The sequence below is a fragment of the Campylobacter sp. genome, from assembly GCF_052169515.1.
GTDB lineage: Bacteria > Campylobacterota > Campylobacteria > Campylobacterales > Campylobacteraceae > Campylobacter_A.
The window spans coordinates 1-55502 of the sequence record NZ_JBQNCH010000009.1; the positions used below are offsets into that span (position 1 = coordinate 1).

A 55502-nucleotide genomic window follows, 5' to 3' on the forward strand; every position below is an offset into this window, starting at 1 on the left:
CTTGTTTAGATTTCAAAGATTGACTAATAGTTTAACAATTGTAAGTTAAAAGAACTTTCTGTTCCGCGTTCTGCAAAACAGAAAGTGAAGTATATAGAAACGATGCTTAAATGTAGATAAAAATCAAGCTATTTTTTTAAAAGCCAGTGAAGAAATTTTGAAGACCTACTTTTCCATTAAAAATAAGATCTTTTTTGCTAGAGTCATATTTAAATTCGCTTACAACCCTTTTATCATCTTCTTTCAGATAGCCAGCAGATATTAAGGTAGGTTCAATAAATGCCATTTCTGGCACCAATGTATCAAAAAATTTTGCCAAACCTTCATCAACGCTTAGTTTTCCGCTAAGAGATAATTTATTAAAAATTTCTAGCTGATTTGCTCCATTTGTAAAGCCATTTACTGCCGCATCTAAATTTAAATTTAATCTTTTATCTCCATTTTTAAAACTTAGTGTATTTATTTTTATGCTTGGATTTTTTTCTAGAATTTGACCAGCTATCTCATCAAAATTTAGCCCATAAAAAATGTCGTAGTTCATCTCATCATTTATATTATTTAGCTTTTCTAGTATCTTATTTAATATAGGCACATTAAGGTTTGTGATCTTGCTATCTAGAACAAAATCCGTATATTTTATTTTATCGATCACTATCGCACCTATTTTTATCACATCATTTAAGCTTCCAAGGTCATTTGAAATTTCAAGTCTTGAATCGTATCCAAGGTCATATATTAAGATATTACCATTATTTTTAGATACAAAAGCTGCTTTTTTGACCTTAAATTTTGCTGTATAAGGTACAAGTTTATTTTCTAAAATTTTTAAAACCTCAGCTGGCGTTTCATAGCTTGAATCAACATAAATTCCCTCAATGCTTAACTCGCTTCTATCATCTTCATTTAGGTCTTTTAAAATGATCTTATTCACTTCAATTTTTGCACTATTTAAATTCTCTTTTGCATCAAGAATCATGCTTATTTTAGCATCCTTTGTGCTTAAAAGGGCTGTTTTCTTGTCGTGAAAATCAACGTCACCAAATTTTATACTCACATCTTTATTGCCCGCTAATGTAGCCCTTGTCTTTACATTTGCGATAACATTTGAGCCTAAAAATGACGCTACAACATTTTTAATCATATCATTTTGGATAGAAATTTTTGAGTCGATCTCAAAGCCACTTAAAAATGCAAGTACCGAGTGAGAGATAGTACTATCCACTTTAAATTTCAAGTCCTCATCGAAATCTTCGCCAGTTATATTTTCAAAGAGCTCTCTTGAGATCGTTAGATCAAATGAACCATTTGAACCAATAAGTCCTTTTTCATACTTATTTCCAGAAACCTTAAAACCATTAACATCATTTAATTTACTAACCATTCTTTGGTAGTGTTCTTCAACCTTATTTGAAGCCACATAAACAGCTCCAGCGGTCACTGCAATAACTACGATTAAGGCATATATAAGCTTTTTCATATTTTTCTCCTTTTTGTCATATGCTGTAAAAAATACCAAATCCCAAACAGCAAGCCAAACATCACTAGCGGCGTGATATATCCGTGTTTACCTAGATAGTCGTTTGCATTCATAAAATAATCCCCTGCCTTAAAGCTAGCAAAACCTATAATGACCGCCCAAAGAATAGACGAAATAAAATTTATAATGCTAAATTTATAAAAAGGGTATTTAGTAAGACCAAGAGCAACAGGCACAAGGGTCTTTACGCCGTAGATAAATTTTTTGATAAATATTATCTTATCGCCATGTCTTTTAGCTAAAATTCCAGCATATGCAAGCTTTCTTTTGTGATTTTTAATGTAAGGCATAAACGAACTTTTGTTAAATCTTGCTACATAAAAAAGTAATGTATCGCCAATCGTATTTGCCACAGCAGCGATAATTATACTAAGAGTTAGATCCATCTTGCCAGCAAAGCTTAGTATCCCAGCAGCAATTAACGCAACCATGCCACCACCAAGGCTATATAAAAATAGCACGATATAACCGTAAGTTGAAATAGAATTTATAATATCTTGCATTATTGACCCAATAACTTAGATGGTGCGCCGATTAGTTGCTCGTAAGCATAACCGCTTTGTTTTAAAATTTTATCCTGTGCACTTATGACAGCTCCGCCAAAGCTAGCTCCAGCAAAAAAACCGTCGTTTGCAGCATAAGCATAGATATCACTTGAAAATTTAAAGTCGCTTACTTTACTATAATTGCGTCCAATGTCACCAAAAGCTACCGAAAGCTTCGTATCTAGTGTAATTTTGGCATCTTTTATGTCATGAACTATACTATCTTTAAATATAAAAAGCACAAGTGAGCTATCTTCATAGCCAAGCTGTATGCCGATACTTCCGCCACTTATACTAACTGGTAAAATTTCAGATGGTGAGTTCAGATTTCCAACGACCATGATGCCGTCTCCTCCCATTCCACCAACAACAAAACCTATTTTTTTTACACTTGGAAAGATTATAGTTGCTTTTGACTGCTCGATCAGCTCTTTAATGGGTGCACCTTTAGCGCCTCTCATGGTTGTAATAAATGAGTTTGATGAATTTAACACAAGCTCTTCACTAGCAAAACCAAACAGAAAAAACAACAATATTGAAACAATAAATTTCATATCAAGCCATTATTTAGCGTAATCAACAGCGCGAATTTCTCTAATGACGCTTACTTTTATCTCGCCTGGATATTGCACTTTACTCTCGATCTCTTGTGCGATTTCTTTTGCCACAAGTACAGCTTCATCGTCATTTATAAGTTTTGCATTTGCGATGACACGAATTTCACGACCAGCATTGATCGCATATGCTTGCTTGATTCCCTCTTTGCTTTTTGCGATGTTCTCGATCTCTTCAACACGTTTTAAGAAGCTCTCAAGCACTTCGCGTCTTGCCCCTGGACGGGCAGCGCTTAACGCGTCAGCCGCACAAACAGCTGCACTTTCTATACTAGTAGCTTCTTCGTGTCCATGGTGAGCATAAATAGCATTAATAACCACTGCGTGTTCTTTGTAACGTTTGCAAATTTCTGCTCCAAGATCAACGTGACTACCCTCATACTCATGAGTTAGTGCCTTACCAATATCATGAAGTATGCCAGCTCTTTTGGCTAGCTTCTCATCTCCGCCACACTCAGCTGCAATAATGCCAGCAAGGTGAGCTACTTCAAGGCTATGTGCAAGGGCATTTTGACCATAGCTTGCTCTAAATTTAAGCTTGCCTATTAGTTTTACTATCTCTGGGTGAATTTTATTTAGACCAAGATCCATGACGATGTTTTCGCCCTCTTCTTGTATACTTTGCTCAAATTCTTCAGTTACTTTTTTGTGAAGGTCCTCTATTCTTGCAGGCTGGATTCTACCGTCTTCCACCAAAAGCTCGATCACTCTCGTAGCGATCGCACGTCTATAAAGATTGAAGCTACTTAATATAATCGCATGAGGCGTATCGTCGATGATGATATCTACGCCAAGAACCATTTCAAGAGTTTTGATATTACGTCCCTCTTTGCCGATTATCCTACCTTTTAACTCGTCATTTTTGATGTTTACAACATTTATCAAACGCTCAGCTGCAAATTCTCCAGCAAATCTTGATGTGGCTTGCGCCAGGATGTAATTAACTCTCTTTTTGGCTTCTCTTTTTGCTTCTTCTTCATACTTTCTAACGATATGAGCGATATCTGCACGAGATTTTTCCTCTACTTTTTTTAGCACAACTTCTCTAGCCTCTTCTTCTGTTAAGCCAGCTGCGTGCTCAAGTACCCTAATAGCCTCTTCTACTTTATTTTGATAAGTAGCCTTTAAATTTAACCCCTCTTCGTAAGTGGTTTTTGCATCTTGCTTATCTTTTTCAAAAAGCTCCTTACTTTCATTTAAAAGCTCTTGCTCATTTAGCAAAATTTTCTCTTTTTTGGTTAGCTCATCAAATTTATTTGCATACTCTTTTTGAAGCTTTGTAGTCTTATCATCGTACCTTTTTTTTGCTTCAAACTCAGCCTCTTGGACTGAAATTTTAGAATTTTTGAGTGTTAGCTCAGCTTCGTACTCTATCGCTTTTGCTTTTGCTTTTGCTTGCTCTAAAAAGATGTTGTAATTAGCATCATTTATCTTTTTGGCGTAGAGATATCCTGCTCCAACGCCCACCACACCGGCTCCTAAACCTACTAAAACCTCTATCATTTATTCCTCTTTTTATATAATTTTTATTTGGGGTTATATAAAAGTCCGCCACCGCGTCGTGCACGTCTGAGAGCACATCTTTGGTGTAAAAGTCTTTTATCTCAAGAAAAACTATCCGTTTTGGCTTAACAGGCAAAGAGTCAAAAAATCTATCATAAAATCCTTTTCCATGCCCTATTCTAGCCATAGCCCCATCAACCCCAATCGCTGGAACTACTGCCATATCAAGTCTAACATTATCCATTTTTTTGCCAGATGGCTGCCTGACATTAAATTTATAAGTTATAAATGGCAGTCGCAATCTTACCATCTTTAAACTAAGACCTACCATAAAAGGGGCAAAAATTTCACATTTACGTGATAAATTTCGTTTTATTTTAAGCACATTGACCTCGTAATTAAGTGGCAAATAAAATAACACTTTCTTAGAATTTGTAAAATTTATTAAATTTAAAAGAGTTTTTGTAGCTTTATAATGTGAGCATTTGGCCTTAAATTTAGTAAGTTGTATCAAATTTGCCCTTGCATTTTTTCTAAATTCATTTTTTTCTAAATTAACGCTCATTTTATGCTCTTTCTTGTATAATCCTGAAATCTTATTCAAAAGGAAATTTATGACATTAAAACAAGGAATTATAACATCACTTTGCCTTTTTGCCTTTTTTGGATGTGGCGACAATAAAGGCCAAAAAGACGAACAAAACTCAAGTAAGCAAGTCCAAAGTAAAAATTTAGACGAAAATAGTAACAAAAGCGAAAATTTAAACAAAGACTCTGTTGCGCCAAAAACTAGCGAGAGCGGCCAAAATAACGAAATAAAAGATATAACCCTAAAGCTACTAAATGGCAGCACGATGCAAATAACAAAAAGAAGTGATGGTTTTGACGTAAAAGACGGTAAAAAAGCAACGCTTTACGTATTTTTCGCTACATGGTGCCCGCCTTGCAAAGCTGAGATACCGCATTTAAACAACCTAAGTGAAAAATTTAAAAATGAACTGAACATTGTTGGCGTACTACTTGAAGACAAGAGCGAAGATGAAGTGAAAGAATTTGCACAAAAATACAAGGTTAAATACGATATAGCGGTTGGCGATGGAAATTTCTTATTCGAAAAGGCGATTGGTGGTATCAAAGGACTTCCAGCATCTGCACTTTTTAAAGCAAATGGGGACTACGCTCAAGGCTACATCGGTCTTGTGCCTGAAGAAATGCTTGAAAACGATATAAATAAGGCTACAAAATAATGCTTGAATTTTTAAAAAAAGGCTTTGAAAAGACCTTTGGGGCGATCAGTTCAGCTAAAAAATCAAAGAAAATAAATAAAGATAGTTTAGAAGAAATTTTGCTAGAAGCTGATGTTGCCTATGAGATCGTTGAGGAAATTTTATACTACTTGCCACCACAAGATGAAGTTGGTAGAGCCGATCTAAGACGTGTTATGAGTAGTTACTTTATCTACGAAAACGAGCGTGTGATTGAGCCTGATAAGCCATTTGTCGATCTCATCCTTGGCGTAAATGGCGCTGGCAAGACGACCACTATCGCAAAGCTTGCAAATTTATATAAAAATAATGGTAAAAGCGTCATTTTGGGCGCTTGTGATACATTTAGAGCTGGTGCTATCGAGCAGCTACGCCAGTGGTCGCTTAGGCTAAATGTGCCAATAGTTGCCACCCAGCAAGGTCACGATCCTTCAGCTGTTGCTTACGACACGATCAGCTCAGCCCTTGCAAAAGGCATCGACCGTGTGATCTTAGACACGGCTGGCAGACTTCAAAACCAGACAAATTTAGCAAATGAGCTAGAAAAGATCGTTCGTATTAGCAAAAAAGCCTACGAAAAGGCACCACACCGAAAAATTTTGATTCTTGACGGAACACAAGGCAATGCTGGAGTCGCTCAAGCAAAGGCGTTTAACGATATCGTCTCGCTTGATGGCGTCATCATCACAAAGCTTGACGGCACCGCAAAGGGCGGAGCACTATTTGGCGTGGCAAGAGAGCTTGAGCTACCTATATTTTATATAGGCGTTGGCGAAAGCATGGATGATATCATCAAATTTAACCCAGATGAATTTTTAGACGAGCTAATGGACGCTATTTTTGAGTAGAGTAAAAATTCTAAGCCGTTTTTGTTTTTTTGCCACTCTTTTGGCGATCGATTTTCTTGCATTTACTCCAAAAAGTCCTACGATCATCGAAAATTCGTGGGACAAAGCAAACCATTTTTTAGCTTTTTGTGTCCTTTATCTCATGCTTTATCTTGGCTATGAGTTTAAAATTTTAAAGAATTTTGCCCTACTTTTGGCATTTGGCGTGCAGATAGAGTTAGTTCAGACATTTTTACCAAACAGGGAATTTAGTCTGCTTGACATAATAGCTGACATGCTCGGAGCGACTTTTGGAGTGATAGTAATTGAAATTTTAAAAAGGATATATTATGGCAAAAGCAAAGCCAGTTTTTGAATGTCAAGCATGCGGAAATCAGCAGAGCAAATGGCTGGGCAAATGTCCACAATGTGGGGCTTGGGATAGCTTTATCGAGCTTAGTCAGCAAGAGATAAAGATAAGCAAAGAGATAGCAAAAAGCACTAGCACACCTAGCAAAGCCATAAGCATAGACGAAGTTGAAATTCAAAATTTCACGAGATTTAGCACCAAAGATAGTGAGCTAGACCTTGTTCTTGGTGGCGGTGTTGTGGAGGGCTCGCTCGTTTTAATAGGCGGTAGTCCAGGCATAGGCAAATCAACTCTGCTTCTAAAAATCGGCTCAAATTTAGCAAAAGACGGCAAAAAAACACTCTATGTAAGCGGCGAAGAGAGTCAAAGCCAGATAAAAATGAGAGCTGACAGACTAAATGCTGTGGATAAAAATTTATACCTATTAACTGAAATTTGCCTAGAAGATATCCTGCTAGAAGTGCAAAAAAGCGACTACAAAGTGCTAGTAATCGACTCCATACAAACGCTTTATAGTCAAAATATAAGCTCCGCTCCAGGCTCGATCACACAGGTTCGAGAGATCACATTTGAGCTGATGAGGCTTGCAAAGAGCCAAAATATCTGCGTTTTCATCATCGGTCATATTACCAAAGAGGGCTCGATCGCAGGGCCTAGAGTGCTTGAACACATGGTCGATGTGGTGCTTTATTTCGAGGGTGATGCGAGCAGAGAGTTAAGAATTTTGCGTGGGTTTAAAAACCGCTTTGGCTCGACAAGTGAGGTTGGTATATTTGAAATGAGCCAGCACGGACTGGTGAGCGCAAACGAGGTTTCGAGTAAATTTTTCACACGTGGCGGGGCGATGAGTGGAAGTGCGATAACTATCATAATGGAAGGCTCAAGGGCGCTTAGCATCGAAATTCAGGCACTTGTTTGCGAAAGCGCTTATCCAAAACGAAGCTCGACTGGCTTTGAGAGAAACCGCCTAGATATGCTGCTAGCCCTACTTGAGCGAAAGCTAGAGATCCCACTTGGCCACTACGATGTCTTCATAAACGTTTCAGGTGGAGTTAAGATAAGCGAAACTGCGGCCGATCTAGCCGTCATTGCAGCGATAATCAGCAGCTTCAAAAACCGCCCTATCAGCAAGGACAGCGTATTCATCGGCGAGCTAAGTCTAAACGGCGAGATAAGAGCAATTTTCAACCTCGATCAGCGACTAAAAGAGGCAAAAACGCAGAAATTTAAAAATGCGATCATCCCAAACAAGCCACTTGACACGCAAGGACTAAAATGCTTTTACGCAAAAGATATCACGCAAGTGCTTGAGTGGATGTAAATTTTTCCTTACCAGCGACTTGATATCAATACTTTGATGGGGCTAGGCCATGTTTTTTGAAATTTATCTTTTGTATAAGTCTGAGAGCATCTATGCTTTTTCTTTGAAATTTAAATTATAAAAATTCCATTCTTTGCTTATAAAATACCTATGCTCTCTTATCCACTTTAAGCTTTGCCACTTTTTCTAAAATTTCAAACATACTCTTGCCACTATCAAATTCACTCTTTATAAATTTATAAAGTTCTTTAAATCTCTCATCAGCTTCAAGCTTATAGGTATGAGATTTTTTAGTAACTTGTATAGGTGTAAATTTCTTCTCTTTTTTATCTTCTTCGTTTTGTGTTTCAAGATCGTTAATGGAATTTATAGTCTCTTTTGCTAGCTCCTCGTCAAGCTCTAAACCAAAACGCTCCTTTAGTGCAAATTTAGTCCAATTAGCTTTAAACTCATCAACGCTCATATCGCTATCAAGTAACTCGGCTGTTTTTGTTCCACCAAAGGTAAAGTCAGAGAAACCATGCTTTCTGGTATATCTTTTTATAAATTCATTAACGGATAAAGTCTCTGAGTCACCAAAAGCTCTCTCAAGCCCTAAAGCACCGCTATTATCTATAAATTTCTTTAGATCGTTTATCTCATCTTTTGAAAAAGAGTCGTCATAACCCATTAGCTTACCAAGTATGCTTACCTTTGCTTCTCCTTCACCTTTTACAAAGCCAGAAAGCGAGTAGTGATATCTGTCATATTCTTTTGCTTTTTCTTTATCATCTAGCCTTGCATACTTAGTAAATGTCATACCATGGTCCATATCATTACTAAGTATTTCGCTTATATCATTAAATTTAAAGCCCATCTTTCTTGCCATGCTTTCTCTTGAGATGTAGTTAAGGGGCGAAAGATTATTAGAAATTTGCATTTTGCTATCCTATCTTTTTATGATCCGCTAAAGCACTACATCAAATTTCGTCTTTTTTGTAAAAAACTTTATATAAGTATGCATTTTTAAATTAGGCTTTACGTAAAAAGTAGCTAGAAGTTAGTAAGATTAGATAAATTTCAAACGATCATTACAGCAGCTACGGCAAATCCACCATCATGAGTTATACTAAGGCTTGCTTCTTTGATATTAAAATTTGTATAAATTCTTGGGCTAAATTTTATCTTTGGTGCATTTTTTGTATCTTTGCTGATAGTTATGTCTAAAAAGCCACACTCTTTACTGATGCCCACACCAAGGGCTTTGCTAGCTGCTTCTTTGGCCGCCCAAAATCCAGCCAAAGTTGCATCATTTTTTGCTAGTGCGATCTCATCATTACTTAAAAATTTTTCTAAAAAAAGCTCGCCGTAACGAGCTTTGAGTCTAGAAATTCTATCTATTTTAATGATATCAATGCCTATCATTGCACCACAAAATCAGTGAAAAATATATTTTTTATGTAGCCATCATTTAGCACTTCATTTAGCTTGCCGACGATCTCGTCTTTTAGTCTATCCTTGCCCTTTGCAGTACTAACTTCTTCGTATGTTTTAGAAGAAAGTGTTCTTATGATGATATCTCTTAAAAGTGCCTTTTTCTTGTCAAGCTCAGCAGTTAGCAGCTCGTCACTTTGCTCCATATCGATCTTTGTTTTAAGAAATCTTGAGCCATTTTCACTAAGCAAATTTACAATAAACTGATCAAGCGGATATATTGGCCCCATATTTGAGTAGTCATTGCCGCCACGTTTTGCTTTGTTTTGAGCTGGCATTGCCTGAGTTTGAGTCTGGGCTGGTGCCTGCATCATGTTTGCCTCTTTTGGCTCATCAGAACTAAGCATCAAAAACGCAACTAGCCCCCCAATAACTAGCAGCAAAACAAATATTGCAATGATAATTATCATTAATGCACCATTGCCACCTTTTTTTGCTTTTTTCTCTTCAACTTCTTCAGCCATCTTTCCTCCTTTAAGTTTTGGCTATAATTATACAAAAAATTCACAGAAATGAGAAAAGATGATACATAAAACAAATGCTGCCAGACTCTTAGACAAGCTAAAAATCGAATATGAAATTCTTGAATATGAAGTCGATCCAAACGACCTTTCAGCTGTTCACGTAGCACAAAGCACAAATCAAGATATAAAACAAATTTATAAGACGATCGTCTGCCAGTGCGAGCCTAAAAATTTTGTCGTTGCCTGTGTACAAGGTGATCTAGAGCTTGACCTAAAGGCGCTTGCTCACGCATGCGGAGCAAAACGCTGTGAGCTTATAAATTTAAAGGATCTAGAAAAAATCACCGGCTACATCAGAGGCGGCTGCTCACCACTTGCGATGAAAAAGCATTTTGCGACTTTTATAGACGAACGCGCTATGGAGCAGGAATATGTGCTTGTAAGTGCCGGAGTAAGAGGCAAACAGATCAAAATAGCGCCAAACGATCTTTTAAATGCTTGTGAAGCCAAATTTGCACCTATCGCTAGGCTAGCTCTTTAAAAACTCTATAAATTTAAACCTCTCTCCCAAAAACTCAGGTGATAGCAAAAATTTTGCTTGTTTAGCTGCATTTTTGTAGGCTTGCTTGCTACCTTTTTCAAGCACCAAAGATAAAATTTCATCCACACCAAAATCACAGACTAAAGCTTCATTTTGTTTTTTAAATTTAAGCATCTTAAAGCCAGCCTCGCAAAAAGCATATTCAACTTGTTTAAAGCAAAGACTATAGGTCAGATCTGAAGTTTTAAAATAAGAAGCAAGGTTTGAAATTTCAAATAAAGAAAGAACTTTATGATCTTTAAAGACCCTTAGGCTAAACTCATTTCTTGGCTCAAATTCGCCATAGTCAAAGCTTAAAAATATAACCTTTTTTGCTGCATTTGCAAGCTGGGCTGCAAATTTAGCGTAGCTAGTTGATATCTCACCCTTTTTTATCCCAAATTTCTTTGCAAGTGCTAGTAAATTTTGATCTGCTTTTTGCCAGTAAAATTTTAGCTCACTATCCACAAAAAGCATATTTTCACCATCTATCGCCTCACAGCTAAATGCATCAAGTAGCTCATTTGAGATGACAAAAATTTCTTCAAATGAACACTCGTTTAAATTTTTATAATGCCTTATTTTGACATCATTGCCAAAGCGCTTTGCAAAAGTTTCAAGCTGCTTTTTTCTTAAATTTTCGTGAGGCTCAATAATAATAAACTCTAAATTTTTTAAGATCTCTGGCTCGAGTGTAAAAATTCCTTGAACAAAATCAGCTAGCATTTCACCTGAATTTGCACCGATTTCCACAACCTTACAAGAGCTAGAAATTTCGCCATTTTTAAGTAGCTTTATAAAGTAGTTTGCAAGACAAGCACCAAAAAGATATCCAACGCTTACATTTGTGTAAAAATCGCCCTTTTTGCCGATATCTACACCGTATTTATAGTAGTTTTCATTGACCCAGATATCAAAAAACTCGCTAAATTTCATAGATCAGGCAGCTTCCAGCCCCTGTAAAATGCAAACATCCTAACCGTAATACCAAGAGCGAGTAAAAGCATGGTAAAAAAGATATTACTAAGCCCAAGATGATAAAGCACGAAGTAAGCAAGTCCTACGCCAAGACTTATCGTGCCGTAAAGTCCAGTGCGTAAAAACCAAGGAATTTCGTTTAGTAAAATATCTCTTAAGATACCGCCACCAACGCCATTAAAAAAGGCTACCATCATGACACCAAAGACATTGTAATTGTACTCAATCGCAACCATCGCCCCAACAATGGAAAAACAAATAACATCGATCGCATCGGCAAAAATAAAGACAAATTTTTTCTCCAAGCCCTCTCTTTTTGTGTGTAAATTTGTAACCCTAGAGACTACAAGCATAAAGATAACGACGCTTATTGGCATATAGTGCGTGAACGAATAAACTGCCCTACCAACGAGCATATCACGTACAACACCGCCTCCAAGTGCGGTCAAAAACGCAGACAAAAAGACACCAAGCCAGTCGCACTCTTTTTTTAATGCAAATAAAAAGCCACTAAGTGCGGCGGATGCAATACCGACATATTCTACAAAAAGTATTAAGCTCATATTTTTTCCTTAAAACCGTCATTTTATAATGAAATCTCATAAAACCTCATTAATAATATTTTTACCATTGGTTTATTTTAGGCTATAATGGTGGAAAATTTACACAAGGAAATTTGATGAAAAGACTCTTAACTCTGCTTTTAATAGGCTCATTTTTTGCGTTAAACTTAAACGCTGATGTGATTCAAAATCAAAAACTAAAAAATGCTATAAATATTTTAAACGCTTTTGGTGCAAGAAATTTAAAGCCAAATACTAAATTTGAAGGCATTAAAGCGATTGCCATTATCCCAGACGTCGTAAAGGCAGGCGCTGTTGTTACAGGATCAAAAGGCAAAGGCATATTTATCGCCAAAAACGACGATGGTGAATGGTCAAGTCCATTTTTTGTAAATTACACCTCTGGAAGTATTGGTTTACAACTTGGATATAGCTCAGCTGATATGGTGATTTTGTTTAAAAATTCAGAAGCCTATGCAAATTTATTTAATGCGAAAGATACAATCAGCCTAAAAGCAGAAGCAACTGGTGGTGTTGGTAATGAGGTAGCTATCACTAGCGACTTGCCTGAAATTTCAGCATTTGTAGAAGAGCGTGGCAAAACAAGCGGAGCATTTGTCGGAGTGAGCTTGGATGTTGCAAGGCTAAAAATAAATCATCAAGATACAAACGATTACTACGAAAGAATATATGATTTTGAAGATATTTACAATAACAGTCCAAAAGCTAGCAAATACACATCAAAATTTAAAGAGATAATAGAAAAATACTTTTTATAAAATATCTTGGCTCTTTTAAGGGCCAAGATATTTTTGTGATTTTAAAATTCTAAAAATTTAAATTACAATTTTAGTAGAAATATGGTCTAGCTTTTTACTAAACCATAAATAGTGAAACAAAGCGTTTTTTAGGGATTGGAGAAAACTGAGTCATATACTCAAAGGCTTCTTCATAATCACCATCAGTATATTGTGCAACTTGTTCAATAAGCTCATAAAGCTCTTCGTCATCCATCGAGTCAAAACTGCCTCTATTTTCCAAAACCTCTAACAAAACGGCGTCTAATTCAAGCTCGTCGTAAGTCATTTTATTCCTTAATTCTGATTTAAAAAATGCGACACTATACCAAAACAATCTTATAAAATACTTTACTTGCATTTCGTATTAAATTTTATGCTTTTTTTATATGTAAGGTTGTAAAATCCTAACATTCATTATCATTTTAATTGGAAATTTGTGGAAAATTTTGAACTATTTTATAAACATTTTAAAGAGTTTTTAGAAGCCTTTGGGCAAAAAAATTCAGATATAAAAGAGCAAATTTTATATGTGCTTTTTACCAGCAACTCTCATCTAAGTGCTCAAGAAATTTCTTCAGAAATTTATAAAATATATAAAAATGAAATTTCAATGACTTCTATCTACTTATTTTTAAATTTTCTCGAAACTCACCATTTAGCAAACTCTTTTGAGGAAAATGGCGTAAAAAAATTTGAGTTAAATTTAAAATCCTCTCACGATCATTTGATCTGTGAAATTTGTGGAAAGATAGTTGATTTTGAAGATGAGATGATAGAGAAAAGACAAGAGCAAATTTGCAAAGAAAAAAATTTTAAAGAGAAGTCACACACGATGATGCTTTATGGCATTTGCAGTGATTGCCAAGCAAAAAATAGAGATTAAAATTTATCATTTCATTTTGCTTTTTGATAATGAAAGACAAAAAAATTTCAGTTTTATTTAAGTTACATAATAGATAATACGCCATCAAATAAAAGGAAACAAATGGATATTAAAACACAAACTTTAGCACAAGTTGCAAGCTATTTTTCTATGATAGCTCATACTAATGGTAGACTAAGAGTAAGAGTTAGTCCAAAGATAAAAGAACTAAGTGGTAGCGTAAATTTAACTAGCTTAGATGACATGATCGCTCAAATAAACGGTATAAAAAATGTAAAATTTAACAAGTTGATTGGCTCTGTAACGATCGAATACGACCATGAAATTTTTCCTAAAAAACTCTGGGAGGACCTTTTAAAAGGGCAAAATTTAGAAGAAATTTCAGCCAAAGTAAATGAAGTCGCTAGAGAAGTAAAATATGCTTAATGAACTTTTAAACGCTTCATACACAAGCGAAAAAAATGCACTTAGTTTATATGAAAACTTGGCTTCATTTGGCGATATTTTTAGCCAGATCGCAAATGTCAGAAAAAATGCAATCACTTTGATAGAAAAATTTGCAGCTACACATGAGTTGGAGCTAGCCTACAACGCAGAAGCAGTTTTTTTGCCAGCAAAAAGTCAAGAAGATGCTCTAATACAAGCTCTAAACTACGAAATAGAGCTAAATAAAATGTATGATAAATTTTGCGAGAGTTTAGAAGAGCCTGAGCTTCAAGACCTGTTTTTTAGACTTTGGGCTACATCAAATAATGAGTACGTCATATCTTTAAAACAATGTCTAAAAGAAATTTACAGCGGATTTCAGACAAAAAACGATATAAATTTAAATGAAATAACCAAAAATTTTGACCAAGGTGGCATAACTAATCTTTTAGAGAGCTACCAAAAAGACTTTAACGAGATCAGTCAAAGCTTGCAAAATATCGCAAGTGGCAAGGCCGATAAAAACGAGCTTGCAAAGATAACGAGCAATCCAAATTTCTCGTTTTTTAGTGGGCTTGCACTTGGAGCGTTAGGCATTTCAGTAGTTAACAAAAATTTTAATAAGGATGAAGAAAATGAATAACTTACAAAATCAATCAAGAAAAGGATTTAGAATGGCATTACCATTTTTAGCAGGTTTAGCAGTAGGCGGTTTAGCAGTAGTTGCTTGGAACAAGAGAGATAAGATTAAAGATATTGCACAAGAAGGCCTAGATAAAGGCAAAGAGGCAGCAAAAGATCTTTACAAAAAAGGCAAGAGTGTTGCAAAAGATGCAAAAGAATTTGTAGTAAAAGAAGAAAAAAAAGTAAAACGTGATACTAAAAAAGCAGCTGAAGAAGTTGCAAAAAAAACTAGAAAACCACGTGCTAAAAAGCCAGCGGCTCCAAAAGCTATCACACCAAATGATATAGCTTAAGGATAGCGTATGCAAGGAAGTAAATTTTTTACACTTTCAGCTACCAGGCTTCCATTTGATCACTTTATCAGTGGAGCACTAATAGCTGGCATGGGTGCAGCTGCACTTGGCTTTAATGAATATCTAAACAAAAAAGCAACCAAAAATGATGTTACTAAAAAGATAGTGAAATACGCAGTAACAGGTGGCATTGTAGGTGCGGTTGGCATCCATGCTTCAAATTTAATAGCACAAAGAAGATATATCCATGCAGCTGCTTTTGCAACAGTAGGCGTTGGTGGTCTTTTGATAGCTGAAAAACTTATAAAACTGGAGAGTAAATAATGAATAACCCTTATATCAATGAAGACAATGCGGCATACTGCCCAATTTATGAAAACAACAACCAACCTGGGCCAATCGACAATGCAATAAACAACGCAGCAAAAGATTTGCCTTTTATTCCTCAAAATTTCAATACTGCTGGCTTTGTAAAAGGTCTAATACTTGGTGGAATCGCAGCCTATGTGCTGACTAATCCAAAAGCTCAAGAGTGCGTATTTAAGGCGATCGTTAAAGGTGGCGAGCTAATAAACGCTGGCATAGAAGAACTAAAAGAGCGTTTTGAAGATGTCAAAGCAGAACTTGACTCACAAAAATAAGATCACTCTAGCTCACAAGAGTAAAAATAGAGCAAGATTTATTTGCGAGAGCCTAAACGATAGAAGCGATGTTAGTGTAATCGAGGCTACGATATCAGAACAAACTGATGCAAAAAGCGTGCGTGTAAATAAGTATGCAAAAAGCATCATTGTCGAGTTTGATAAAAGCTATGAGAAAATTTTAAACTTTATTGAAAGCTACGAATTTCCAATAAAGAAAAAAGATCCTGGTCTGCCAAGCAAGACAAATATCTATAAAGCTGCGGTAGCACTTGCTTTGACACCATTAATGAGCGATAAAACACTAAAATCAGCTGTCACGCTTTACAGCACTGCTCCATCTTTAATTGAAGGTATAAAAGAGCTAAAGCATGAAGGCATTACTTCAAAAGTGCTTGAGGCAACAGCTATTGGCACAAGCCTTGCCATGGGTGATCACCTAGCAGCAAATAGCACAAATTTAATGATAAACATTGGCGAGTACATGGAAGAAAGTGCTAGTCATAGAAGTGATGACCTCATAAAAGAGCTAGCTAAGCCAAATATTGAAGAAGTTTGGGTTGAAAAAATTTTAAACGGCAAAAAAACGCTTAAAAAAGTAAAAACCGAAAAACTAAACAAAGGCGATATCGTAGTTGTTGGAGCTGGTGAGACTATCGGCGTTGATGGTTATATCGTCGAAGGCAATGCCGATGTCAATCAAGTCTCGATGACTGGAGAAGCTGAACCCGTAGCAAAAGCTAGAGGTGACCGTGTCATAAGTGGCACAGTAGTAGATGAAGGCAGGATAAAAATTTGGGCTGAAAACGTAGGTAGTGACACAGCAACAGCAAGGATCAAAGAGTACATCCAAAGCTCACTGAATGAAAAATCGGCTATTGGCGTAAAAGCACTAAAACTAGCTGACAAGCTTGTACCTGTCACGCTATCTCTAGCTGGTCTTTCATATATCATCAACAAAGATATGAATAGCGTTGCTAGCGTACTTCAGGCTGATTATTCTTGTGCGTTAAAACTGGCCACACCAGTTGCCTTTAAGTCAAGTATATCGAAAGCAGGCAGAAACGGCATTCTTGTAAAAGGAGCAAAAGCTATCGAGGCTTTAAGCACAGTTGATACGTTTGTTTTTGACAAAACTGGTACTTTGACACACGGACGCCTAAGTGTAGTTGACATCTATTCATTCAAAGATGGCTTTTCAGAGTCTGATATATTGAATTTAACTGCTAGTGCAGAGGAGCACTACTTCCACCCAGTAGCCGAAGCAATAGTTGAGGCGGCAAATAAGCGTGGATTTAGCCACATTCACCACGACGAAGTAGAATTTATTGTGGCTCATGGCGTAAAAACCGCAATGCACGGAAAAGAAGTGGTTATAGGCAGCAGACACTTTTTGGAAGATGACGAGATGATAAGCTTTAAAGAGCATGAAGCACTGATAAGCAAAGCTTTAAAACAAGGACTGACACTACTTTATGTAGGATACGATAAAGAGCTTGTCGGTGTCATTGCCATGAAAGATGATATGAGAGAAAATGCAAAAGACATGGTGACAAAACTACGTAGTCTTGGCGTAAAAGAAGTAGTCATGTTAAGTGGTGATATTAAGAGCAAGGCCGAAGAAGTAGCACGCGAGCTAGGACTTGACAGAGTCTATGCGGAGTGCCTACCAACAGACAAAGCAGCTATCATCGAAGAGCTAAAGAGTGAGGGCAAAAAAGTAGCCTTTGTCGGAGATGGCATAAACGATGCTCCAAGCCTAACAAAGGCAAATGTGGGTATAAGTATGCACAAAGGTGCTGATATAGCTAAAGCAACAGCTGATATAAGCCTTTTAAAAGATGATATCATGAGCGTAGCTCTTGTAAAAGAGCTTGCAAATAAAACAATGGATTTAATTGGTTCGAATTTCCGCTCAACAGTAGGAATAAATACAGCCATATTAAGTGCTGCAACACTTGGTATGCTAAATCCGATAGCAACCGCCATGCTTCACAATGGCACAACGATTTGGCTTTTATTAAATTCGATGAAGGGCATAAAATTCAAATCAAAATAAACTAAAAGGGCAAATGTGTTTGAGAATTTATTAAATTTTTTAAACGGCAAAATGGACGTAGCCAACGACTTTTTATATGGATATTTTTTAGTTATCGTTCTTGTGGCTACGGGAATTTATTTTAGCTATCTTACTCGTTTTGTGCAGTTTAGGATGTTTTTTGAGGCTTGCAGGGTCTTAGTAGAAAAAAAAGACAAGTACAATAAGCACCATTTAACGCCGTTTCAAGCACTTATGATCTCGACTGCTTCGCGTGTTGGCATAGGCAATATCGCTGGAATTTCAGCAGCCATCGTCGCGGGCGGTCCGGGAGCTCTTTTTTGGATGTGTCTTATGGCCTTTTTGGGATCAGCTTCAGCTTTTATAGAGAGTACACTCGCACAAATTTATAAGACAAAAGACGTTTTTGGGTTTAAAGGCGGTCCAGCTTATTACATCCAAAATGGTCTTGGAATAAAATGGCTGGCTTCACTTTTTGCGATTATTTTAATAATCACCTACGCATACGGCTTCAACGGTCTTCAAAGCTACACCATGACATCAGCTTTTGAAATTTACTACGATAAAGCTGGTAGCAACGTTAGCTTTGCGCAAAGCGGACTACCAGTTGGCATTGGTCTTATTCTTACGGCATTTGCAGCAGTAATGTTTTTTAGCAAAAGCCACATCATCGGTAAAGTAAGCTCATACATCGTGCCCTTCATGGCACTTGCCTACATCTCACTAGCACTTATTGCTATCGTTTTAAATTTCAAAGAAATTCCAGATGTTATCAAGATGATTTTGGAAAATGCCTTTGATTTTAAAGCGATATTTGGAGGATTTGCCGGTAGCGTGATCGTAATAGGCATCAAAAGAGGCCTTTTCTCAAACGAAGCAGGTATGGGTTCAGCTCCAAACGCAGCAGCTGCAGCACATACTAGCCATCCAGTAAAACAAGGCCTAGTTCAGGCTATGGCAGTCTTTATAGATATGACGATATGTATCGCTTCAGGTATGATCGTGCTATTTTCGCAGGCCTATCTTACAAAGCAAACTGGCTCAAGTGGCGAAATACTAACAGCACTTCCGCTAGTACAAGCTGCAATGAAAGAGTACTTTGGCGAATTTGGAGTTCATTTTACTACTCTTGCGGTTGTACTTTTTGCCATCACTTCGCTTATTGGCAACTACTACTACGCTCAGGCAAACATGAAATTTTTAACCAAAAACCATAATGTTACGCTACTATTTAAGATAACAGCTGTTGTTATGATATTTGTTGGTGCTCAGATGAATCTAAAGCTTGCTTGGAATATCGCCGATATCACAATGGCTGCGATGGCAACTATTAACATCATCGCCATTTTCTTACTTTCAAAAGTAGTGATAATAGCGATCAAAGACTACGAATCTCAAAGAAGAGCTGGGCTAAATCCAGAGTTTGATCCAGAAAGTCTTGGTATCAAAAATACAAGCTGCTGGAAGAAAAAATAACGGAGGAAAATTTGAAAAAAGATATAAAAATAAGCGGTCAATTACTTGACATAAATACTCACAGAAAGGTGGCAAAGGTCGGCATGGGCGTTACTTTAGCGACAGTTTGCTTAACGGCACTTTGCATGAATGGCAGAGGCATGAAAAAATTACACACAGTTTCAGGCATTGCATTTACTTGTTTTGCCATTTATCACGCTGGACTTTATGACAACGGTATCTTTAAAAAGATGATCCTTAAAGCAAAAACTGCTTCAAAAAAGGAATAAAATGAAACTAAGCGACGCTGAAATTTTACAATACATAAATGAGGACCTACCCTACTTTGACCTCACAACGTCGCTTCAAAATATTGATAAAAAAACCTCGCTTGAAATTTATTCACGTGATGAAATTTGTGTTAGCTGCGTTGATGTAGCCGCAAGTATCGCGAGGCTACTTTCTTGCGAAAGTCAAATTTTTGTCCAAAATGGTCAAATTTGCAAGGCTGGCGATGTTATCATAAAAATTTATGGTGATTATGAAAGTGCGCACAAGGTCTGGAAACTAGCTCAAGTTGCTTTAGAATACGCTAGTGGCATTGCAACCTATACAAAAAAAATGGTAAATGCTGCAAAGTGCGTCAATGAAAAATGTGAAGTGTTGGCAACTAGAAAGAGTTTTCCGTTTGCTAAGAAATTTTGCGTAAAAGCCGTACTTGAAGGCGGTGGTGGCATCCATAGGCTTGGGCTTAGCGATAGCATTTTATTTTTTAAAAACCACATGAAAGCCTACGGTAGCTTTGATAAATTTTTATCACATTTGCCAGAGTTTAAAGCAAAAATGGCCGAGCGAAAAGTATGCATTGAAGCTGAAAATTTAGACGAAGCAAGCAAGCTTCTAAAAGCAAACTGCGACGTTGTACAATGCGATAAATTTAGTCCAGAGCTCATCGAAAATGTACTCTCTTTAAGAGATGAGATTTCGCCAAATACCATTATCCTAGCAGCTGGTGGTATAAATTTATCAAATGCAAAAGATTACGCAAATGCTGATGCGATAGTAACGTCAGCGATGTATTCAAAAGGCGTTGCTGATATCAGCACCAGACTTGAGATTTTGTAAATTTTTACAACGACCGATACAGCAAAACATCTATCAAAGTTTAAATTTTACAGAAAATGCATTTTGGCTTTGGATTTTGAACGATACACAACAAAGAAAATTTAGCATTTTTTATTTCAAATTTATCTCATAACTGCAAGCAAAAATATAAACTAATAAATATCTTGCTTTAAACTCCATGAATAAAACTCAACCAAACTTATTTATAAACAAGCACATCACACTTTTAAATTCAGTAACAAACGATAACGAGTGAGTAAGATTTGCAATTTGCCTAGAAATTTTCAAATTCCAGGCAAATTTAAGTCAAGCCTACCTTCTAACGACATGCAAGAACTGCATATGTTTGCGGTATTGCTCGATGACGTCGTTTATCAGCGTGGCTTCGCTCCAGCCAAGCACGTCGTAGTCTTGACCGCCCTCTTTTAGGTAAACTTCAGCCCTGTAGTAAAGATCGTCGCCCTCAAGCTCCCTCGTGTAGTCCGGACTCTGGCTTTTGGTGAGATATACGCCGTATCTAAAGTCCATCTCATCGCCAAGCCCAACGTTTAAATTTACGAAATTTTCAGCTTTTGCAACATTTGCCTCAAGGCCGTTTTTGGCAAATTCCTCTTTTAGCTCGTTAAAAGCCTTTAGCACGACCTCGTTTAGAAATTTACTGCCGTCTTTTTTGCTAGGTAGCGTGATGATCGCGCTTAGTCGCTCTTGCCAAGGCTTTGAAAGCTCGCTAAGAGGCATATTGTTAAAGTTGTTTGTCTCTTTTTTGGTCACATCCACGCGCAGCGCCTTAAATAGCCCGTAAATGGCGCCAAGTAGCACGATAGCAAATGGCAACGCCGTAGTTATCGTAAGTGCTTGAAGCGAGCCAAGTCCGCCAGCTAGCATCAAAAATGCCGCCACAACGCCCACGGTAACGCCCCAAAAAACCTTTTGCCAAACCGGCGTATCGTCCTTGCCGTTTGAGCAGAGCATGTTCATAACAAGCGCCGCAGAATCAGCCGAAGTCACGAAAAATATGACGATCATAAAGACCGCGATCGTGCTTAGCACGCCTGAAAAGCTAAATTTCTCCAAAAACATAAAAAGCGCCGAAGCCGAGTCAGAATTTACCGTGCTGGCAAGCTCGCTAAATCCGTCCTGAACAAGCGCAATCGCCGAGTTGCCAAAAAAGCTCATCCAGGCAAATGTAAAGCCCGTCGGCACCAAAAGCACGCCGATCACAAATTCTCTTATCGTCCTGCCCTTTGAAATTTTAGCTATAAAAAGCCCCACAAACGGCGACCAAGATAGCCACCAAGCCCAGTATAGCAGCGTCCAGCCGCCAAGCCAGCTCTCGTTTTGCCTCTCGTAGGCGTAGAGATTAAATGTATTTGAGATGAGCGTAGATACGTAGTCGCCGCTGTTTTGTACAAACGATTTTAAAAGCTGCGTCGTATCGCCTAAAAATAGTATCAAAAACATAAAACAAATAGCTAGCGCGATGTTTGCGTTTGATAAAATTTTAATCCCCTTATCAACGCCGCTTGCCGCCGAGATAGTTGCAGCCAGGCAAAGCACGATAAGAAGCGTGATATGCATAGTCGGTAGACCAAAAACGTGCGTGAGACCGGCATTTACCTGAAGTACGCCGTATCCTAGAGAGGTCGCCACGCCAAAGAGCGTCGCCACGACTGCAAATGTGTCGATGGCGCTACCTATCTTGCCGTAAATTTTATCTCCGATAATCGGATAAAACGCTGATCTAAGCGTTAGCGGTAAGCCGTGTCTGTATGAGAAAAAAGCAAGTATCAGCGCCACGATGGCATAAACCGACCATGCGCCCATGCCCCAGTGAAAGAAGGTGATATTCATCGCAAGCTTTTGCGCTGCGATAGTTTGCGCATCGCCAACTGGTGGGTTTAGATAGTGCATGAGCGGCTCGGCCACACCAAAAAATACTAGACCTATGCCCATACCAGCGGCAAAAAGCATAGAAAACCACGAGATATTTTTGTGCTCTGGCTTTACGTGGTCAGCCCCTAGTTTGATCTCGCCAAGCTTGCTAAAGCCAAGAATGATGACGCTTAGTAGTATGACGGCTACGGCTAGGATGTAAAACCAGCCAAATTTCGCTGCGATGTAGTTTTGCATACCTTTAAAAAACTCATTTGAGAAATTTGGAAATATCGCTGCAAATACTGTTATTAAAGCTATGACAACAAGCGATGGGATAAATACCGAGTTGTTAAATTTAGACCTTTGAAATTTGATCATTTTTCTCCTTTTTGTAAATTTCAGCTTCCTTTCAAACTAACAAAAAAGAGTAAATAGGTCAAATTTTCTCTTTAAATTTTTATGAAATTTTAAGCTTTAGCCACCAAAAATAGCTACTTTGAAATTTATCTCAAGTCGCTTTTAGCTCTCTTTGGTTTTGCAAGAGTTATTAGCACTATGACGACAAAAGCGATGCCAAATGTGATATACAAAATGATCTTTGGCGAGTCATACTCTATCCTAGATCTTGCGACCTCTTCGCCGCTTGCCTCCACTAGCTCGCCACGCTTTATCATACCGCTGATATCTTTTGCGCTAAGTTCTGCAGATGCTCTTGTTAAAATTTGGGTGATACTAAGATCCGCCACCTCATAAACGCTATGTTTTATGCCATAAAAAGGCTTTATCTTGCTAAAAAAATAAAGCTTATCGCCGTTTGCATATACTGCGCCATATTCGCCATCTTTTACCAGCCCTATCTCACGCCAAGAGCTGCTTGGGGCAAATTTATATAAAGAGACTGTCTGTGCCACTAAGTGCCTGCCGTGCTTTGAGCGCCGCCACTCTTCGCCTTGCTGTAAGAAATACGCCGAGCTCTCATCTACAAAAACGTCAGCATAGAGCCTTTTTAGCTCGCCTTTTAGCTGGTAATCTGAAATTTTAGCTTGTTCGTTTTTCGTGCTATCCCAAAAGTAAATTCCATCTTTGCTGGCAAAAAGAGGCCAAAACGAGTGCACGTTATCCACGCTATAAATGGCACTATAAGGCATCTGCTGAGCGCTAAATTTACGCTCATTTGCAAACGCCGCCCCACTTTTTGGTTCAAAAAGATACTCTATGTCATGCTTAGGGTCGTAGCATATCCGACGCACCTCATCTGTGTAGCTCGCATCAAGCTTATAAAAGCCTAAAAATAGGCTTTTACCATCTGTGTAATATCCGCTAGGAGCGCCATTTTCTGCTGTGATGTATCTTAGCTCGCTAGGCTGTGCGTCAAGCTTTTCGCCCTTGTAGTAAAGCGTGCCGCCATCTCTTACAAAACCAGCGTCAAATATAGGCTCTAAATTTGCACTTTCAACAAGCTTTGTCCTATAAAAATATGAACTATCATCGTAGCTTTTTATAAAGATGTGAGCGACGTTTTTCATGACGGCGATAAATTCATTAAATCCAGCCTTTTTCTCACTTCTAGAGCTGCAATAATAGCTTATCTTGCCGTCACTTATATAGCCATTGCCAAGCACTTTGGTGCTGTTTGGATCAAGCCCAGGCAAAATTTCTCTAGCGCAATAGACACTGTTTTTATCAGCCGCCACGTTTGAGTAATCATATGCGTGTTTTAGCTTTAAGACCCTAAAACTAGTCTCATCAACTCCTTTTAGCTCATACTTGCCACTGCCTGAAATTTGAACGTAAATTTTACCCTCAGGCGAGCGGTAAAACTCGCTACCATCAATGTTTGCAAAGCCTCTTTGATACTTGCCCTCACGCCACAGATAAAGCATAGCCAAAACAAAAAATAGTGTCAAAATGACAAAAAGATAAAGTATCTTAGTCGCAATTTTTCTCATAATCTATAATCATCTACCCTTTTTTTAAGCTTGTTTGCTTGCTTTTTATTTTTAAAAATAGCGCCAACTACCGAGGCCACAAATGCAATGGCAAGAAATATCCAGTAGGCATATTTTTGCGAGTAATCATCAAAGTCGCTTATCGCATCGATCACTACCTCGCCATCAGCTGGCGTCATAGCGCCTTGATCTACCATTTTTACTATCTCATCAAGTTTTAAATTCTTAACATTTGGGCCATAAGGACGAGTGAGAATTTCAACCACGCCAAGGTCGTTTATATCATAAACACTGCTGTTAAAACGCCAGCCATAGCCGACGTTATCAAAATAATATGTCTTATCTCCGTTTGCATAAACCGCTCCGTAGCCATCGTTTCTTACAAGCCCTATCTTTCGCCACTGCTCTTTTGTATTAAGCCTTACGATGCAAGTGTGGCGTGAGCTTAGGCTGTGATCATTTTTCGTGTTGTGCCAAATTTCATAGGTTTTTAGAAAATATGTCTTGCCATCACTTATCACCACGTCGCCATATAGCGGCGTTATCTCGCCTTTAAAAGGATCGTCTCCGTCTCTTACAAACTCGCCCTCATCTATGCTGTTATACCACTGCCACTTTCGCTCCCAGTGATAGATACCGCCTTTACCACGAAAGAGCGCATGATAGGAGTGCTCATCTTTTAGGTTAAAAAGTGGCTCGTATGGGGCAAATTTTGGGTCAAATTCGTGATCGTTTGCATAGACCATGCCAGAATTTGGCTCATAAAGATAGTGAATGCGCCATATCTCGCCGATATCACGCATTTGCGGGCTAAATTTGATCCCTAGCTTTGTGCTGTCATAATAGACTTTTTCTCCGTCAGTCGTAAAATGCACGCTCTTTCTGCCAGATGCCTGCTCGATATATCGCATTTTGCTGGCATTTGCGCCCTCTAGCTCTTTGCCCTCATGATAGACCTTTACTCCGTCGCTTGCATAGCCAAATCCCAAGATCGCAGCTAAATTAGCGTTATCAACCTCTCTAAATTTATAGATATGAGTTTGCGCTTTAGGGGTATTAAACATTTTATGTGAGACGATGTCCCAAAACTCTTTAAGTGCGGATATTTCGAGGTTCGTCTCGCTTACGCTATCGCAAAAATATGTTATCTTGCCATCACCAAAATAGCCATTGCCAAGCGCTCTAACGCCATTTGGATCAAGCCCGCTCATCACGAGGTTGCCGCAATATACCGCCTCATCGCTAGCGCCAACGTTTCTGTTGTCGTATTTGCCAGTATCAATGTATCTAAATTTGCTGGCCCTCACGCCTATTAGCTCAAATTTACCCCCACTTGGCACCATGGCATAGACCTTGTCATCTTTGACGTAAAAAAAGCTATTATTTAACTCTTTACTATCGCCAATGTCGTCATCTAAAATAGTAGCTAACCCAAAGATAAAAAAATAGACAGCAAAAAATATCACAACAATGGCGATCATTACGGAAATTAGCGGATGTTTTTTTAACATTTTAGCCCCATTTCAAACAAATTTAGCGACCTCATCATGGCGCAAAAACCTTTCATAAATTTAAATTTCACAAAACCTATCCAAATATAAAATATCTAAAAATTAAAAACCTAAAATATGCGGATTTACCCATCCAGAATAGAAAACAAGTGGCTGCTAACATAACAAAAAGCCTATAAATGATAAATTCCAACGTGATCCCATAATAGATAACTCCCAAAGCAAGAAAACAAAGATACAAGGCAACAAGCAAATAAAATAAATTTTCGATCCTTGCAGAAAGCCCTGATTCTTCGCTGTTTTTTTTGCGATGAGCCAAATGGTTTCCATTTTATTTAAAAATCCAACCTTTTTATATTTTATCTCGACTAGATCGCCTACTTCATATTTTTCTATCTCTCGTGAAAACACCCCGCTAAATCTCTCTTTACCTATCAAAAGGCTCATGCTTGTGGCTAAATTTTGCCTAACAACTCTTCTATTTAGCTCGCTTATCCTACCGATCTTTTTCAAGCTACTCTAGCCCCTCGGCGATCTCAAGCACTTCAAAATACTCATTTTCTAGGCTTTCAAGCTCAGCTTTTGCCTTTTCAAGCTCTTCATAAAGCTTAGTAAGACCCACTTCTTGATAAATTTTAGGATCGCTAAGCCCTTCGTTTAGCTCGGCGACTCTTGCTTCAAGGGTTGAAATTTTATCTGGATATGTGTTTAAAATTTGTGTTTGTTTATAGCTTAGTTTTACGCCGGATTTACTCTTTTGTTTGGCTTCATTTTGACTATTTGAGAGCTCTTTTTCAAATTTATCAAGCTCTTTCATCTCATCTTCAAGCTCCAAATAGACGCTATACTCTTCGTGCAAGACATTTATCTTTGTGCCCTCAAACGCCCAAAGCTTATTTGCCATCTTATCGACAAAATATCTATCGTGGCTAACTAGCAAGATAGCTCCCTCAAAGCTTTGCAAGTAGTCTTCTAATATGTTGATAGTTGCGATATCAAGGTCGTTTGTCGGCTCGTCAAGCACCAGCACATCGTAAGTTTTAGTAAAAAGCATCGCCAGTGCCACGCGGTTTTTCTCGCCGCCACTTAAAACGCCTATCTTTTTATCCAGAAATTCCTTTGGAAAGAGGAAATTTTTAAGATAGCCATAAACGTGCATATTTCGCCCACGAACCAGCACGTGATCGCCACCATTTGGGCAAAATGTCTCTATAAGGCTCTTATCATCATCAAGGACATTTCTAGCTTGATCAAAGTAGCCGATACTTACTTCGCCCCTTTTTATCTCGCCGCTGCTTTGCTTTTCAAGTCCTAGCAAAATTTTAAGTAGCGTACTCTTGCCGCTACCGTTTCGTCCGACTATAGCTATACGCTCGCCCCGCAAGACCCTTGCGTCAAATTTTTCAAAAAGCACCTTGCCATCTATGCTTTTGCCTAAATTTTTAAACTCAAATAGCATTTTTTTGCGGTTTTGGCTTTGCGTTTGGTTGAAATTTTTACTCGCACGCTCAAGCTCTAGCCTCACTCGCCTTATGACACCTGGATTTTTCTTGGCCTCTTCGCGCATGGCGAGCACTCGCTCTTTTCTGCCCTCATTTCGCTTTAGTCTAGCTTTTACGCCACGTCTTAGCCACTCTTCCTCAGCCTTTAGCTGTTTTAGCAGCGTCTCATGCGACTTTGCAAGGCTTGCTAGAATTTCCTCTTTTTTGGTTAGATAGTTCGCATATCCGCCATCAAAGCTTCTAAGCCCAGCCTCCTCGACCTCGACACACCTCGTAGCAAGCGAGTCTATGAAATATCTATCGTGGCTTATGAAAACTATGCTTTGATTTGAGCTTTTTAGCATATCTTCAAGAAATTTGACCATGTAGACATCAAGGTGGTTTGTCGGCTCATCAAGCAGCAGCACATCTGGCTTTTTAAGTATGAGAGCGCCCAGTGCCACACGGCGGATCTCGCCACCACTAAGCGAGCAAATGGGTCTGTTTTCATACTCTTTTAGCTTAAACTCTTGCAAAATTCGCTCGATCTTATGCTCGATATTCCAGCCATCTTTTGCTTCTATAAATTTTATAAGTCTCTCTTGCTCTTTTAAAATTTCTTGGTTTTCTGGGTCGTTTGCTAGTAAGACTCCACTTTTTTCGTATTCGCTTATCGCGTCAAATATCTCTTTTAGCTCGTTATTTAGCGCTTCTCTCACACTAAACGTGGCATTAAAATTTGGATTTTGTGCTAGCATTTCGACGCTTATTAAGCTTTGCGCTATCCTTCTGCCACTATCCACCGTCACCTCGCCAGAGATAATCTTCATTAGCGTGCTCTTGCCGCTGCCGTTTTTACCGATGATAGCGATCTTTTCATTTTCATTTATACTAAAATTTACACCATTTAAAATTTCATTTGCGCCGAATTTTTTACTAACGTCTATCAGGTCGATTAATGCCATTTTTCTCTCATTTTTAAATTTTTTGCGATTATATCAAAAGGGAGCTAAAACCTAATTTGGCTATAATTGCCACATAATTTTAGACTTTCAAGCGAGCATTTAATGAATCTTTCTATGAAAAAATTAGTCATTCCTATATTTTTAGATATGTTTTTGCACTTCATCACGCTCATCATCAACACCTACATGGTAACGAAAGTGAGCGTGCATCTTGTGGGTGCCATGGGTGCAGGTAATCAAGTGATGGATCTTTTTATGACTATTTTTAACTTTCTAAGCATCGGCTGCTCAGTCGTCGTCGCACAAGCTTTGGGGGCTAAAAAGAACGATCTTGCTTCAAATGTCATACACGCCAGCGTCACTTCAAACACCATATTTGGTGTATTTTCAGCCATCATCATCTACGTCTTTGGCTACAACATCTTAAATTTACTAAATGTGCCAAAAGAGCTCATCAATGAGAGCTTTTCATACCTGCACATCCTTGGTTTTGCCCTGCTCTTTGACGGCATAGGCATGGTGCTAGCTGCTGTACTTCGCGTTTATAACTTCGCAACTGGCGTAATGCTAACCTCAGTTTTGATGAACGTAATCACCATCTTTGGCAACGCCATCGCCCTTTTTGGCTGGTTTGACCTGCCAAATTTAGGCCTACAAGGGGTCGCTATCTCGACACTTGTGGGCAGGCTAATAGGCGTATTTGTCCTACTTTACATGCTCACTCGCGTGGCAAAAGTTAAAATTTATCTTAGAAAGCTGCTTGTCGTGCCATTTGAAATTTTAAAGAAAATTCTAACCATCGGCCTTCCAAGCGCAGGGGAGAATTTACTCTGGATGGCGCAATACATGGTCGCTTTTGGCTTTGTAGCAAGTATGGGCGAGGCCAGCCTTAGCGTGCAGACCATCTACTTTCAGATCACGCTTCTTATCTTGCTTTGCGGTGCCAGTATTAGCGTGGCAAACGAAGTCATCGTGGGGCATTTGGTTGGAGCAAGTGAGTTTAACGAGGCCTATACAAGGACATTTGAAGCGCTAAAAATAGGCGTTTTTATAACTCTCATCGTCGTTCTCATAGCCTACGCGCTTAAAAACCAGATTATGGACACACTAAATTTAGGTGAAAATTTGCGCTCCATCATGCTACCACTCTTTGCGCTCTCAATCGTGCTTGAGACTGGCAGGACTTTTAACATCGTCATCGTAAACGCTCTTCGCGCAAGTGGCGACGCTAAATTTCCACTTATAACTGGCCTTATCTTCATGTGGGGGCTCTCGCTGCCACTTGGATACTTTTTGGGCGTCTATCTTGGTTGGGGGATCATCGGCGTTTGGATAGGATTTTGCGCTGATGAGTGGCTAAGAGGGCTTGCAAATACATGGCGCTGGAGAAGCAAAAAATGGCAGTCAAAACGCCTAGTTTGAGGCAAAAAAGCGTAACCTTAGACTTTTATGGTCTAAGCGTCTTAATAAATTTTAAAAAAAATGTAAGAGTCATGCGCCTAAGAGTTGGCAAGGACGCTAAGATCACACTTTCTATGCCTTTTTACAGCACACAAAAGATGGCTTTGGCGTTTTTGGAGAGCCATAAAATTTGGCTTGAAAATTCCTATAAAAAGGCACTTGCAAATTTACCAAAAGATGATGAAATGAAATTTCTTGGAGAAATTTACAAGATCAAATTTGATGAAAGCATAAAACAGCCATTTTTTGAAGACAAATTTATCATAACGCCAAATTTAAAGGCACTTGAACGCTTTATAAAAACAAAGACAAAAGAGATATTTTTAGAGCTCATAAGCCATTTTGAGCCCTTTATAAATAGGCCGATTAGCCGCATCGTCATACGAAATAGCAAAACTCGCTGGGGCAGCTGTAATCACAAAAAAGGCTATATAAACTTAAGTTTAAGGCTCATCGAAAAGCCCATCTCAGCCGTACGCTACGTAGTGCTTCATGAGCTTACCCACCTGCTCTATCCGCATCATCAAAGCAGCTTTTATAAATTTATAGAACGTATCATGCCTGATTATAAAGAGCAAGAAAGAATTTTAAGAGCGTAATTTATTTTCATCAAGTAAGTGTAAAAATTAATATGCTAAAATTGCATGTTAATTCACAAAAAGGGAATTTCAATGAAAAAAATGATTTTTATCTCAATATTAGCTGCTTGTGCTTTTGCAGGTAACTTTGAAGATGGTCTAAAGGCATATGGGAGCTCGAATTTCAAAGAAGCTTTAGCTAAATTTGAAGCAGGATGTGCAGAAAATGATGCAAAATCATGTGTAAAAACTGGCGCCATTTATCAGCTAGGTAAAACAGCAACACCAGATCTAGACAAGGCTTTGGAGTATTATAATAAAGCTTGCCAAAGCGGTGAAAAAGAGGGTTGCTCGGCAGCTGGCGGCATCTATCTAAAATCTGAACCACAAAAAGCAAGAGAGCTTTTTAACAAAGCTTGTGAGCTAAATGATGGATACTCTTGTGCGATGATGGGGTCTATGCTAATAGACGATCATAAATTTAAAGAGGCTTACACTGTTTTAGAAAAAGGCTGTAGCCTGGGTGATAAGCTCTCTTGTGAATTTGCAGGTGATCTAAAGCGCTCAAAACAACTATAAATTTTAGGCCAAATGGCCTAAAATCTCTTACATTTATATTTAACCTAAAAAATTTATATAGCTCTTATCTGATCAAGCGGTTTATCTTTTATGCCCCACTGAGTCATAAAGACAAAGGCGTAAAGTACAGCTGCTACCATATATGCAGTATATTCGTTTGGCATAAAGTGAAATTTCACACAGATATTTGGCACAAGAGCTAGTGGTACGACCGGGATAAGTAGCAAGCGCTCCCAAATTCTAAGTTTTGTGACGTAGCAACCTTGAAGTAAGCTAGAAAAGGCAAACATTCCCACGATAGCCATGCCAAAAACAAGTAAAATTTCAAGCGGATTGCTCATCCAAACTATCCCTTTTGAGTCAAGTGGGTCGCCTGTATTTACGCTTTCTATCAACATAAGCTTGTTGTTAAAGAAAAAGGCAAATGGCAAGATCGCTGTTCTTAGGTCGTAGAAAAACCCTTGCACGCCAACGGTTATTGGATTTGCTTTAGCGATGCCCGCTGCTGCGTATGCTGCGATACCAACTGGGGGTGTGTCATCAGCTAAAATTCCAAAGTAAAAAACAAAAAGATGCACAGCTATGGCTGGGATTAGAAAGCCGTTTTTGTGTGCTAAAAATAAAATGACAGGTGCCACAAGGCTTGAAACTACGATGTAGTTTGCCGTTGTTGGAAGTCCCATGCCAAGGATTAGAGACATTAAAGCTGTTAAAAGCAGTATCATAATGATATTATCGCCCGCCAGAAGCTCGACAAGATCAGATAGTACTTGACCAAGACCAGTAAGAGAGATAGAGCCCACGATGATGCCAGCAAGTGCTGTTGCGATGGCAATAGTAGTCATACTTTTTGCAGCTGCAACCATCGCCCAAAATATATCCTCAAAGCCAAGAAGAACGTCATTTATGCCTACTTTTTCGCCACTTGCTAGCTTTTTAGTTGGCTCTTGAAAGATCATTATTAAAAATAAAAATCCAATCGCATTAAAAGCCGCTGAGATGGCCGATTCTTTTGCGATTAGTAGCGTATAAAGTAAAATTAGGATCGGCGTTATATAGTGAAGACCGCTAACAAAAATTTTAAATCTTGAGTGAAATTCGCTCTGATCTATGCCTTTTAGCCCAAGTTTGACGCTTTCTAAATGCACGATAAAAAATAGCGACAAATAGCACGCAAATGCAGGAATTACCGCTGCCATCATAACATTTGTATATGTCATGCCTAAAAACTCAGCGATGATAAAAGCTGCCGCACCCATAATAGGAGGCATGAGCTGTCCATTTACACCAGCAGCAACCTCGATAGCACCAGCCTTTGTGCGCGATAGGCCAGCCTTTTTCATAAGCGGTATAGTAAATGTACCGACAGTTACTACGTTTGCCGTTGAGCTACCTGAAACCATGCCTGTTAGGCCGCTTGCGATGACCGAGGCCTTAGCTGGGCCGCCTCTATATTTTCCAAGAAGCGAGAAAGCTAAATTTATGAAGTATTGTCCAGCTCCTGCCCTCTCAAGCAATGAGCCAAAAAGAACAAAAAGGTAGATAAAACTAACGCTAACACCGATAGGCACGCCAAAGATACCCTCTGTAGTTAAAAACATATGCCCTGCGATCTTTTCTAGACTAGCACCCTGGTGAGCGATTATGTCTGGCATATAAGGGCCAAAGTGATCGTATATCAAAAATATAGCGCAGATAATGCCAAGTGCTGGCCCCATCACGCGTCTACCGCCCTCAAGCAAGATAAAAATAGCGATAAAAGAGATGATCACATCTTGTTTGATATAGTCCCCCGTCCTATCGGCAAGCTCATAAAAATAAACTGCCGGATAGAGCACGGCCGCTACACCAACTACGCAGAGAAAAATATCGTAAAATGGTACGCTTGAGTGAGCCTTTTTATGAAAAGTGACCGGATATAGCAAATATACAAGCCCAACCGCAAAGGCTAGGTGAATAGAGCGCGAAATGTTAGTGTTTAGCGGAAAATAAGCTATATAAAGCTGAAAAACTGACCAAGAAAAGCATACAATCGCAATGAAATAGTTGTAAAAATTGCTATTTATCTCCCTTGTTTTTACCTCGACAAATTGTTCTTCGTTGTCTTTGACTTCGTTCATCTTTCTCCTTTAAAATTTAAATATATAAATTTAAAAGAATTTGCATATTTAAATTTTATCCAGAGGCAAAAGCCCCTGGAAATTTGGATCATTTTAAGATACCAGCCTCTTTAAAAGCAGCCTCTGCAGCTGGGTGAAGCGGAGCTGAAAGACCTTGGACGAGATCTTCTTTATTTACTGATTTTAGTGCTGGGTGAAGAGTTTTATACTCATCAAAGTTGTCTAAAATAGCTTTTATTACAGCTTTTACGGCCTCATCTTTTGTGTCTTTATTGGTTACCAAAACAGCTTTTACGCCGATAGTATTTACGTCGTGATCAACGCCGTCATATGAGCCTTTTGGGATCACGCCTTTTGCAAAGTATGGCTTCTCTGCAAGAAGTTTATCGATCTCGCTACCTTCGATGTTTAGGATATCAATAGGCAAAGATGTCGCAGCGTCAGTTATATTTGCAGTTGGGTGACCAACAACAAAGCTATATCCGTCTATTTTTTTATCTTTTAGTGCGTGTGGGCATTCGCCAACTGTTAAAACGCCACGATATCCTAGTTTTGAGACGTCAAAGCCTTTTGCTTTAAAGACTTCAAGTGTACTCACTTCGTTGCCACTGCCTGGGTTGCCGACATTGTATTTTTTGCCTGCAAATGACTGGATATCGCTTGTTAGGCCGCTATCTTTTGCCACGACAAATGCAAGAAGCTCAGGATAGATCGCAACTACTGAGCGTAAATTCTCATCTTTTGCTCCGTCAAATTTACCAGTACCGTTAAATTTATCATAGACGACGTCACTTTGAACAAAACCAAATGTAAGCTCTTTTTTGAGGACGTTATTTACGTTATAGACTGAGCCGCCAGTTGATTGAACTGAGCATTTTACATCGGTGTTTTTGTTTGCTAAGCGGCAGATCGCCCCACCTATCGGATAGTAAGTACCTGTCATGCCACCAGTGCCGATACTGATAAATTCTTTTGCTGAAAGAGTCGTTGCCAAAAGCAAGCCAGCAAGTGCCAAAGAAGTAGTTTTCATCTAAAATCCTTTCAAAAAATTTAAGGCTATTTTATTCTATAAATTTAGCTTTATATCTTTTTCTTATGATATTTTACGCCATTTTTGTAAAGTTGCAACCATTCTACACAATCAAGGCTTAAAAAAATATTTTCTTAAGAATAAATTTATATTTCTTTATGAGCCAATTTGATTTTAATAAAACGAGAGATTAAATATTATTTTTATTGTATAATGCCACCAAAGTTCTAAGTTTTAGAAAAAATCGTTACAAATTTTTACAAATAATAAATAGCTTTACAAATGTTAATAACAATTAAATTTTGGAGGTTTTTATGAAAAAATCACTTATGTTGGCTGCTTCTATGCTGCTTTTATCTTTAAATTTCGCTTCAGGTGCGGATGAAAAATCACAAATAAGCTTTAGTGGCTCATCTACGCTAGCTCCAGTCATCGCTAAAATTTCAACTGATTTTATCGAAAAATACGAGACTTGGGACAAGATAGATAGCTCTTTACCAAACAAAAATATTACCATTTTTGTCTCAGCTGGCGGCTCAGGTGCTGGCGTAAAAGCTGTGCTTGATCATGTCGCTGACTATGGCATGCTAGCTCGCGACATAAAAGATAGCGAAAAAGCCAAAATCAAGGACATGAAAGCCTACACTCTTGGCATAGACGCACTTTGCGTGGCTGTAAATCCAGAAAATGAGGTGATAAAACTAAAAGGTGGAAATTTAAACAAAGATGAGATCGTAAAAATTTTCTCAGGCGAGTATAAAAAATGGAGTGATCTTGATAAGTCTCTACCAAATGACGAAATTGTCGTAGTTACAAGAGATCTAGGTGGCGGCGCTCATGAAGTATTTCAAAAAAAGATCATGAAAGATATTAAAGTTAGCAAAAACGTCATCCAATCACCTTCAATGGGCGCATTGGTCTCTAAAATCATCGAAAATAAAAACGCAATTGGCTACGCTTCTTTTGGTATCACAAATCAAAACAAAGGTAAACTAATACCACTAAATGTTGACGGCGTAGAGCCAACTGTAAAAAATATAGTTGACGGCAAATACTACATCTCTCGTCCACTTATCATCGTAAAAAGTGGCGAGTTAAGCAAAACTGAGCAAATTTTTGTTGATGTTTTAAATTCGGCTGAGGGTCAAAAAACTATCGAAAAAATGGGATTTATACCAGTAAAATAGTCCATAATGATAGGGCAAATTTTTAGAGGCGGAGTATATGTTTTTACATTTTTATCCGCTACACTTTTGCTTTTACTCGTGGGGTTTTTACTACTAAATTCCACGAGTTTTTTTGCAGAAATAAACATCTTTGATTTTTTACTAAATGACGACTGGGATGTTAGCACAGAGCCATTTAGCTTTGGGCTTTTTAATATCCTAATCGCAAATTTTGCAGTCGCATTTCTAGCTTGCATATTTTCATTTTTTATCTCGCTTGGCGTTACTATCTTTATCTGCTTTTTTGCGAGTGCCTGGCTTAGGCATGTGCTAGACTGGATGATAAGAATTTTAGCTGGTATACCCTCGATCATTTACGGATTTTTCGCACTTTACACGGTTGTGAAAATTTTAGAATCAGGGTTAAAAATGTCCGCTGGAGAGTCAGTTCTAGCAGCAAGCCTCATCCTTAGTGTAATGATACTGCCCTTTTTTACCTCGCATTTGCTCCAAAGCGTGGGTCTGCTAAAGCAAAATTTCAAGACAAACTCAGACGCTCTTGGCGTAAGCACGGGATACTTTATACGTAAGGTCATTTTAAGAAAATCGATCAAAGCAAGCATTTCAGGCTTTATACTCGCATTTTCAAGGGCAGCTGGCGAGACGATGGCTGTGATGATGGTCATAGGCAACACCCCGCTTTTTCCGCACCTGCTCTCAAAAGCTCAAACCATACCATCTCTAATAGCCCTTGAAATGGGTATGAGCGAGGCTGGCAGCCTGCACTATCACGCTCTTATTGCAAGCGGATTTATCCTGCTTGTTTTTATATTTTTGCTAAATATCTTTATCTTTAAATTTGAGAAAAACAATGAACGCTTTTAAGGATTTTTTAGTCAAATTTTACGCTTATCTTTGCGTTTTTATCGTCATTGCGGTGATATTTTGGATATTTTTTTTCATCTTTGCAAATGGCATCTCTCAGATAAATTTAGACTTTCTAACCAAAAACCCGCAAGGTTTAAATTTAGGTGAGAGCGGCGGCATAAAAGACGCCATCATAGGCTCATTTTTGCTGATGATATTATCTATGATATTTTCAGCACTTCTTGGCGTTAGCTGCGCCATTTATAGGCAAATTTACTGCACTTCTAGCACGATAAAGCTTGGGCTTAAATTTATCATCCAAACGATGGCTTCGATACCTTCTATCTTGCTTGGAATGTTTGTTTATGGACTTTTTATCGTTAGCCTTGATATCCCAAAAAGCCTGCTAACAGCTAGCATTACGCTTGCTTTGATGGTCTTTCCATTTGTTGAAGTAAGCGTTGAAAAGGTGATCTCGCAGATCGATGAAAAGATGTTAAGAGATAGCTTCGCACTTGGCGTTGATAAAAATTTTATGGCTAGAAAACTGGTTTTGCCAACTATTAGAAAAAATATCATATCGATCTTGATACTAGCTGGCAGCTATGCCATAGGAGCTACCGCACCGCTACTTTTAACAGGGGTTGTCTTCATGGCAAAGGCAGAAGGCCTGCTCTCGCCAGTCATGGCACTACCATTTCACCTGCACATGCTCCTAAGCCAGTCAGTCGCAACGCAAAATGCCTACGCCACGGCGCTTGTGCTCATCTTTATACTTATCATTTTGCACCTGCTTTCAGCCGTAGTTTTATTTGATATAGGAGAGAAAATTGCCAGATATTTTAAACATAAAAGATCTTAGTATCTTTTACCAAGATAATGAAATTTTAAAATATCTAAATTTAAACGTCGCCAAAAACGAGATCATCTGCCTAATGGGTAGCTCAGGATGTGGCAAATCAACATTTCTTTCGACGCTAAATGGCTTTTTGGAGCAAAAGGGCGGCCGATATAGCGGAGAGATCCTATTTAAAGGCCAAAATATCAAAGGTAAGGGCGAAATTTGGCTAAGACGAAAGCTAGCCATACTCTTTCAAGACTCCACGCTCTTTCCTTTTAGCGTCGAGAGAAATTTGACCTATGCGATGGAATTTTATGAGGGCAACATAAAAGATAAGCAAAAAAGAGTAGAAGAGCTGCTTAAAAGCGTAAATTTACTAGATGAAATAAGTGACTTAAATATGCCAGCTAGCAAACTTTCCGGCGGTCAAAAGCAAAGACTTTGCATTGCAAGGATGCTAACGACAAAGCCAGAAGTGCTCATGCTTGATGAGCCATGCTCATCGCTTGATATGAAAAATATCTTGATTATAGAGGAGCTTTTAAAAAGCTTGTCGCAAAGATACACCATCATCATCACCACGCACAACGAAGAGCAGGCAAAAAGGCTTGGCGGCAGGATAGTCCGCATAGTGGATAAGAAATTTACATTTTAAAAGAGCTAGAAATTCTAGCTCTAAATTTAGTCGATAAACCTCTTTGTGATATTTGCGTAGGCATCGATCCTGCGGTCTCTTAAAAATGGCCAAATTCTGCGCACTTCTTCGCTTCTTTTCATGTCTATTTCTACGATCTTACACTGCTCGCTATGGCTATCTGCACGGAAAAGTTGCTCGCCTTGTGGGCCAAAGACAAAGCTATTTCCCCAAAATTTTATCCCATCCATCACGCCACTATCATCTTTTTCAAAGCCCACACGATTTACTGCGACCACTGGCAGGCCATTTGCCACACTGTGACCTCTTTGCACCGCCACCCACGCTTCAAGCTGTCTTGATTTTTCATCGTCACTATCGCCCTCAAACCAGCCAATAGCCGTTGGATAGATGAGAATTTTCGCCCCTTTTAGCGCCATCAGCCTTGCAGCCTCTGGGTACCACTGATCCCAGCAGACCAAAACGCCAAGCTTGCCAAGGCTAGTTTCGATCGGCTCAAAGCCAATGTCACCAGGCGTGAAGTAAAATTTCTCGTAAAATCCAGGGTCATCAGGGATGTGCATTTTTCTGTATTTGCCAGCCACGCTGCCGTCACGCTCAAAGACAAAAGCGGTGTTGTGATAAAGTCCGTCAGCCCTCTTTTCAAAGAGCGAAGTGACCAAAACTACGCCGTTATCCTTAGCCACCCTGCCCCAAAAAGCGACATCTTCTTGCCACTCATTTGCGTGATCAAAGAAATTTGTATCCTCGCTTTGGCAAAAGTACTGCGTCTGGTGCAGCTCTTGACAGACCACGAGATCAGCGCCACCTTTTTTTGCCTCTGCGATTAGCTCGAGTGTCTTTGCTATGGTCGCCTTTTTTGTGCCTTTAAATTCTTGTTGAAGTAGTGCTACTTTCATCTCATTTCCCTTCTTTGTCGTTGTATGGGTCTAAATGCGTGGTTATCTGCCACGAATAGTCCCTAAATTTCTCTCTTATCTCAGCTTCAAGCGAGTCGGCCACCTCGTGTGCGTCGTAAAGCGAGATGTCTTTGTCAAAAACTAAATGCAGCGTTAAAAATATGGTATTTGCACTCTGTCTTGTGTTTAGGTAGTGAAAGTCTGAAATCCTCTGCTTTGCCTTTATCATCTTGATGATCTCAGCTGTGACCTCAGGGCTTGCTGCGTGATCTAGCAAGACACCAAGGGCGTCTTTGCCAAGGCTTATCGCGCTTTGAGCGATGTAGCCACTTATCACAATACCAAAGATCGCATCTATCATCACAAATCCGCTAAATTTAATGATAAGTAGCGAGATGATGACTGCAAGGTTGCTAAAAAGGTCGATCTTATAGTGCAGTGCGTCTGCTTTTATGATAAGGTTGCCACTTTTTTTAGAAATTTGGTTTAAAAATAGCACCAAAACTAGCGTCACTACGACTGAAAATATCATCACCCCAAGGCTTAAACCAAGGTCTATCTCTAAATTTGGCTCGCTAAATTTCTTAACGCTCTCATAAAATATATATCCAGCAGCCATGACGATGATGACGCACTCAAATAGCGCTGCTAAGGCCTCTAGCTTTGTGTAGCCAAAGTTAAATCTCTCATCAGCTTGTTTTCTTGACTTTCTAAGCGCAAATAAATTTAAAAAAGAGACGATAAAATCAAGCATCGAGTCAATCGCCGAGCCAAGCACAGCGACTGAGCCGCTAAAAAGTCCAGCTGTAAATTTCACAAGTGCGAGCAAAAAAGCGCATGCTCCAGCTGCGATAACAGCCTTATTTTCGCCCTGCGTGCACTCCTGCTTATTTATGCGGTTAAACTCATAATCAAACGGACTTCCCAAGGCTAAGACCTTTTGTATCTATTTTGGCTTGAGCAGTGAAGCGAGCCATTTTGGCGGACAAAAACTATTGAATTTACACCGATGACCTTTCTGTCTGGCAGTGCCTGAGCTAGTAAATTTAGCACCTTTTTATCGTTTTCGTCGTTATATGTTGGCACGATTAGCGCACCATTTATAAAGATAAAATTTGCGTATGTGCAACCAAGCCTTTTGCCCTCATAAAATTTAGGCTTAGGAAGCGGCAGAGCAAGTAGCTTAAAGCCAGTTTTTTTAAGCTCATCTTCCATCCTTTTTAGCTCATCAAAGTGCTCATCACTCTCATCTTCGCAGCTCGCATAAGCGATAGTATCAGGTGTGATGAAACGTGCTAAAGTGTCGATGTGACTATCTGTGTCATCGCCTTTTATAAAGCCATTTTCAAGCCAGATGATACGCTTTAGGCCAAATAAATTTTTAAGCTTCTCCTCGATCTGCTCTTTACTAAGCGCTTTGTTTCTATTTTCATTTAGCAGGCATTTTGAGGTGGTTAAAAGCACGCCATCGCCGTTAAACTCAATGCTTCCACCCTCTAGTATCATATCTACTGGCTCAAGCTTGGTCTTGTAAATTTTAGCTAGCTCTAAATTTATTGCATCATCTTTTGAGCTCTTAAATTTACCACCCCAAGCATTAAATTTAAAGTCGTAGCTCTTTACGCCATCTTCAGCACAAACATCGATCATACCGTAGTCTCTGATCCAAGTATCGTCAGTCTCAAGCCTAACAAACTCAACATTTTTAAATTTCTTAAACCTATCAAAATTTGCCTCGTCTGGGCAGATGAGCACCACCTTCTGATAGGGCGTAATAGCAGCCACAAGCTCCTCATAGCTCGCCAAAATCTCCTCTAAATAGGGCTCCCAGTCGCTCTTAATATGTGGCAGCGATAAAAACAAAAGCTCCTGCTCTTCCCACTCTGCGTACGCTCTCACGCTCTCTCCTTGTAAATTTTATAAATTCCATAAATCGTAATGATTATCCAAAAGACCTCTATCAAAAATGAACCGAGGTTAAAGTGCACAAAAAGCGAAATGATGAGCAGCACTGCGCCTACCAAATTTATTATCTGATAGGCTAGATCGCGACTATTTAGACGGTCGATCTGAAGTAAAAAGTAGCCCATCACGATGCAAATCATCCCTAAAAAGCCGATGATCTGAAAAAGATCGATCAAAATTTATCCTTTTTGTAAGCTTAAAATTAAGTTGCGATAATACCTAATTAGTTTTAAATTTATGATTATTGGGATAAAATACATCCATTTTTCAGATTGGATTAAAGTTTATGGATTTTGAGTTTATTGAGAAATTTTACCCCCTTTTTGTAAAGGCTGGCGTGCTTACGATTGAGATTGCTTTTTTGGGGATCGTTTTTTCTATTTTGATAGGCATTTTTTGCATGGCTGTGAAATTTTACAAGCTAAAATTTCTCTCAAAGATTGTTGATTGCTACGTTGAGCTCTCAAGAAACACACCGCTTCTTATCCAGCTCTTCTTTTTATACTACGGCTTGCCAAAGCTTGGTATTTCTATGAGTGGCTTTACCTGTGCGGTCGCTGGGCTTAGCTTTCTTGGCGGCAGCTATATGAGCGAGAGCTTTAGACTTGGCTTTGAGGCGGTTAGAAGGTCGCAGATAGAAGCAGGACTTAGCATCGCACTTAGTAAAAATCAGCTCCTAAGATATGTCATCTTGCCACAAGCTTTTAGCGTGGCACTGCCAAGCATCAGCGCAAACGTCATATTTTTACTAAAAGAGACAAGTATCGTTAGCATAGTAGCGCTTGCTGATCTAGTCTACGTCGCAAAGGATCTTATCGGACTTTACTACAAGACAGATGAGGCACTCTTTATGCTGGTGGTGAGCTATCTCATCATCATCTTGCCAGTCTCGCTGATGCTTAGCTACGTCGAAAAAAAGGCAAGACATGCAAGGAGTTAGTATATTATTTGATACGCAAAATTTGCTAAGGCTGCTTGAAGGCCTCATCGTAAGCACTGAAATTTCGCTCATCTCTATCGTCATCTCTGTCATCGGTGGCCTCATACTTGGTGTTTTGATGAGTATGAAAAATAAATTTATATATTTTATTTTAAAAATTTGCCTAGAGATCGTTCGTATCATGCCTCAGATCGTCTGGCTATTTTTATTTTACTTTGGCGTTAGTAAGGCTTTTGGGCTACATATCTCGGCATTTACCGCCTCGCTCATCGTCTTTAGCCTCTGGGGTGTTTTTGAGATGATGGATATCGTGCGTGGCGCTATCACCTCGATACCAAAACATCAGTTCGAATCAGCCGCCTCGCTGGGGCTTAGCAAATTTCAAATTTACTTCTACGTCATCATCCCGCTTGCTACAAGAAGGCTGGTGCCTGGGGCTGTAAATTTACTAAGCCGTATGATAAAAACGACCTCAATCGTCGTGCTAATCGGCGTTGTAGAGGTGGTCAAGGTCGGCCAGCAGATCATTGAGCGAAATGTATTTACAAATCCTATGGCGCCATTTTGGATATACGCGCTCATATTCTTTTTATATTTTGCGATCTGCTATCCGGTCTCAAAACTATCAAAAAAACTAGAAGAAAAATGGAGCTAAAATGAGCGAAAATATCTTAGAACTTAAAAATTTAAATAAATTTTATGGAGATCTTCACGCCTTAAAAGATATAAATTTAGATGTAAAAAGTGGCGAAGTGGTTGTACTTCTTGGCCCATCAGGCTGTGGCAAGAGCACAACTCTTAGATGCATAAACGGCCTTGAGAGTATAGCAAGCGGTGAGATCATAATAGACGGCGAAGTGATAGACGCTAAATTTAATGATTGGCAAAGGATCCGCCAAAAGGTTGGCATGGTCTTTCAAAGCTACGAGCTATTTGATCATATGAACGTTATTGATAACGTCCTTCTTGGGCCTTTGAAGGTGCAAAAAAGAGATAGAGCCGAGGCTGAAAAGACGGCTGATATGTGGCTAAGCAAGGTTGGGCTGCTTGAGAAGAAATACGCCTATCCAAAGGAGCTAAGTGGCGGTCAAAAACAGCGCATAGCAATAGTAAGAAGCCTTTGTTTAAACCCTGAGATCATGCTATTTGACGAGGTTACGGCTGCGCTTGATCCAGAGATCGTTAGAGAAGTACTCGATGTGATCTTAAATTTAGCCAAAGATGGCATGACAATGCTAATCGTCACGCACGAGATGAGTTTTGCAAGAGCGGTTGCAAACAAAATCGTATTTATGGACGCTGGAGCCATCGTAGAGATCAGCGAGCCAGAGGAGTTTTTTACCAATCCAAAGAGCGATCGCGCGAAGAAATTTCTAAATTTATTCTCGTTTTAGAAAAAATAAGAGATAATTTGCCCGTTTTTTCAAAATGCGTTTAGAGCGAGATTTGATCGCTCTTATTTATTTAACTTTTTTTACAAGGAGAAAGAGTGAGAAAATTAAAATTTTTCTTATTAGCATTAGTCGCTACCGTCTTTCTAACGGGTTGTGGTGATGACAAAGGTGCGGACAAAGCAGCCGCTTCAAACCAAGCTGACGCGATCGCAAAGATCAAAGAGCGTGGATATATAAGAATAGGCGTTTTCAGTGACAAGCCGCCATTTGGCTACGTCGATAAAGACGGCAAAAACCAAGGCTATGACGTCTACTTTGCAAAACGCATCGCAAAAGACTTACTTGGCGATGAGAGCAAGGTAAAATTTGAGCTAGTCGAGGCTGCTGGCAGAGTCGAAGTGCTCGTGGCTGACAAAGTCGATATCACACTTGCAAATTTCACAAAGACACCTGAACGCGCGCAAGTTGTTGATTTTGCGCTTCCATATATGAAAGTTTCGCTTGGCATCGTTAGCCCTGAGGGTGCTGTGATAAAGAGTGTCGATGAGCTAAAAGATAAGACTTTGATCGTCAACAAAGGCACAACCGCGGACGCATTTTTTACAAAAAATTATCCTGATATCAAGCTTTTAAAATATGACCAAAACACCGAAACTTTTGCGGCTTTGGTTGATAAAAGAGGTGCTGCTTTGGCACATGATAACGCCCTACTTTTTGCTTGGGCGAAAGAGACTCCTGTCTTTGTGGTGGGTGTTGAGGCACTTGGCGACGTGGACGTGATAGCTCCGGCTGTAAAAAAGGGCAACAAAGTCTTGCTTGAGTGGCTAAATAACGAGATCGTCGAGCTTGGAAAAGAAAATTTCTTCCACAAAAACTATGACGCAACGCTAAAACCAATATATGGCGATAGTGTGAGTCCCGAATCACTTGTCGTTGAGGGCGGCAAGATCTAAATTCAAAGTGAGTGATCATAGTGAATGAATTTAATGAATATGTTCGCGATAGATTTTCTGAATTCGGCGATATTGTCATAAAATCTATGATGGGCGGATACCTTGTATATTTTAACGGTAAGCTGATAGGTGACATTTGCAATAATGAACTGTTTTTAAAGAGAACGCCGACATCGGATAGACTTCTTGCAGACTCAGAACTGCGTTATCCTTATAATGGCTCAAAGACGTTAATGCATGTATTCGAGAAATTTGAGGATACGAATTTGATTGGAGAATTGTTGTGCGGCATGTATGCGGAACTGTCCGAAAAGAAACCAGCGAAAGCCAGATAAGCTGGATGTTTAAATAAAAATTTAAAAAGCATTTTGGAGTAAATTTAACCCAAAATGCTTTTTGCTAGCTACATTAAGCTCTTTAGCAATTTTGTCACTTTTTGCTCGATCTCTTCTAAAAATTCCTTGCTCTTAGCTTCAAATCTAGTGACGATAACTGGCGTTGTATTTGATGCTCGCACCAGTGCCCAACCATTTTCAAACTGGATCCTGATACCGTCGATGTCAATGATATTTTTTATCCTTGGCAGGTCACAGCTCTCATTTTTCACACACTCTTTTAGCTTGGCAACTATCTTAAATTTAGCCTCATCAGTCGTTTTTACCTTGATCTCATCTGTGCTAAAGACAAGTGGCATCTTATCAAGCTCGCCGTCAAGGTCAAAGCCCTTATGAACTAGCTCTAGCACCCTCATCATCGCATAAAGCGCATCATCAAAGCCAAAATATCGCTCTTTAAAGAATATATGACCGCTAACTTCAGCCGCAAGATCGACATTTAGCTCTTTCATCATCTTTTTTATATTGCTGTGTCCTGTTTTTCCCATGAAAACTTCGCCTATTTTTGCGATCTCATCGTACATATTTTGCGAGCATTTAACCTCGCCAAGCACCTTTGGATGATCCATATTTAGCGCGTAAAGATAGGCCAGCTCATCGCCTTTTATATCTCTTTTTGGCGTTATCACTGCGATCCTATCGCCATCTCCGTCAAAGCCAAATCCAAGATCAAATTCCTTCTTTTCGATGAGCGAAAATAGCTCTTTTAAATTCTCTTTTTCGCTTGGGTCTGGGTGGTGATTTGGAAAATTTCCGTCTGGCTCTTCATATAAAATTTTTGCATTTAGCCCAAGAGCCTTGATGATGGGCACCAAGCTTACACCAACAGCGCCATTTGCGCAGTCGATGACAAAAGGCTTTTTAAAATTCTTAAGCCCGCTAAATTCTTTTACAAAAAACTCGACATATTTTTCTAAGATGTTAAATTTCTCACAGCTTTCATCGTCTACGATCTGCTCACCAGAGGCAATTATCTCATTAACTTTGTCTTTTAAAATTTGCAGATCTTTGCCAAAAAAACTATCTTTTTTGATCGTGATCTTAAAGCCATTGTACTCTTTTGGGTTGTGCGAGCCCGTGATCATGATGTTTGCGTCGAAATAATCAGCATAGACGCTAAAGTAGCCAACAGGAGTTGGAAGCAAACCAATGTTATAAATTTTAAAGCCACCAGCCTTGTTTAGGCCGCTTAGCAAATACCTAAAAAGCGTGCTAGCGCTTAGCCTTGCGTCAAAGCCAACGCTTAAGGTTTTTACGCCAAATTCGTTAAATTTCTTACCCAAAGCAAGCCCTATAGCCTTGACGCTATCTTCTGTCAAGTCTTTTTCAAAGATGCCGCGGATGTCGTATTCTCTAAAAATTTCATCATATTTCATTGTAAATTCTCCCTAAAAGAAAGCAAAATGATACAAGAATAAAATTAAAAAGGAGTAAATAATTTTGTAGATTTAGTGAGTTTAAAGTTTAAGTATAAATTCGAGCTAGAAAAGGCTCTAGCTCGAAAAGGGCTACTACATCATGCCACCCATGCCACCCATGCCACCCATTCCGCCCATGTCAGGCATTGCAGGCATTGCTTTTTCTTCTTTGATCTCGCTGATAGTTGCCTCAGTCGTTAGTAGTAAACTCGCCACACTAACAGCGTTTTGAAGCGCAACTCTCTCAACTTTTACTGGGTCTATGATACCAGCTTCAAACATATCTACATACTCGCCAGTAGCAGCGTTAAATCCAAAATTTGCATCTTTGCTTACTTCGACAGCATTTGCTACCACGCCAGCGTCAAAACCAGCATTCTCGGCTATCTGGCGAAGTGGGGCACGAAGCGCTCTTCTAACGATCTCAGCACCGATTGCCTCATCTCCTTGTAAGTTTAACTTAACGCTCTTTGAAGCAAGGATAAGCGCCGAGCCACCGCCCACAACTATACCCTCTTCAACAGCCGCACGAGTAGCGCTTAGAGCGTCATCAACGCGGTCTTTTTTCTCTTTCATCTCAGTCTCAGTCGCAGCACCTACTTTGATAACTGCCACGCCACCGCTTAGTTTTGCAAGGCGCTCTTGAAGTTTTTCTTTGTCATAGTCGCTTGTTGTCTCAGCGATTTGTGCTTTGATTTGAGTTATTCTAGCGTCTATTGCTGACTTCTCGCCTGCGCCATTTACGATAGTTGTGTTGTCTTTGTCGATAACTACGCTTGAAGCTTGACCAAGGTCGTTTATGGTAGCGCTTTCTAGTGTTCTGCCTAGCTCTTCGCTGATAACTTCGCCACCTGTTAAAATAGCGATATCTTCAAGCATAGCTTTTCTTCTGTCACCAAAGCCAGGAGCTTTTACAGCTGAGATGTTTAGCACACCGCGAAGTTTATTTACAACAAGTGTTGCAAGTGCCTCGCCCTCGATATCTTCAGCGATGATTAGAAGTGGTTTGCCACTCTTTTGTACTTGCTCAAGCACAGGGAGTAGATCTTTTAAATTTGTAATCTTCTTGTCAAACAACAATATAAATGGATTGCTTAGCTCAACTTGCATCTTTTCAGGGTTTGTGATGAAGTATGGGCTTAGATATCCGCGGTCAAACTGCATACCTTCAACAACGCTTAGCTCGTCTTGGATAGATTTTGCCTCTTCTACTGTTATGACACCATCTTTGCCGACTTTTTCCATCGCATCAGCGATAAGTTTGCCAATACTCTCATCTGAGTTTGCAGAGATTGTAGCGATTTGAGCGATCTCTTTTGAGCCCGAAACTTTTTTAGAGATATTTTTTAACTCTTCAATAAGCGCTGCTACTTCTTTATCCATGCCACGTTTTACTTCGATAGGGTTTGCACCAGCAGTTACGTTTCTAAGGCCCTCTTTAAATATCGCGTGAGCTAGTACGGTCGCTGTTGTAGTACCGTCACCTGCTTGGTCGTTTGTCTTGCTTGCTACTTCTCTAACTAGGCTTGCACCCATGTTTTCGATAGTATCTTTTAGCTCGATCTCTTTTGCAACACTAACACCATCTTTTGTGATATTTGGAGCACCAAAGCTCTTTTGGATAAGGACGTTTCTGCCTCTTGGTCCCATTGTCACTTTTACAGCATCATTTAATTTTTTTACGCCCTCATATAGGCGGTTTCTTGCATCATCAGAGTAAAAAATTTCTTTTGCCATTGTTTTTCCTTTCGGTTTTAATTTATTTTAAAAAATTAGCCTTATTTATCATTGACAAAGGCATATTAATATCAAAAATTTTGCCGCGAATACTTAAATAGCCGTTTTTAGCTAGTCTTTCGCTGTGCATTTTCAGATATCTTTCCGCATTCTCCTTATTGTCAAAAAGATAAATTCCGCCGGCTTCTTTTGTTTGTTTATTCTCAGTCCAAATTTTCCATATCATACCGGGTTCTTGGTTGATACTTTTAGCCAAATCCTCAAAAGTTTTTGACATCTCGTCTCCAAAAAGACCTTCTTGCGGAAAATCAACATACATAATCGCAGCCATCTGCAGCCTTATTTTAAAACACCTAAAACATCGTCGATATTTAAAACAAGATATGTTTTATCATCTAAATTTATCTCAGTGCCACCGTATTTTGCAAATACAACTTTATCGCCAACCTTTACACCCTCTACCTCAGTACCAACTGCTTTTACTTCTCCGCTTAAAGGTTTTTCTTTTGCGTTATCAGGTATAATAATGCCTGAAGCTGTGGTCTTTGTCTCTTCTACTCGTTCGACTAGAACACGCTTGCCTAATGGTTGAAAATTCATTGTTCATCCTTTTAGTTTAATTGTCTTTTTTAGCACTCTTTATTTTTGAGTGATGAAATGCTAGCATTTTTTTCTGAAAAAGTCAATGAATTTATAGCAAATTTAATTAAATCTTTAGTCTATTTGACTAAAGTTTCGTGATATATAAAACTAATATAAGGGAATTTTATGAAAAAAGTAGCTTACATAGTTAGCGTGCTTGTGCTCATAATAGCTTGCATCTTTGGCTTTATCTTTAGCCCATTTGGGAGTACATTTATCGCTGGCAAGATCGAAAAAGAGGCACTCGCTCGTGGTATTGATGTCAAATTTAAAGATTTTAGCCTAGGATTTAGCACGCTAAATTTAGAAGCGACCGTGATGAATGCCATAAATTTAAAAGCAAATGGCGACCTCTCCTTACTTGCTCAAAGCATGAATTTAAACATAGATATAAATGCCGACAAAACAAAGGCTAGCGAGCTTGGGTTAAAAAGAGATGTAGCACTTAAAGCAAACGTGGCTGGTAAATTTAGTGACTTCAAACTAGTGGCAACTGGCACGGCGCTTGGCTCAAATATAAATTTAAACGCAAATTTAAAAGACTACCTGCCAAAAGCTCTAAATCTTGACGCTAAAAATATCGAGCTTTCTGAGATCTCAGCTCTAGCTCAAAAGCCAAATTTAGCTAATGGCAAGCTTGATCTAACGAGCAATATGCAAGGCGTTGATGAGAAAAATGAGCCCATCATAAACGCTCAAATTTTAGCTAGCAACGCAGCGATAAACAAAGAAATTCTTAAAAATGAATTTGGGCTAAATTTAGCAAAAGATATAAGTTTTAAAGGCGGAGTAAATGCCAAATTTGCAAATGAAAAAGTGAGCGCAAAAACCCTTATCATCGCATCTGAAGCCACTTTAAAGGCAAATGAGACGACCTATGATCTAAGTAGCAAAAATTTAAAGAGCGACTTTTTGCTAAACGTTCCTGATCTTGCCCTTTTTGGCAAGCTCTTGGGCGAGCAGCTAAGTGGAGCAGTGGACGCAAACGGCGAAATTTTAATGCAAGAAAATGCGCTTAAAAACCTAAAAGCGGACATTAACGGCCTTGGCGGCAAGATAAATGCAAATTTTGATAGTAAAAATTTAGTCCTAAATGCCGCAAATATCAAGCTAAAAGAGCTTCTAGCACTTGCCTTGCAGCCTAGCTACGCAGACGGGCAGATAAATTTAAATGCAAATTTTAGCGGCTTTGACGAGCTAAAAAAGCTTGTGGGCGAGGCTAAATTTGAGATAAAAAATGGCCTTATAAATAAAGAACTTGCAAAGCTTAAAAATGCGGCTAAATTTGAGCTAAAAGGCGGTGCTGTCGCAAAGAGCGAGCTTGTAAATTTTGACGCAAATGTGCTTAGTGACCTTGGCGAGCTAAAGGGCGTAAAGGGCGTTTATGACCTAAAAAACAGCCAAATTTTTAGCAAATTTGCCCTGCTCATTAGCGACCCTGAGAAATTTAAAGCGGTTAGTGGCTTTGAGGTGAGCTCAAAGATGGCGCTTGCGGGCGATATGAAGGTCAAAGAGAGCAAGATAGATGAGCTAAATTTAGGCGGCGATGCCTTTGCTGGCAAGCTAAACGCCACCATAAAAAATGAAAATCTTGATCTTAGCCTAAAAGAGGCGCAGTTAGGAGAGGTCTTAGCGCTTAGCGGCAACGATAGGCTGGCAAACGCTAAGGCAAATGTCCAGGCAAAGGGGCAAAATATCTTTAGTAAGAGTCCAAGCGTGACCGCAAATATCGCCCTAAATGACGGTAAATTTAACGCCGCAGCGCTTAGCAAAATGCTTGATAAAAAATTTCCACAAAACGAGAAATTTAGCTCAAATTTGAGCCTAGACTACAAAGGCGACGTAGCGAAATTTAGTGGCGACTTTCTTAGCTCGCTAGCTGATATAAAGGGCATAGATGGTAGCTTTGACGTGGGCAAAAACACGCTAAGTTTAAAGCTTCAAGCGGTGATTTCAGAGCTAAATAAGCTTGCATTTTTAGCGGGTCGCGAGCTTCACGGTAAATTTGCAGCGCTCGTAACGGCAAACGGCAAAGTGGACGATCTAAGCGTAAAAGCCACCTCAGACGATCTCTTTAAAGGCAAGCTCGAGGCAAACTACAAAGGCGGTATGCTTGATGCAGTGCTAAAAAATTTCGATATCAAAGGACTAACACAGACCCTAGCGCTTGATCATCTTTATGATGGCAACGGCGATGCTAAATTTGACTACGAGACAAAGCAAAAGCTCGGCAAATTTGACATCTTGCTAAAAGAGGGTCACCTAGCCAGTACAAATCTCACAAACAACATCAAAATATTCACTGGCAAGGACATCACAAAAGAAATTTACAAAGACGGCAAAATTTACGGCGATATAAAGGGCGACAATGTCGTTTTTAACGTAAATTTAAGCTCGCCAAAGAGCGACATAAATGTCTCAAAAGGTACTTATAACACCGCTTCAAAAATGCTTAATGCGCCACTTGTTTGCAGACTCGAAAAGACCGACCTAAACGTGAAAATTTCAGGCACGACAGATAACCTAAAATACGACGTCGGCTCGCAATATTTAGAAAACAAAGTCAAAAAAGAGATAGGTAGATTTTTAGATAAAAAGTTAGGCGGCAAAGATAGCAACTCTAGCAGCGACAAGCAAAATTTAAAGGGGCTTTTAAAGGGGCTATTTTAGATGAAAAAGGCGGAAAATTTAAAGTATCTAATGGGGCTTGGGCACTTTTGTAGCGACATAAACCAAAGTGCCCTTGGCGCGATGCTGCCATTTTTCATCGCGAGCTACCACTACGACTACGCCACAGCCGCCTCGCTCGTGACCGCCACAAATTTAGCAAGCTCACTCATCCAACCACTAATCGGCCGACTAAGCGACAAAAAAGAGATGTCCTACGTCATCCCACTTGGGCTACTACTTGCTGGCGGAGGCATGAGCCTAACTGGCTTTGTAACAAACTACTATCTCATCTTAGTTTGCGTGATGATAAGCGGTATCGGCGCCGCACTCTTTCACCCAAGTGCCGCAAGGATCGTAAACTACGCATCAAACGCCAAAAATAGAGCAAAAAGCATAAGTATATTTTCATTTGGCGGAAACGCAGGCTTTGCCGTTGGACCTATTTTGGTTGCTGTTTTTGTGGGAAATTTTGGCCTAAAAGGGACGCTAGTCTTCATCATACCTCAAATTTTGCTAACACTTTTATACCTCAAAAAGGGCAAATTTATAAAAGCATTAGAGGGCAATCACAAAAAGCAAATTTCACAAAAAAATAGCGCTCTAAAAGACGATCTAGGCGCATTTTTGAGGCTTTGCATCTGTATATTTTCACGCTCCATCGTAGCCTTTGGTTTTACAGCATTTTTTAGCATATATCTCATAAAAATTTTTGGCATTAGCAAAGAGATGGCAAATGTAAATTTAAGCCTATTTTTCGCCGCAGGTGCGATCTCTACACTATTTGGCGGAGCGCTAGCAGATAGGTACGGTCTAGTTAGACTCATCAAAATAAGCCTAAGTATCGCCGCGCCGCTAGTCGTACTAATGCTCTTTATCGACAGCTACGCGCTGTTTCTTGCGGCCTCCATTTGCGTGAGTGCTTGTATCAGCCTATCTTTTAGCCCCTCGATCGCCCTTGCGCAGCTTTATCTACCAAATCAGATTGGCCTAGCCTCAGGCGTAACACTTGGCCTTAGCATAACAATCGGCGGCATATTTGCGACGGTCATCGGAAAGATCGCTGACATCTTTAGCTTAACGCACTCATTTTACTTTATCGCCGCAGTCTCGATCATCAGTGCAGTTTCGAGCTATTTTTTAAAGCCAGTCAGTAGAACTTAAATTTATATCCCCTGTTTTATTTTTATATAAAAAATTAAGTAATGAAATTTGCGAGTAAATTTTAATTCCTAATTGTTTTGCCATGCTCGCAATGAGACTTCGCTACGAGGAAACAAGCGAAATTTACGAACAAAAAGAACCGAGCCATGGCTTTTGGGCGGCGGTATTTTGTAATAGATTTAAATGTTGCGCGGTTTAAAATTTGCGCAGACTAGACGCATAAAAAATCTAAATTTTGGCTACCAAAACATCAAGGCAAAGTATCTTGTGATGATTTTAAATGTTACGAAGAAATTTTCGACCGAAGATAGAACATATAAGTTCAGCTCGTAAAAAATTTAAGCCCCAAAGACAAGAAAATTTTTGTTTCAGACAAGGCGGATAAGCAAGAACAAGGGAGCGTATATATGATACGTGACCGAAGTTTGAAGCGATATCCAACGCGGTATAAAACAAAAAGGGCTTGTCTTTTTTTATAACTTTCTCATTTTTGCTATCTCATCTCTCAACGCCGCCGCCTTCTCAAACTCCAGCTGCGCCGCCGCTTCAAGCATCTGCTTTCTTAGTTCTTTTACGATCGCAGCTCGCTCGCTAGCTGGCATCTTCTCTAAATTTTTACCGCGCTTATAAATTTCACCATCATCTTCGACGTGCAGGCTCTCTTCGATATTTCTGCTAGCAGAGTGCGGCGTTATGCCGTGAGCTTTGTTGTACTCATCTTGAAATTTACGCCTAGCAGTCGTCGTATCAATCGCTTCTTTCATTGATTTTGTTATCTTTTTGGCAAACATTAGCACCTTGCCATTTACATTTCTAGCCGCTCGCCCCATCGTCTGTATAAGGCTCGTCGTAGAGCGTAAAAAGCCCTCTTTATCAGCGTCCATTATAGCTATCAGGCTCACTTCAGGCAGATCAAGCCCCTCACGGAGCAAATTTATGCCTATTAGCATGTCAAATTCGCCACTTCTAAGCCCTCTAATGATCTCATTTCGCTCGATCGCGTCGATGTCTGAGTGCATATACTTGACCTTGACGCCAAGCTCGATGTAGTAGCGGCTTAGCTCCTCGGCCATCTTTTTAGTTAGCACCGTGACCAGCACACGCTCACCTCTAGCGATGACCGCCTTCGCCTCGTCAAATAGCGCCTCGACTTGATTGTCACTATCTTTTATCTCGATTAAAGGATCTAGTAGCCCAGTAGGTCGCAAAATCTGCTCATAGACGTGCCCCTGGCTGATACCAAGCTCATACTCGTTTGGCGTGGCTGAGACAAAGAGAAATTTCGCCTTTTTACTTATAAACTCATCAAATTTAAGCGGCCTGTTATCAAGCGCTGATGGCAAACGAAATCCATACTCCACAAGCACCTCTTTACGGCTCCTATCGCCTGCATACATGCCCCTAAACTGTGGCAAACTCACATGACTCTCATCGACGATGACCAGATAGTCCTCGCCGCTTATCTCAAAGTAGTCAAACATCGAGTACGGCGTCTCTCCAGCCTTTTGACCAGTTAGATGTCGCGCGTAGTTTTCGATACCTTTACACATACCAGTGCTTGCCATCATCTCGAGATCAAATTCAACTCTCTGCTTTAGCCTCTGAGCCTCGACTAGCTTACCCTGCTCGCTAAACTCTTTTAAGCGCACATCAAGCTCCTCTTCGATCTCCTTCATCGCTATCTTTAGTCTATCAGCTCCCACAATAAACTGGCTGGTGGCATAAAGCGTAAATTTAGAGATATCCTTTAGCCTTTTGTTATCAAGCACGTCAAAATGATACATCGCATCGATCTCATCGCCAAAAAACTCAACCCTTAGCGCTTCGTCGTTGTAATAAGCTGGATAAATGTCCACCACATCGCCATTTACACGAAAGTCACCCCTGTCAAAGTAGTTGTCATTGCGCTTGTAGCCCATATCTACTAGCTGCTCTAAAAGCTTTCTTTGGCTAAATTTCTGCCCTACATTTAGGTAGGCTACCATCCCTTTATACTCGCTTGGATTACCAAGTCCGTAGTTTGCAGAGACTGAGGCGACACAGACGACGTCATCAAAGCTTAGCAAACTAGCCGTCGCAGAGAGGCGCAAGCGTTCAAGCTCCTCATTTACTGAGCTATCCTTTTCTATATATAGGTCGCTTCTTGGGATGTAGGCCTCTGGCTGGTAGTAGTCGTAGTAGCTTATAAAATACTCCACATGATTTTTTGGAAAAAAGCCTTTAAATTCACTATATAGCTGCGCGGCGAGGGATTTGTTATGCGTCATTATCAGAGTTGGCATATTTAGCTCACGTATGACGTTTGCCATGGTAAAGGTCTTGCCGGACCCTGTCACGCCTAAAAGTGTTTGATATTTGTTACCTGATTTTACACTTTTTACTATCTCTTTTATCGCTCTTGCCTGGTCGCTACTCGGACTAAATTTAGATGAAATTTCAAATTTGTTCATTGACTGCCTTTAAATTTGCAAGAATCTTATAGCAAAGATAGTGCTTTGTCAAATAGGAATTTTAAAAAGAATTTAGCCTCTGCGTGCTAAAATACAAGCCAAATTATTATTTTAAAGGAATCTTGATGTTTGAAGACAACGCTATCTTAACCACACTAACTGATAAAGTAAATGACCTAATCACAAAATATGATGAGCTTTGCAAAACAAACGAAGAATTGCGTAACGAGATCGTAACTTTAAAAGCACAAAATGAGGCAAAAAGCAATCAAATCATGCGTTTAGAAGAAGATCTTGACAAGAAAAATACCGAAGCTGATGACGTAATGAAAAAAATCGAAGCTGTCCTTGGCAGATAAGCCCGGTCTAAGCAATGAAACAAATCACGCTCACCATATCATCTCGTGATTATACGATTACGCTTGATGATGACTTTGCCAAGTCTTTTGAGCAAGACTGCCAAAATTTGATGGGCGGACGTCAATTTATCGAGCCAAAAGAACTTTTAGAAGCTTTTGTAGAGAAATGTTATGAAAATTACACCACCTTAAAAGCTATAAAAAATGCAGCCAGCGACATAGACGATATTTTAAAACGAGAATAAAGATGAGACGAGCCTATACATTACTTGAACTGATATTTATAGTAGTCATACTTGGCATTTTGAGTGCAGTTGCTATACCTAGGCTATTCGTTTCTAGAAGCGATGCTACTATCTCAAATGCCAAAACTCAACTTGCGGCCATAAGAAGTGGTATTTCACTAAAATACAATGACAATCTTTTGCAAGCAAAGCCAGAATTTCCAAAAAAATTAGACAACGCAAATCCAAACAAGCTCTTTGAAAATGTTATAAATATACCAATAAAAGATAGCGGTGACAAAAATGGCTGGCATAGGGTAGGAGACGACAAATATACATTTATGTTAGATGGCAAAGTGGCAAATTTCAAATACGACAAAACAACTGGCGATTTTAGCTGTAATGACCAAAATGAAATTTGCAAATCACTTCAATAATGTACTACTACACGCTCGCATTTTGCGGTATAAATTTAGCTCCCCTTACTTATGAAAGTGATAAAAAACTAGAAAAATTTCAAGGCGTAAAGGCTTCACTAAGAGGTAAAATTCTTACTGCCTTTGTCTTAAAAGAGACCAGCAAGCCAGAGTTTAAAACAAGTAAAATTTTAGAAATTTTACCAATCAATCTAACCCAAATCCAAGGCGAACTGGCAACCTTTATCTCATACTACTATACCTGCGAATTAGGTGTTAGTCTAAATTTATTTGAGCCAAACAGTATCGATTTTTCAGAAGAATTTTACGAGAAACAAGACTTTGATATAGCACCAAAGCTAAATAAGCGGCAGCAAGAGGCTTTGGAATTTATA

The 55502-nt window shown here is 39.2% G+C and carries 62 protein-coding genes (1 of these 62 running past the window's edge); 35 read left to right on the plus strand and 27 right to left on the minus strand.

From position 1 onward, the window contains the following. Positions 1–136 precede the first annotated feature (136 nt). Genes ACTTKV_RS04220 through ACTTKV_RS04240 form a run of 5 tightly spaced genes read right to left on the minus strand, consistent with a single transcriptional unit; the run spans position 137 to position 4764 of the window. Positions 137–1477: a DUF945 family protein gene (locus ACTTKV_RS04220; RefSeq protein WP_442549402.1), complete on the minus strand. Its 1341-nt coding sequence runs from the start codon at positions 1475–1477 to the stop codon at positions 137–139. Further along, entirely contained in the window at positions 1474–2040 is a 567-nt protein-coding gene (locus ACTTKV_RS04225) for a DedA family protein (RefSeq protein ID WP_442549403.1), read from the minus strand. Before ACTTKV_RS04225 ends, ACTTKV_RS04220 begins: the two co-directional genes overlap by 4 nt. After that, on the minus strand, positions 2040–2636 hold the full coding sequence (locus tag ACTTKV_RS04230; protein WP_442549404.1) for a lipid-binding SYLF domain-containing protein: 597 nt from the start codon (positions 2634–2636) through the stop codon (positions 2040–2042). Before ACTTKV_RS04230 ends, ACTTKV_RS04225 begins: the two co-directional genes overlap by 1 nt. Positions 2637–2645: 9 nt before the next feature. Then, the gene (gene rny / locus ACTTKV_RS04235) at positions 2646–4199 is read right to left on the minus strand and encodes a ribonuclease Y (protein WP_442549405.1); all 1554 of its coding nucleotides are present in this window, start codon (positions 4197–4199) and stop codon (positions 2646–2648) included. Further along, positions 4120–4764: a 5-formyltetrahydrofolate cyclo-ligase gene (locus ACTTKV_RS04240; RefSeq protein WP_442549406.1), complete on the minus strand. Its 645-nt coding sequence runs from the start codon at positions 4762–4764 to the stop codon at positions 4120–4122. The genes rny and ACTTKV_RS04240 overlap by 80 nt, the downstream gene beginning before the upstream one ends. 49 nt (positions 4765–4813) lie before the next feature. Between ACTTKV_RS04240 and ACTTKV_RS04245 the strand changes: the two genes are divergently transcribed. From ACTTKV_RS04245 to radA, 4 genes are read left to right on the plus strand one after another with little or no spacing between them, the layout of a single operon-like run. Further along, a complete protein-coding gene (locus ACTTKV_RS04245) occupies positions 4814–5446 on the plus strand; it encodes a TlpA family protein disulfide reductase (protein ID WP_442549407.1) in 633 nt (210 codons plus the stop codon). After that, on the plus strand, positions 5446–6312 hold the full coding sequence (ftsY, locus tag ACTTKV_RS04250; RefSeq protein ID WP_442549408.1) for a signal recognition particle-docking protein FtsY: 867 nt from the start codon (positions 5446–5448) through the stop codon (positions 6310–6312). Before ACTTKV_RS04245 ends, ftsY begins: the two co-directional genes overlap by 1 nt. Beyond that, the gene (locus tag ACTTKV_RS04255) at positions 6305–6667 is read left to right on the plus strand and encodes a VanZ family protein (RefSeq protein WP_442549409.1); all 363 of its coding nucleotides are present in this window, start codon (positions 6305–6307) and stop codon (positions 6665–6667) included. The genes ftsY and ACTTKV_RS04255 overlap by 8 nt, the downstream gene beginning before the upstream one ends. Next, a complete protein-coding gene (radA, locus tag ACTTKV_RS04260) occupies positions 6642–7982 on the plus strand; it encodes a DNA repair protein RadA (protein ID WP_442549410.1) in 1341 nt (446 codons plus the stop codon). The genes ACTTKV_RS04255 and radA overlap by 26 nt, the downstream gene beginning before the upstream one ends. A 148-nt stretch (positions 7983–8130) precedes the next feature. Here radA and ACTTKV_RS04265 read toward each other — a convergent pair whose 3' ends face one another. The 3 genes from ACTTKV_RS04265 to fliL form a co-directional block, all read right to left on the minus strand. After that, the gene (locus ACTTKV_RS04265) at positions 8131–8901 is read right to left on the minus strand and encodes a hypothetical protein (RefSeq protein WP_442549411.1); all 771 of its coding nucleotides are present in this window, start codon (positions 8899–8901) and stop codon (positions 8131–8133) included. Between the two features lie 140 nt (positions 8902–9041). After that, positions 9042–9386: a holo-ACP synthase gene (gene acpS, locus ACTTKV_RS04270; RefSeq protein ID WP_442549412.1), complete on the minus strand. Its 345-nt coding sequence runs from the start codon at positions 9384–9386 to the stop codon at positions 9042–9044. Continuing rightward, positions 9383–9919, minus strand: coding sequence for a flagellar basal body-associated protein FliL (gene fliL / locus ACTTKV_RS04275; protein WP_442549413.1), 537 nt, complete (start codon positions 9917–9919; stop codon positions 9383–9385). The genes acpS and fliL overlap by 4 nt, the downstream gene beginning before the upstream one ends. Before the next feature lie 58 nt (positions 9920–9977). Between fliL and ybaK the strand changes: the two genes are divergently transcribed. After that, a complete protein-coding gene (gene ybaK / locus ACTTKV_RS04280; protein ID WP_442549414.1) occupies positions 9978–10460 on the plus strand; it encodes a Cys-tRNA(Pro) deacylase in 483 nt (160 codons plus the stop codon). On the opposite strand, the gene ACTTKV_RS04285 is transcribed toward ybaK, so the two are convergent. Then, positions 10449–11435 (minus strand): SAM-dependent methyltransferase, encoded by a 987-nt coding sequence (locus ACTTKV_RS04285; protein ID WP_442549415.1) that lies wholly within the window; start codon positions 11433–11435, stop codon positions 10449–10451. The genes ybaK and ACTTKV_RS04285 overlap by 12 nt on opposite strands. Next, the gene (locus ACTTKV_RS04290; RefSeq protein WP_442549416.1) at positions 11432–12040 is read right to left on the minus strand and encodes a trimeric intracellular cation channel family protein; all 609 of its coding nucleotides are present in this window, start codon (positions 12038–12040) and stop codon (positions 11432–11434) included. The genes ACTTKV_RS04285 and ACTTKV_RS04290 overlap by 4 nt, the downstream gene beginning before the upstream one ends. 116 nt (positions 12041–12156) lie before the next feature. On the opposite strand from ACTTKV_RS04290, the gene ACTTKV_RS04295 reads away from it, so the two are divergent. Next, positions 12157–12819 carry a lipid-binding SYLF domain-containing protein gene (locus tag ACTTKV_RS04295; protein ID WP_442549417.1) on the plus strand — a complete coding sequence of 221 codons (663 nt, stop codon included), beginning with the start codon at positions 12157–12159 and terminating at the stop codon, positions 12817–12819. Positions 12820–12916: 97 nt separating this feature from the next. Here ACTTKV_RS04295 and ACTTKV_RS04300 read toward each other — a convergent pair whose 3' ends face one another. Beyond that, positions 12917–13126: a hypothetical protein gene (locus ACTTKV_RS04300; protein WP_002942234.1), complete on the minus strand. Its 210-nt coding sequence runs from the start codon at positions 13124–13126 to the stop codon at positions 12917–12919. Positions 13127–13276: 150 nt separating this feature from the next. Here ACTTKV_RS04300 and ACTTKV_RS04305 point away from each other — a divergent pair, with 150 nt between their 5' ends. The 10 genes from ACTTKV_RS04305 to modD all read left to right on the plus strand — a co-directional run bounded on the left by ACTTKV_RS04305 (position 13277) and on the right by modD (position 20406). Next, on the plus strand, positions 13277–13723 hold the full coding sequence (locus ACTTKV_RS04305; RefSeq protein ID WP_442549418.1) for a Fur family transcriptional regulator: 447 nt from the start codon (positions 13277–13279) through the stop codon (positions 13721–13723). A gap of 102 nt (positions 13724–13825) precedes the next feature. Then, positions 13826–14149: an HMA2 domain-containing protein gene (locus ACTTKV_RS04310; protein WP_442549419.1), complete on the plus strand. Its 324-nt coding sequence runs from the start codon at positions 13826–13828 to the stop codon at positions 14147–14149. After that, a complete protein-coding gene (locus ACTTKV_RS04315; protein ID WP_442549420.1) occupies positions 14142–14792 on the plus strand; it encodes a ferritin-like domain-containing protein in 651 nt (216 codons plus the stop codon). The genes ACTTKV_RS04310 and ACTTKV_RS04315 overlap by 8 nt, the downstream gene beginning before the upstream one ends. Continuing rightward, on the plus strand, positions 14785–15126 hold the full coding sequence (locus tag ACTTKV_RS04320; protein WP_442549421.1) for a hypothetical protein: 342 nt from the start codon (positions 14785–14787) through the stop codon (positions 15124–15126). Before ACTTKV_RS04315 ends, ACTTKV_RS04320 begins: the two co-directional genes overlap by 8 nt. A 9-nt stretch (positions 15127–15135) precedes the next feature. Beyond that, positions 15136–15450, plus strand: a complete 315-nt coding sequence (locus ACTTKV_RS04325) for a hypothetical protein (RefSeq protein WP_442549422.1) — start codon at positions 15136–15138, stop codon at positions 15448–15450. Further along, on the plus strand, positions 15450–15767 hold the full coding sequence (locus ACTTKV_RS04330) for a YtxH domain-containing protein (protein ID WP_442549423.1): 318 nt from the start codon (positions 15450–15452) through the stop codon (positions 15765–15767). Before ACTTKV_RS04325 ends, ACTTKV_RS04330 begins: the two co-directional genes overlap by 1 nt. Beyond that, positions 15736–17826: a heavy metal translocating P-type ATPase gene (locus ACTTKV_RS04335; protein WP_442549424.1), complete on the plus strand. Its 2091-nt coding sequence runs from the start codon at positions 15736–15738 to the stop codon at positions 17824–17826. The genes ACTTKV_RS04330 and ACTTKV_RS04335 overlap by 32 nt, the downstream gene beginning before the upstream one ends. Positions 17827–17877: 51 nt before the next feature. Then, on the plus strand, positions 17878–19302 hold the full coding sequence (locus tag ACTTKV_RS04340) for an alanine/glycine:cation symporter family protein (RefSeq protein WP_442549481.1): 1425 nt from the start codon (positions 17878–17880) through the stop codon (positions 19300–19302). Positions 19303–19313: 11 nt separating this feature from the next. After that, positions 19314–19571: a helicase gene (locus ACTTKV_RS04345; RefSeq protein ID WP_196086261.1), complete on the plus strand. Its 258-nt coding sequence runs from the start codon at positions 19314–19316 to the stop codon at positions 19569–19571. A gap of 1 nt (position 19572) precedes the next feature. Then, positions 19573–20406 (plus strand): ModD protein, encoded by an 834-nt coding sequence (gene modD, locus ACTTKV_RS04350; protein WP_442549425.1) that lies wholly within the window; start codon positions 19573–19575, stop codon positions 20404–20406. 312 nt (positions 20407–20718) lie between these two features. On the opposite strand, the gene ACTTKV_RS04355 is transcribed toward modD, so the two are convergent. From ACTTKV_RS04355 to abc-f, 5 genes are all read right to left on the minus strand, one after another. Further along, on the minus strand, positions 20719–22659 hold the full coding sequence (locus tag ACTTKV_RS04355) for a BCCT family transporter (RefSeq protein WP_442549426.1): 1941 nt from the start codon (positions 22657–22659) through the stop codon (positions 20719–20721). A 125-nt stretch (positions 22660–22784) separates the two neighbouring features. Continuing rightward, positions 22785–24230, minus strand: a complete 1446-nt coding sequence (locus ACTTKV_RS04360) for a DKNYY domain-containing protein (protein WP_442549427.1) — start codon at positions 24228–24230, stop codon at positions 22785–22787. Continuing rightward, a complete protein-coding gene (locus tag ACTTKV_RS04365; RefSeq protein WP_442549428.1) occupies positions 24227–25741 on the minus strand; it encodes a DKNYY domain-containing protein in 1515 nt (504 codons plus the stop codon). Before ACTTKV_RS04365 ends, ACTTKV_RS04360 begins: the two co-directional genes overlap by 4 nt. Before the next feature lie 156 nt (positions 25742–25897). Further along, positions 25898–26254 carry a hypothetical protein gene (locus tag ACTTKV_RS04370; protein ID WP_442549429.1) on the minus strand — a complete coding sequence of 119 codons (357 nt, stop codon included), beginning with the start codon at positions 26252–26254 and terminating at the stop codon, positions 25898–25900. 1 nt (position 26255) lies between these two features. Then, positions 26256–28187 carry a ribosomal protection-like ABC-F family protein gene (abc-f, locus tag ACTTKV_RS04375; RefSeq protein ID WP_442549430.1) on the minus strand — a complete coding sequence of 644 codons (1932 nt, stop codon included), beginning with the start codon at positions 28185–28187 and terminating at the stop codon, positions 26256–26258. A 102-nt stretch (positions 28188–28289) separates the two neighbouring features. On the opposite strand from abc-f, the gene ACTTKV_RS04380 reads away from it, so the two are divergent. From ACTTKV_RS04380 to ACTTKV_RS04390, 3 genes are all read left to right on the plus strand, one after another. Next, on the plus strand, positions 28290–29609 hold the full coding sequence (locus ACTTKV_RS04380; RefSeq protein WP_442549482.1) for an MATE family efflux transporter: 1320 nt from the start codon (positions 28290–28292) through the stop codon (positions 29607–29609). Further along, positions 29585–30247: a M48 family metallopeptidase gene (locus tag ACTTKV_RS04385; protein ID WP_442549431.1), complete on the plus strand. Its 663-nt coding sequence runs from the start codon at positions 29585–29587 to the stop codon at positions 30245–30247. Before ACTTKV_RS04380 ends, ACTTKV_RS04385 begins: the two co-directional genes overlap by 25 nt. 72 nt (positions 30248–30319) lie before the next feature. Continuing rightward, the gene (locus ACTTKV_RS04390) at positions 30320–30805 is read left to right on the plus strand and encodes a tetratricopeptide repeat protein (RefSeq protein ID WP_442549432.1); all 486 of its coding nucleotides are present in this window, start codon (positions 30320–30322) and stop codon (positions 30803–30805) included. 53 nt (positions 30806–30858) lie between these two features. On the opposite strand, the gene ACTTKV_RS04395 is transcribed toward ACTTKV_RS04390, so the two are convergent. Together ACTTKV_RS04395 and ACTTKV_RS04400 are read right to left on the minus strand one after the other, a co-directional pair. Continuing rightward, positions 30859–32925 (minus strand): TRAP transporter permease, encoded by a 2067-nt coding sequence (locus ACTTKV_RS04395; RefSeq protein ID WP_442549433.1) that lies wholly within the window; start codon positions 32923–32925, stop codon positions 30859–30861. Positions 32926–33013: 88 nt separating this feature from the next. Beyond that, positions 33014–33955, minus strand: a complete 942-nt coding sequence (locus ACTTKV_RS04400) for a TAXI family TRAP transporter solute-binding subunit (protein WP_442549434.1) — start codon at positions 33953–33955, stop codon at positions 33014–33016. A 314-nt stretch (positions 33956–34269) separates the two neighbouring features. Between ACTTKV_RS04400 and ACTTKV_RS04405 the strand changes: the two genes are divergently transcribed. From ACTTKV_RS04405 to ACTTKV_RS04420, 4 genes are read left to right on the plus strand one after another with little or no spacing between them, the layout of a single operon-like run. After that, positions 34270–35142, plus strand: coding sequence for a phosphate ABC transporter substrate-binding protein (locus ACTTKV_RS04405; protein WP_442549435.1), 873 nt, complete (start codon positions 34270–34272; stop codon positions 35140–35142). 6 nt (positions 35143–35148) lie between these two features. Continuing rightward, positions 35149–36006, plus strand: coding sequence for a phosphate ABC transporter permease subunit PstC (gene pstC / locus ACTTKV_RS04410; protein ID WP_442549436.1), 858 nt, complete (start codon positions 35149–35151; stop codon positions 36004–36006). Further along, complete coding sequence (locus tag ACTTKV_RS04415) at positions 35993–36850, plus strand: PstA family ABC transporter permease (RefSeq protein ID WP_442549437.1); 858 nt, start codon at positions 35993–35995, stop codon at positions 36848–36850. The genes pstC and ACTTKV_RS04415 overlap by 14 nt, the downstream gene beginning before the upstream one ends. Next, the gene (locus tag ACTTKV_RS04420; protein WP_103589323.1) at positions 36819–37484 is read left to right on the plus strand and encodes a phosphate ABC transporter ATP-binding protein; all 666 of its coding nucleotides are present in this window, start codon (positions 36819–36821) and stop codon (positions 37482–37484) included. The genes ACTTKV_RS04415 and ACTTKV_RS04420 overlap by 32 nt, the downstream gene beginning before the upstream one ends. A gap of 26 nt (positions 37485–37510) precedes the next feature. On the opposite strand, the gene ACTTKV_RS04425 is transcribed toward ACTTKV_RS04420, so the two are convergent. From ACTTKV_RS04425 to ACTTKV_RS04440, 4 genes are read right to left on the minus strand one after another with little or no spacing between them, the layout of a single operon-like run. Further along, positions 37511–38383 carry a carbon-nitrogen hydrolase gene (locus ACTTKV_RS04425; RefSeq protein WP_442549438.1) on the minus strand — a complete coding sequence of 291 codons (873 nt, stop codon included), beginning with the start codon at positions 38381–38383 and terminating at the stop codon, positions 37511–37513. Between the two features lies 1 nt (position 38384). Further along, entirely contained in the window at positions 38385–39311 is a 927-nt protein-coding gene (locus tag ACTTKV_RS04430; RefSeq protein WP_442549439.1) for a cation diffusion facilitator family transporter, read from the minus strand. Positions 39312–39313: 2 nt separating this feature from the next. Further along, the gene (locus ACTTKV_RS04435) at positions 39314–40282 is read right to left on the minus strand and encodes an agmatine deiminase family protein (RefSeq protein WP_442549440.1); all 969 of its coding nucleotides are present in this window, start codon (positions 40280–40282) and stop codon (positions 39314–39316) included. After that, on the minus strand, positions 40279–40524 hold the full coding sequence (locus ACTTKV_RS04440; protein ID WP_442549441.1) for a CBU_0592 family membrane protein: 246 nt from the start codon (positions 40522–40524) through the stop codon (positions 40279–40281). The genes ACTTKV_RS04435 and ACTTKV_RS04440 overlap by 4 nt, the downstream gene beginning before the upstream one ends. A gap of 110 nt (positions 40525–40634) precedes the next feature. Here ACTTKV_RS04440 and ACTTKV_RS04445 point away from each other — a divergent pair, with 110 nt between their 5' ends. The 5 genes from ACTTKV_RS04445 to ACTTKV_RS04465 all read left to right on the plus strand — a co-directional run bounded on the left by ACTTKV_RS04445 (position 40635) and on the right by ACTTKV_RS04465 (position 43970). Continuing rightward, positions 40635–41288, plus strand: coding sequence for an amino acid ABC transporter permease (locus ACTTKV_RS04445; protein ID WP_442549442.1), 654 nt, complete (start codon positions 40635–40637; stop codon positions 41286–41288). After that, entirely contained in the window at positions 41275–41943 is a 669-nt protein-coding gene (locus tag ACTTKV_RS04450; protein ID WP_442549443.1) for an amino acid ABC transporter permease, read from the plus strand. The genes ACTTKV_RS04445 and ACTTKV_RS04450 overlap by 14 nt, the downstream gene beginning before the upstream one ends. A gap of 1 nt (position 41944) precedes the next feature. Beyond that, positions 41945–42682 carry an amino acid ABC transporter ATP-binding protein gene (locus ACTTKV_RS04455; RefSeq protein ID WP_442549444.1) on the plus strand — a complete coding sequence of 246 codons (738 nt, stop codon included), beginning with the start codon at positions 41945–41947 and terminating at the stop codon, positions 42680–42682. Between the two features lie 95 nt (positions 42683–42777). After that, positions 42778–43635 carry a cysteine ABC transporter substrate-binding protein gene (locus ACTTKV_RS04460; RefSeq protein WP_442549445.1) on the plus strand — a complete coding sequence of 286 codons (858 nt, stop codon included), beginning with the start codon at positions 42778–42780 and terminating at the stop codon, positions 43633–43635. Between the two features lie 20 nt (positions 43636–43655). Further along, positions 43656–43970 (plus strand): TfoX/Sxy family protein, encoded by a 315-nt coding sequence (locus ACTTKV_RS04465; RefSeq protein WP_442549446.1) that lies wholly within the window; start codon positions 43656–43658, stop codon positions 43968–43970. Between the two features lie 68 nt (positions 43971–44038). Here the strand turns inward: ACTTKV_RS04465 and ACTTKV_RS04470 are convergent, their stop codons facing one another. The 4 genes from ACTTKV_RS04470 to groES all read right to left on the minus strand — a co-directional run bounded on the left by ACTTKV_RS04470 (position 44039) and on the right by groES (position 47785). Beyond that, positions 44039–45406, minus strand: a complete 1368-nt coding sequence (locus tag ACTTKV_RS04470; protein ID WP_442549447.1) for a phosphomannomutase/phosphoglucomutase — start codon at positions 45404–45406, stop codon at positions 44039–44041. A gap of 135 nt (positions 45407–45541) precedes the next feature. Beyond that, entirely contained in the window at positions 45542–47185 is a 1644-nt protein-coding gene (gene groL / locus ACTTKV_RS04475; RefSeq protein WP_442549448.1) for a chaperonin GroEL, read from the minus strand. Positions 47186–47207: 22 nt separating this feature from the next. Continuing rightward, the gene (locus ACTTKV_RS04480) at positions 47208–47516 is read right to left on the minus strand and encodes a monooxygenase (protein WP_442549449.1); all 309 of its coding nucleotides are present in this window, start codon (positions 47514–47516) and stop codon (positions 47208–47210) included. Positions 47517–47524: 8 nt separating this feature from the next. Next, positions 47525–47785, minus strand: coding sequence for a co-chaperone GroES (groES, locus tag ACTTKV_RS04485; protein WP_442549450.1), 261 nt, complete (start codon positions 47783–47785; stop codon positions 47525–47527). Between the two features lie 168 nt (positions 47786–47953). On the opposite strand from groES, the gene ACTTKV_RS04490 reads away from it, so the two are divergent. The 3 genes from ACTTKV_RS04490 to ACTTKV_RS04500 all read left to right on the plus strand — a co-directional run bounded on the left by ACTTKV_RS04490 (position 47954) and on the right by ACTTKV_RS04500 (position 51991). Beyond that, positions 47954–50497 carry a tryptophanyl-tRNA synthetase gene (locus ACTTKV_RS04490; RefSeq protein ID WP_442549451.1) on the plus strand — a complete coding sequence of 848 codons (2544 nt, stop codon included), beginning with the start codon at positions 47954–47956 and terminating at the stop codon, positions 50495–50497. Continuing rightward, the gene (locus tag ACTTKV_RS04495) at positions 50498–51658 is read left to right on the plus strand and encodes an MFS transporter (RefSeq protein WP_442549452.1); all 1161 of its coding nucleotides are present in this window, start codon (positions 50498–50500) and stop codon (positions 51656–51658) included. It begins immediately after the preceding gene. Positions 51659–51841: 183 nt separating this feature from the next. Beyond that, a complete protein-coding gene (locus ACTTKV_RS04500) occupies positions 51842–51991 on the plus strand; it encodes a hypothetical protein (protein ID WP_442549453.1) in 150 nt (49 codons plus the stop codon). Between the two features lie 140 nt (positions 51992–52131). Here ACTTKV_RS04500 and uvrB read toward each other — a convergent pair whose 3' ends face one another. Further along, on the minus strand, positions 52132–54108 hold the full coding sequence (uvrB, locus tag ACTTKV_RS04505) for an excinuclease ABC subunit UvrB (RefSeq protein WP_442549454.1): 1977 nt from the start codon (positions 54106–54108) through the stop codon (positions 52132–52134). Positions 54109–54233: 125 nt separating this feature from the next. Between uvrB and ACTTKV_RS04510 the strand changes: the two genes are divergently transcribed. The 4 genes in view from ACTTKV_RS04510 to ACTTKV_RS04525 are tightly spaced (at most 14 nt apart) and all read left to right on the plus strand, a layout consistent with a single transcriptional unit that may run on beyond the window. Beyond that, on the plus strand, positions 54234–54467 hold the full coding sequence (locus ACTTKV_RS04510; RefSeq protein ID WP_442549455.1) for a hypothetical protein: 234 nt from the start codon (positions 54234–54236) through the stop codon (positions 54465–54467). Between the two features lie 14 nt (positions 54468–54481). Beyond that, positions 54482–54712 (plus strand): hypothetical protein, encoded by a 231-nt coding sequence (locus tag ACTTKV_RS04515; RefSeq protein ID WP_442549456.1) that lies wholly within the window; start codon positions 54482–54484, stop codon positions 54710–54712. A 2-nt stretch (positions 54713–54714) separates the two neighbouring features. Beyond that, positions 54715–55128 carry a type II secretion system protein gene (locus ACTTKV_RS04520; protein ID WP_442549457.1) on the plus strand — a complete coding sequence of 138 codons (414 nt, stop codon included), beginning with the start codon at positions 54715–54717 and terminating at the stop codon, positions 55126–55128. Further along, a protein-coding gene (locus ACTTKV_RS04525) for a primosomal protein N' (RefSeq protein WP_442549483.1) crosses the window boundary here: on the plus strand, positions 55128–55502 show its 5' portion. 1479 nt of this gene lie beyond the right edge of the window; the window shows 375 of its 1854 coding nt (coding positions 1–375); it begins with the start codon at positions 55128–55130; its stop codon lies off the right edge, out of view. Before ACTTKV_RS04520 ends, ACTTKV_RS04525 begins: the two co-directional genes overlap by 1 nt.

Bases quoted from the DNA above. Each gene is read 5' to 3' on its own strand.
- ACTTKV_RS04315 (WP_442549420.1), top strand. From the start codon at position 14,142: ATGCTTAATGAACTTTTAAACGCTTCATACACAAGCGAAAAAAATGCA.
- radA (WP_442549410.1), top strand. From the start codon at position 6,642: ATGGCAAAAGCAAAGCCAGTTTTTGAATGTCAAGCATGCGGAAATCAG.
- ACTTKV_RS04290 (WP_442549416.1), bottom strand. From the start codon at position 12,040: ATGAGCTTAATACTTTTTGTAGAATATGTCGGTATTGCATCCGCCGCA.
- ACTTKV_RS04510 (WP_442549455.1), top strand. From the start codon at position 54,234: ATGTTTGAAGACAACGCTATCTTAACCACACTAACTGATAAAGTAAAT.
- ACTTKV_RS04360 (WP_442549427.1), bottom strand. From the start codon at position 24,230: ATGAGAAAAATTGCGACTAAGATACTTTATCTTTTTGTCATTTTGACA.
- ACTTKV_RS04415 (WP_442549437.1), top strand. From the start codon at position 35,993: ATGAACGCTTTTAAGGATTTTTTAGTCAAATTTTACGCTTATCTTTGC.
- ACTTKV_RS04490 (WP_442549451.1), top strand. From the start codon at position 47,954: ATGAAAAAAGTAGCTTACATAGTTAGCGTGCTTGTGCTCATAATAGCT.
- abc-f (WP_442549430.1), bottom strand. From the start codon at position 28,187: ATGGCATTAATCGACCTGATAGACGTTAGTAAAAAATTCGGCGCAAAT.
- ybaK (WP_442549414.1), top strand. From the start codon at position 9,978: ATGATACATAAAACAAATGCTGCCAGACTCTTAGACAAGCTAAAAATC.
- ACTTKV_RS04320 (WP_442549421.1), top strand. From the start codon at position 14,785: ATGAATAACTTACAAAATCAATCAAGAAAAGGATTTAGAATGGCATTA.
- modD (WP_442549425.1), top strand. From the start codon at position 19,573: ATGAAACTAAGCGACGCTGAAATTTTACAATACATAAATGAGGACCTA.
- ACTTKV_RS04380 (WP_442549482.1), top strand. From the start codon at position 28,290: ATGAATCTTTCTATGAAAAAATTAGTCATTCCTATATTTTTAGATATG.
- ACTTKV_RS04285 (WP_442549415.1), bottom strand. From the start codon at position 11,435: ATGAAATTTAGCGAGTTTTTTGATATCTGGGTCAATGAAAACTACTAT.
- ACTTKV_RS04405 (WP_442549435.1), top strand. From the start codon at position 34,270: ATGAAAAAATCACTTATGTTGGCTGCTTCTATGCTGCTTTTATCTTTA.
- ACTTKV_RS04365 (WP_442549428.1), bottom strand. From the start codon at position 25,741: ATGTTAAAAAAACATCCGCTAATTTCCGTAATGATCGCCATTGTTGTG.
- ACTTKV_RS04245 (WP_442549407.1), top strand. From the start codon at position 4,814: ATGACATTAAAACAAGGAATTATAACATCACTTTGCCTTTTTGCCTTT.
- ACTTKV_RS04515 (WP_442549456.1), top strand. From the start codon at position 54,482: ATGAAACAAATCACGCTCACCATATCATCTCGTGATTATACGATTACG.
- ACTTKV_RS04240 (WP_442549406.1), bottom strand. From the start codon at position 4,764: ATGAGCGTTAATTTAGAAAAAAATGAATTTAGAAAAAATGCAAGGGCA.
- ACTTKV_RS04330 (WP_442549423.1), top strand. From the start codon at position 15,450: ATGAATAACCCTTATATCAATGAAGACAATGCGGCATACTGCCCAATT.
- ACTTKV_RS04445 (WP_442549442.1), top strand. From the start codon at position 40,635: ATGGATTTTGAGTTTATTGAGAAATTTTACCCCCTTTTTGTAAAGGCT.
- ACTTKV_RS04390 (WP_442549432.1), top strand. From the start codon at position 30,320: ATGAAAAAAATGATTTTTATCTCAATATTAGCTGCTTGTGCTTTTGCA.
- ACTTKV_RS04425 (WP_442549438.1), bottom strand. From the start codon at position 38,383: ATGAAAGTAGCACTACTTCAACAAGAATTTAAAGGCACAAAAAAGGCG.
- ftsY (WP_442549408.1), top strand. From the start codon at position 5,446: ATGCTTGAATTTTTAAAAAAAGGCTTTGAAAAGACCTTTGGGGCGATC.
- ACTTKV_RS04450 (WP_442549443.1), top strand. From the start codon at position 41,275: ATGCAAGGAGTTAGTATATTATTTGATACGCAAAATTTGCTAAGGCTG.
- ACTTKV_RS04340 (WP_442549481.1), top strand. From the start codon at position 17,878: ATGGACGTAGCCAACGACTTTTTATATGGATATTTTTTAGTTATCGTT.
- ACTTKV_RS04355 (WP_442549426.1), bottom strand. From the start codon at position 22,659: ATGATCAAATTTCAAAGGTCTAAATTTAACAACTCGGTATTTATCCCA.
- ACTTKV_RS04480 (WP_442549449.1), bottom strand. From the start codon at position 47,516: ATGGCTGCGATTATGTATGTTGATTTTCCGCAAGAAGGTCTTTTTGGA.
- ACTTKV_RS04470 (WP_442549447.1), bottom strand. From the start codon at position 45,406: ATGAAATATGATGAAATTTTTAGAGAATACGACATCCGCGGCATCTTT.
- ACTTKV_RS04325 (WP_442549422.1), top strand. From the start codon at position 15,136: ATGCAAGGAAGTAAATTTTTTACACTTTCAGCTACCAGGCTTCCATTT.
- ACTTKV_RS04310 (WP_442549419.1), top strand. From the start codon at position 13,826: ATGGATATTAAAACACAAACTTTAGCACAAGTTGCAAGCTATTTTTCT.
- ACTTKV_RS04500 (WP_442549453.1), top strand. From the start codon at position 51,842: ATGTTGCGCGGTTTAAAATTTGCGCAGACTAGACGCATAAAAAATCTA.
- ACTTKV_RS04520 (WP_442549457.1), top strand. From the start codon at position 54,715: ATGAGACGAGCCTATACATTACTTGAACTGATATTTATAGTAGTCATA.
- ACTTKV_RS04495 (WP_442549452.1), top strand. From the start codon at position 50,498: ATGAAAAAGGCGGAAAATTTAAAGTATCTAATGGGGCTTGGGCACTTT.
- ACTTKV_RS04225 (WP_442549403.1), bottom strand. From the start codon at position 2,040: ATGCAAGATATTATAAATTCTATTTCAACTTACGGTTATATCGTGCTA.
- ACTTKV_RS04300 (WP_002942234.1), bottom strand. From the start codon at position 13,126: ATGACTTACGACGAGCTTGAATTAGACGCCGTTTTGTTAGAGGTTTTG.
- uvrB (WP_442549454.1), bottom strand. From the start codon at position 54,108: ATGAACAAATTTGAAATTTCATCTAAATTTAGTCCGAGTAGCGACCAG.
- ACTTKV_RS04295 (WP_442549417.1), top strand. From the start codon at position 12,157: ATGAAAAGACTCTTAACTCTGCTTTTAATAGGCTCATTTTTTGCGTTA.
- ACTTKV_RS04335 (WP_442549424.1), top strand. From the start codon at position 15,736: ATGTCAAAGCAGAACTTGACTCACAAAAATAAGATCACTCTAGCTCAC.
- rny (WP_442549405.1), bottom strand. From the start codon at position 4,199: ATGATAGAGGTTTTAGTAGGTTTAGGAGCCGGTGTGGTGGGCGTTGGA.
- ACTTKV_RS04395 (WP_442549433.1), bottom strand. From the start codon at position 32,925: ATGAACGAAGTCAAAGACAACGAAGAACAATTTGTCGAGGTAAAAACA.
- ACTTKV_RS04385 (WP_442549431.1), top strand. From the start codon at position 29,585: ATGGCAGTCAAAACGCCTAGTTTGAGGCAAAAAAGCGTAACCTTAGAC.
- fliL (WP_442549413.1), bottom strand. From the start codon at position 9,919: ATGGCTGAAGAAGTTGAAGAGAAAAAAGCAAAAAAAGGTGGCAATGGT.
- ACTTKV_RS04265 (WP_442549411.1), bottom strand. From the start codon at position 8,901: ATGCAAATTTCTAATAATCTTTCGCCCCTTAACTACATCTCAAGAGAA.
- ACTTKV_RS04400 (WP_442549434.1), bottom strand. From the start codon at position 33,955: ATGAAAACTACTTCTTTGGCACTTGCTGGCTTGCTTTTGGCAACGACT.
- groL (WP_442549448.1), bottom strand. From the start codon at position 47,185: ATGGCAAAAGAAATTTTTTACTCTGATGATGCAAGAAACCGCCTATAT.
- pstC (WP_442549436.1), top strand. From the start codon at position 35,149: ATGATAGGGCAAATTTTTAGAGGCGGAGTATATGTTTTTACATTTTTA.
- ACTTKV_RS04455 (WP_442549444.1), top strand. From the start codon at position 41,945: ATGAGCGAAAATATCTTAGAACTTAAAAATTTAAATAAATTTTATGGA.
- groES (WP_442549450.1), bottom strand. From the start codon at position 47,785: ATGAATTTTCAACCATTAGGCAAGCGTGTTCTAGTCGAACGAGTAGAA.
- ACTTKV_RS04230 (WP_442549404.1), bottom strand. From the start codon at position 2,636: ATGAAATTTATTGTTTCAATATTGTTGTTTTTTCTGTTTGGTTTTGCT.
- acpS (WP_442549412.1), bottom strand. From the start codon at position 9,386: ATGATAGGCATTGATATCATTAAAATAGATAGAATTTCTAGACTCAAA.
- ACTTKV_RS04220 (WP_442549402.1), bottom strand. From the start codon at position 1,477: ATGAAAAAGCTTATATATGCCTTAATCGTAGTTATTGCAGTGACCGCT.